Origin of the sequence: Paenibacillus jamilae, assembly GCF_050482105.1 — a bacterium.
In the GTDB taxonomy this organism is placed as follows: Bacteria; Bacillota; Bacilli; order Paenibacillales; family Paenibacillaceae; genus Paenibacillus; species Paenibacillus jamilae_B.
The window spans coordinates 115,344-173,014 of record NZ_JBCNHI010000013.1; the positions used below are offsets into that span (position 1 = coordinate 115,344).

Below are 57,671 nucleotides of genomic sequence, written 5' to 3' on the forward strand. Positions count from 1 at the left end.
GGATGTGCTGCGCTTCCGATGGCGAATCCATCAATCTGAAATGACACAGGATGTGGTCTTTTATCATCATGAGCGGCGAATTGATTTCAAAACGCATGTGAGCTGGAATGAAGCGCACAAGCTGCTAAAGGTAGGCTTTCCTATAGATGTGGTTACGGATAAGGCGACATATGAAATTCCTTTTGGTGCTTTGGAGCGGCCGACCCATCGGAATACGAGCTGGGAGCAGGCGCAGTATGAAGTATGTGGACACCGATTTGCGGATGTTTCCGAGCACGGGTATGGCGTGAGTCTGCTCAATGATTGCAAATATGGCCACGACATTCAAAATAGTACCATCCGTCTGTCTCTGCTGCGTGCACCCAAATGGCCGGATAAAGATGCCGATCTGGGTGAGCACGATTTTACGTATTCGCTATATCCGCATGTGGGAGATTGGCGCAGTGCCCATACTTTGCGTCATGCGGCTGAGCTGAACCAAGATATGCCTGTTGTGCAGCAGCAAAAGCACAATAGCGGAGTGCTGCCGAGCAGCGGATCGTTGATTAATTTTGATAGTCGTCACGTTGTGCTGGATACGATCAAGCCGGCCGAAGATGGACTGGGGACGATTCTTCGTTTGTACGAATCTTCTGGGGGACGGGAAACGATCAAGCTGACCTGGCCTTACACGTTCAACGTAGCCTACGTGTCGAATGCGCTGGAGGAACCTGTGCAGCCGCTTGAGTTGGAAGGTAGCTGTCTCACATTGTCTTTTACACCTTATGAAATTAAAACGATACGTTTGCAATAGATATGCAGGTTTGGAGTGACTATAACCGCACGGGTGTTTCCCGTCAGATAAAGGAGCGAAAAAGCTATTGGAACAATTCAGACTTCCCAAAATACCGATGCCCGAAATTGACATGCTGCAGGCTGTTCAGGACGTACTCCAGGAAGCGGAGCAAGCACTGGCTCACAGGCCGAAGTTGCTAAAGCTGTTTAAAAACTGTTTTCCAAATTCACTGGAGACGACGACCAAGCTAATGGATGATGGGACAACGTTTCTCATTACAGGGGATATTCCAGCTCTTTGGTTGCGGGATTCTGTAGAGCAAGTCATTCATTATGTGCCGTTAGCCAGCAAGGATGCTGATTTACAGCGTATCATTGGGGGGCTGATCAAGCGCCATATTCATTATGTCCTCATAGACCCGTATGCGAATGCGTTCAATGAGACAGCGAATGACTGGCACTGGAATGCGAACGATGAGACGGAGATGTCGCCATGGGTGTGGGAACGGAAATTTGAAATCGACTCGCTGTGTTTTGTCATGCGGCTGGCTTATATGTACTGGAAGGAAACGGAGCTTACCGATATTTTTGATTCAAAATTCAAGTCGGCTCTGCGCAAAATAGTGGATGTGTTCAAAACGGAGCAGCGTCACCAAGAACAGTCTGCGTATCGGTTTACGCGTAATAACGGCATTCCCACGGATTCCTTGCGCAATCAGGGACTCGGTATGCCTGTAAATTATACAGGGATGATTTGGTCGGGCTTCCGTTCCAGTGATGATGCTTGCGATTTTCACTACAATATACCTGGCAATATGTTTGCGGTGGTCGCTTTGCGGCAGATGCAGGAGTTTGCGGAATGGGTATTTCGTGATATGGACTTTCTGAACGAGCTGAAGGAGCTGGAGGCTGAGGTGGAGCATGGTATCCGTTTGTACGGCATTTACCGCCATCCGGTATTCGGGCCTATATATGCTTATGAAACAGACGGATTTGGCAACTACTGCCTGATGGATGATGCGGGTACACCTGGATTGATGTCCATTCCGTATTTGGGCTATACGACGGTGGACGATCCTATCTATCAAAATACGAGACGCTTCGCTTTAAGTCAGGAGAATCCGTTTTACTTTGAGGGCAAGGCGGCTAAAGGCATCGGAAGTCCGCACACGCTGCCAGGTTACATCTGGCATATGGCTCTGTCTATGCAAGGATTAACGGCCCGGACCACAGAAGAAAAGCTGGAGATGATCCAGATGCTGGAAGCAACAGATGGGGACACCGGCTATATGCACGAGGGCTTTCATGCCGATGATCCTACAGTTTACACGAGAAAATGGTTCGCCTGGTCCAACAGTCTGTTTGCCCAGCTTGTGTATAAGGCTATGAAGGATGGCTTGTTATGAATGAATCTATAGTAAACCCATCTATCGTTGTATTCAGTGAGCAAGGTTTTCCTGCTATAGGGAGTCTGTTGCCAGACGAGGCATTTCAGGGAGTCGCAGACGTGGTGGTCGTACGAGCCGATGAATTGGCTGAAACGCTAAAGCATATGGACAACGGCTGCTTTGTCAATCTGCATGCACCATACTTCCCCAAATCCGCTTGGACTGAAATTGTGGCATTTCTCCATAGGGGAGGAGGGCTGCTTAATGTCGGGGGAGCACCCTTTAAGCATCCGGTCCGCGATCCAGCCGATGAGTATGGAGACTGGGTGATTGAGACTGAGCAGACTGCATATCATCAGGAGCTGCATATTCATGAGGTGCTGAGAGTAGACACGTCGAAGGTGGCTTCCCTGGTCGCATCAGAGGATATTCCTGTACTTTGTGGTCAGGAGTCGCTGTTTCAGGTAACAGACACGTGGAATCTCGTTCCACATACGACCAAAAGCAGCGATCTGCCACACCAGATGGGCTCTGCCGGGCCGATGAATACGCAAATTTATTCTTTGCTCAAGGGAATAAGTAAGGATGGACGGGATATCGCTGCCCCGGTGGTGCTATGGGAGCATGCCCGAGGTCTGTTTAGTGGCGCACGGTGGATGTTTGTCCACGTGCCGTTGATAGCTTCCTTTTGGGAACAGGATGGTGAGCAGCTGCTTGCCCAATGGGCACGTTTTTGCGCTAAGGGAATGACGGAGCTATCTATCAAGCCGAACTATGCCGCTTATGAGCCCGGGGAACGTGCCATACTGACACTTCAAACCCAGAGATTGCAGCGAGGAGGAGCCACGTCCAGGGATCATGAGATATGGAGCTTTGACCTGACGGTAGAGCAAATATGGGATGAGCACAGTCAGCAGGTATGGAGCAACCGCTTGCAGATTGAGGTTAGCAAGGAACAGAACTTTGTACGTATTCCCCTTAGCTTTTCCATTCTCAGCGGTTTATATCGGGTTATTTGCCGAGCTGAATCATCGGATGGTGAAGTACGTTTATTGCGACAGGGTTTCTGGGGGCAGGATGCCGAACTGCTGGCTGAAGGACACGTCATCATGCGTAGTCGGGATTATTTTATAAAGGACGGGCGTCCGTTGCCTGTTGTTGGTATGACCTATATGACCTCAGATGTGGCACGGAAATTTTTGTTTTTGCCCAATGCAGCAATTTGGGATCGGGATATGGCCCAGATGGCCAAAGCAGGCATCAACTGGATTCGTACAGGGGTATGGACGGCTTATCGCAATATGATGCAGATAGACGGACACGCTTCGGAAGAGGTGCTTCGTGCGATTGATGCTTTTCTGCTGACAGCCAAAAGGCATGGCTTGCAGGTGACGTTCACGTTCTTTTCTTTTACACCGGAAACGTGGGAAGGGGTTAACCCTTATCTTGATCCGCAAAGCGTGGAAGCACAAAAGCGGTTCATTCGCAGTATTGTCAGTCGTCACACGGCTACAACCCATGTGGATTGGGATCTGATTAACGAGCCTTCGATGTTTGATCCGTCGCGTATTTTTGCAGATGGTCCACGTTCTGCGAGGGACTCATGGGAACAGGCTGCGTTCAGCACATGGCTGGAGCAACGACACGGCAGCATTGAGGCTTTACAGGAAGCATGGAACATGACGCCACAGCAGCTTTCCAGTTTTGCTTCTGCCATAGTCCCCGAGCCAGAGGAGATCAACTTCGACGTTCAGGATATGCATCAGGCCAAAAAGGGAGCCAAATGGCTGGATTACTGTCTGTTTTCAATGGAGATGCACAATCTGTGGGCCGAGCAATTGGTGACTACGATTCGGGAGCTTTGTCCCGGACATTTGGTAACTGTAGGTCAAGACGAGGCACTGGGCGCGCAGCGGCCGTCTCCGTTTTTTTATGAGGCTGTGGTGGATTATACGACGGTGCATTCATGGTGGCTGAATGATCATTTGGTGTGGGACGGTATTTTTGCCAAAACACCAGACAAACCGAATCTCGTGCAGGAAACCGGGATCATGTATGTTGAGACGCCGGATGGGCGAGCCAAGCGTTCAGAGGCGGAGCTGCGCGACATGCTGGAGCGCAAGTATGCGTATGCCTTTTCGACTGGCGGAGCGGGTGCGATTCATTGGATCTGGAATACGAACTTTTATATGGATAATGCCAATGAATCGCACATCGGTGCGTTACGTGCCGATGGGACCGAGAAGCCAGAAGCAGAGGTATCTTACGATTTTGGGCGTTTTATGAATGATATTCGCGATCTGTTTACAGACCGGAAGCTGGAGGAAACGGCTGTTGTATTCCCGTATTCCAATGATTTCTCTAACCGATCACTTGCCTTCGATGCCACGACACGGCTTACCCGGGTGATGTCCTATAATCTCAAGCAGCCGTTCCGTGCCGTCTCCGAGTATCATCTGGACTCACTCAAGCGGCAGTTACCGAAACTGATTATGGTCCCCAGCGCGCACAATTTCGATAGTACATCGCTGGAGCATCTTCTGGACATGGTGCGAGCCTTCGGTGTGACGCTACTAGTCACCGGACCACTGGGGCTTGATCCTTACTGGAAAATGACCGAACGGGTTGATGCCATTATTGGGCAGCGTACGCTGGGGAACGTCCAGCGGGAGGAAGTACTGAGTCTGGAGGGTCAAACCTTCCCTGTCTCATTCGGACAGCGGCGAATTGCTGAGGTCGCTAAGGAGGAACAACTGTCACCGGAAGCGGATGGAGCGATGGGTGATGAAGTCGTGAACCTGCCGCTTGGCAAGGGGCGCTTGATCTGGAGCCCGCTTCCACTGGAGTTGAATGGCAGGGATGAACCTATTGCTGAGCTATATCGCTACGCCCTCACTGCTGCCGGGGTAGAACAAGAACTGGAGTGGATAGACGGTGGCGATCAGCCGGGACTATATGGACGTAAGCTGAATTTCAAGAATGGGGGCCTATATATTTTCGTATCGGAGTTTTCTCGGGATACCCAAGTGCGTGTTCGGGATCAGGCGACTGGATTATCCTACGCTTTTCTGTTGCCAAGGAGCCGCTCTGTCTTGTTTGCTGTGGATCGAGTAGGTCAATTGCTGGCGGTATATCGTCCCGAGGACGTGACGATTGAAGTAATGCAGTGAACAACGGCAGATCAAGACATATGGTGAGGGGATATACAATGAGCGAGCAAAGGGACGAATCAATCAACAAGCAAGCAAAAAGCAGGGAAGTAAACACATACACGGGCAGCAAGACGACAGCACATATTATTTCGCATACCCACTGGGATCGGGAGTGGTATTTGCCTTATGAGAAGCACCATATGCGCCTGATTAGCCTGATGGATTCTCTGCTGGATAAGCTGGAGCAGGACCCGGATTATAAAAGCTTTTATCTGGACGGGCAGACGATCATTCTGGAGGATTATCTACAGGTTCGGCCCGAGCATAAGAAACGGCTAGAGCAGCATATTCGCGATGGTCGTATCTTTATCGGACCCTGGTACATTTTGCAGGATGCTTTTCTGACCAGTGACGAAGCCAATATACGTAATATGCAGATTGGGCATCGCGATTGTGAGCGTTACGGCAGTCCGTCCAAGATCGGATACTTCCCCGATACGTTTGGTCTGGCTGGGCAGACTCCGCAATTCATGCAACAGTCGGGGATTACGAATGTTTTCTTCGGAAGGGGCGTAAAGCCGACAGGGTTTAACAATACGGTGTCGGATAGAGGCTACGAGTCCTCCTTTTCGGAACTGTTATGGACGGGGCCAGACGGATCAGAGGTACTCGGTATTTTATTCGCCAACTGGTATTCCAACGGCAATGAGGTTCCTGTAGATGAGGCGGAAGCCAAGATTTATTGGAAGCGTAAACTGGATGATGCGCAAAAATATGCTTCAACGGGCGAGCTGCTGTTCATGAACGGTTGCGATCATCAGCCTGTACAGCTTGATTTACCGGAAGCCATCCGTACGGCACAGAAGCTTTATCCGAATATCGAGTTTGTTCATTCCAATTTCAATGATTATCTGACTTCTCTGAAACGGATTCCCCAAAGGCGACTCTCGTCAGTGAAGGGAGAGCTTCGCAGTCAGCGCACGGATGGCTGGGGAACGCTGGTGAATACGGCTTCTGCCCGGGTGTATTTGAAACAGATGAACCAGTTGGGACAAGTGATGCTGGAAAAAGTGGCTGAGCCGCTTGCGACCTTTGCGCATCTGCTGGGGCAGGCTTATCCTCATCATTTGTTCACCTATGCCTGGAAAACACTGATGCAGAACCATCCGCATGACAGTATTTGCGGCTGTAGTGTGGATGAGGTGCACCGTGAGATGGTGACCCGGTTCGATAAGAGCCGTCATGTAGCCGAGAGCATTGTGGATGAAAGCATTGGGTTCATTGCGCAAGCAGTGGATACGACGGGCTTCAGTCGCTTTGGAGCAGATGCGTTGCCACTCGTGATTTTTAATACGTCAGGCTGGGAACGCAGTGGTATAGTGTCGGCAGAACTGGAAGTGGTGCGTCTGTACTTCCGTGAAGGATACACGCTTGAGGAGGCCGCTCATCGAGCGAAGAACGTGGATCTTTCCGGGCGCATACTGGTGGACAGTGAAGGGTGTCCGGTAGCATGCAAGGTGGAGGACCTCGGGCTACAATTCGGTTATGATTTGCCGGATGACCGATTCCGCCAGCCTTACATGTCTCGTCGGGTTCGCCTTACCTTTGAGGTTGAACGTGTGCCCCTGCTAGGCTTAAAAACCTATGCTTGGCTGAGAAGCAATGTCGAGGCGGACTCCTCTTCCCTTTTTCATGGCAGTCGCAGTATGGAAAATGATCTGCTTCACGTCGAAATTGCGGATAACGGCTCTTTTACCCTGACAGATAAGCGTACAGGCCGCAGCTACAAAGACCTTGGCGTATATGAAAATGTGGGTGATATCGGCAACGAGTATATGTTCAGACAGCCCGAGGGAGAGCAGGCACTGACTACCAAAGATTTGATCGCTGACATTCGCATGCTTGAAGATACACCTTACCAGGCATCTATGGAGATTATCCATCATTGGGAAATACCGGCCTCTGCGGATGAAACGCTGGAGCAGGAGCAGCGAGAGCTGGTTTATTATCTGTACCGCAAGGCTCAGCGCTCCCGGCAGACCGTTCCGCTGACGATACGGACCGTCATTTCTTTATCCAGGAACAGCAGAGGGGTTTCCATCGAAACAACCTTTAACAACCAAGCCAAGGATCACCGACTTCGTGCTCTGTTTCCGACAGATATCGCTGCTGCTGAGCATCGGGTGGACTCCATATTTGAAATTGCAATCCGGGACAATGAACCTGCACCAGAGTGGGAAAATCCAAGCAACACACAACATCAGCAGGCGTTTGTGGATGTAAGTGGGGAACAGGCAGGTCTGACCGTATCCAATCTCGGGTTGAATGAATATGAATTGCTACGTGATGGACGTAACACGATTGCAGTAACCTTGCTTCGCTCAGTTGGCGAGCTGGGGGATTGGGGATGGTTCCCGACGCCGGAAGCGCACTGCCTAGGTGAGCACACCGCCCGTCTGGAAATCATTCCACATGATGGCGACGGTATTCAGTCAGGTGCGTATATAGAAGCCTATCAACACCAAATTCCTTGGATTGTAAAACAAACGGCGATTCATGCGGGGACAATTGCTCCAGATTATGCGCTGTTTGATTGGCACAGCACGGAGCTTGCCTTTTCCTCTATGAAAATGAATGAGCTGTCGGGAGATGTGCTGTTACGCTGGTACAATATGAGCAATAGTATAGCTGAATTAACGATCAAGCCCCGGCCGCAGCAGTATAATTTTTATAAAAGTAATATCCTCGAAGAACCAGGAGAAGACATCGTAATGAATTCTTCTAATGAGTTACTTCAGTCTGTAAAGCCGCATGAAATTATTACACTAGGTTTTAAAATGAAGACTTAACAATAAAGAGAAGAAGGACATAGCCAATGATAACAAGCCCCGATGGAATAAATTATCATCCGGGCTTGTTATCAGATTGCTAAAAGTAAATAGTAGCTAGGTTTACGGATTCAATCCGCGTTGCTTTTTTGACACAAGGCTCTCCTGACATACTGGTTATTTGTAAATTCATCTAATGATGGTATGTTTGTCACAATATATATGTTCTCTCCCATCATCCAGTGCTTAGATCTTAGTCTGCATATGTGTCCCACTTCATATAGACACTCCTCTCAGTTTACCAAACTCCTCATGCTTATAAATATTTAAAATTATGGATTCACGTAGCAAATCTATGTATGAATTTGCCTATTAAAATACTCTTTATTTTTGAAGTACCGTTATTTTACTTATGAATTTAAGCGCTTTCAACCGATATATATAAATATATATAGTCTCACGTTCTGTGACCTGCTTTATTTGTTGTTTGGAGGGCAGCATCAATGGGACCATCGGAGTACTCGTGAAAGTTGAGAGCAGCGTGAACTATTATTTATAGAGGAGCTGGAGGGGTTTAAATGAGTAATCAACTATCGGACAGGAATAAAAAAGGAAAAGGTTTTAGAGATCTAAAGGTCACGACAACGATGATCTCCATGATTATGATCAGCTTAGTGGGCTTGCTCATTGTATCGTTGGTAGGGGTTATCGGTATGTATCAAGCTAAAGAGGGTCAAGGTATTTTGTATACAGATCGCTTTCAACACCAAACGAACATTCTTGAGGTCAAAAGTGACTTTTATAATATGCGCGCCAATTATACCAAAATACTCGACAATAAGGAGTATACAGATAAACAGTATAAGCAGGTGCAAAAAGGTAAGGATAGCGTTACAACTGGGCTAAATGAATTTTCCCAAAGGACATTGGATGCAAAAGAACAGAAACTGTTTGAAGAACTACGGACGAGTATAGACACGTATTTTCAGGATATCGAACAGATCATGGCCGTCAAAAAAAATACTGGAACCTATGACACAGAAGAGAGAGGTCGAATCAATAAATCTAGTACGGCCATAGTTACGATGCTGACTACAATTTCAGATTATAACAATGAGCAATCCGCCAATCTATATCAAAATACGCAAAATGAGATAAAAATGCGTACAATTGTGTTGATCACGGTTCTGGCTCTGGTGCTGGCTGTTCTGATCACAATCTCCTTTGCGGCCATTCGAAATATACGCTCCCGGATGAGTATCATTACGAAATACTGTGAAGAGATTACCCAAGGAAATTTAACGGCAGCCCTTGATCCTGCCCTGCTCAAAGGAAAAAATGAGATCGCTGTCATTGCTCGTGCTATTCAGCAAATGACAGATTCAACCTCAATGGTCATTACGGGAGTGATCAATGAGTCGCGCCAAATTAACCAGCTTAGCGATCAGACGAATCTGAATATGACAGATCTCAATGAACGGATTCGCGATGTATCCGCCACGGTCGAACAGCTGTCAGCAGCTATGGAGGAGACTTCAGCATACACCGAAAATATGAATCATTCTGCGGATGAAATGCAGCGGGCAGCAGAGTACATCTCGGTCAAAACTCAAGAAAGAGCTCAGTCTGCCTATGATACAAGTGTAAAGGCCGAAACGTTGAAGCAGGCAGCTAGTCAATCCAATAAAGCGGCCAAAGAAATCTACCAGAAGGCTAATGCAAAGATGACAGAAGCGTTAGAACGAGCCAAGGCAGTAGATCAAATTCGTATACTTTCTCAGTCCATCTTGGAAATTACGGCACAAACCAACTTGCTGGCCCTAAATGCATCCATTGAAGCAGCTCGTGCCGGTGAGTCGGGTCGAGGGTTTGCAGTTGTAGCTAACGAGATTCGTAAGTTGGCTGACGGCTCGAAACACGCGGTAGACCAAATTCAGAGTGTTACTCAAGAGGTTGTGCAGTCTGTAGAAAATCTGACTACCAATGCTGAAGAATTATTGCATTTCCTGCAAGCCCAGGTGGGCAAGGATTATCAGCTGCTTGAGGACACAGCGGGACAATATTACAGTGATGCTGTTGAGCATACGAACACAGTCAATGATTTGAACGCTACCTCTAAGCAGGTAAATGAAACCATCCAAACTATGGTGAGAGCAATCCATGAGATTGCAACCGCCAGCGAACAGTCCGCTGTATCCACTCAGCATATTGCAGAAAGTATGGTGTCATCAACGGAAAAATCTCATGAAGTAGCACACCAGTCTGATCAGGTGAAGGAAAGTGCAGCTCGACTGAATGGACTGGTCGCAGGCTTTAAAATTTAACGAGGATCATACGGTGAGTAGTGATTTGTATGGAGGATGAAGAAAACAATTGGGGAGCCGTAAGAAGGCTCCTTTTTTGAGCTTACTACTAGGATTGCTTTTGGATTCCAGTCAAGAGTCCAAATCCTGCAACTCTTCCTGTTCAGCCATTTGCATCAGCTTATAAATCTGCCGTGCTGTGTTCACATTCCGTACCGTCATATGCTGATACAGCTTGGTGCCAACTAATTTCGTTAGCCCGCTTTTGGTGACTTGTTCTTTGCTGACAGAAAACAGAACGGCCCAGGTCGTATATATGACATGCCCAATTCCTGGTTTCAAAGGAAGCTTGTCCAAAACGGAAATATCGTTAATTTCATCCCACAGAAACATTACATCACTTTTCATCTGTGTATCATTAGCCCATTCATTCGGCAGTGCCTCCATAATGCTCTGAATCTCCTTCATATTACGGACGATGACACGGATGGGTAAGCTAAAATCCTCCAGAATCGCCTGTTCCAGTACGAGCGATAGCTCCTGGTTAGACCGCTCCTGACTGGAAAAAATAATGTTTCCAGAATTGATGTAAGTCGTCACATGCCCCATACCTGCATGTTCAAACGTTTGCTTGAGCTTCTTCATCTCAATCTTGTTGTTGCCGCCAACATTGATGCCCCGCAGTAATGCGATATAGATCATAAAAAGCCCCACCTCTCTTTAACACATAGGATTTCTAACAAAAGGATAGGTAATTCAGCAAATACGTGGTTTGGTTATCGCCCAGCAAGTGATGCAGCAATGGTTTTACGTGCTCGATATATGCTGCTTTGGTTTCGTATGTATCTTCATCTATCAATTCTCCCTTAAAGGTACAGGCACCTTCGATCAGGATGGAAAGAGCCGTAAAGAAGTCAGCTAAAGAGTCAGCAACCTGCGCCGCCGCCCCACCTTCAATTGCAGCATATATAGGAGAATCGGGTGCGCTAGTATCGACAATGAGTGGATCGTCATTCAACGTGGCAATTACGACATGATGGGAGGGCCACGAAGATGACTCATGAACAAGCTCACCAGACGTAATGAAGCGATACCCCAGCTGTTGGCGATATAAATGTTCTGGTGCGACAAAAAAGAGAACCGCGGCATCTCCAATTTCAACCGCCGCATTTTTCAATTTGCGTGTTCCCTCTGCCTTGGCATCGATCATTTCATAGTGGCTATACAGGTACTCAAGCTCAGGGGATACAGGAATCCGGCTGTCCCAGCAATCTGTTATACTCTCTGAACGGGGCTGGATATCGTGGTCTTGGAACAGCCCGTAGGCTTCATTATACAAGTTTTGCTGGTGTACAAAACGGGCCAGCGCTTCGCTTAGCTGTTTCATAGGTGTTCATTCCTTTCTAGTCGTAGACTATGACCTTCGTCATCACATTTCATTCCTAGCATAAAGATATCATAATATAGAAATGAAGAACATATGTTTCTGTATTTATGCCGCCTTGCCAGTCGATCCAGATTAATTTTACAATATAGGAGTTCGAAGATAAGGTGCAAGGAGGAGAGAAATGTCTTTTTCTGAAATATACGATTACAAATTAAGAGCCTACTTTAATGAGCGCATTTCTGATTTAAGTCATGAAGATCTATTTTATTCCTATCCTGATCAAGAGCAAAATTTAAGAATATTAACTCTGAATATAAATGAGCAGGATCATATTTCTTTAGTGCGATGGCATGATTTATTTGACAGGTCGCTATTTACCAAAATGGATCATCCCATTCTAAGCGTAACGGATGCTGAACGTCTGATTCGATTGCTTGCGCTTATTTTTAACATGTTTGATATACATAAAGATGTTGCTTATTGCAGAAAAAACTTATGTTGTGTTTATTATCAATATCAAGTTTTACATCTAGCAGAGAGAGGGAATGAATTTTCACTTACTCAGGATAGGCTATTTTTTCTTCACCTTCTCTTATTTGAATTGGGTTTAGGAGATGACATTTATGATCGTCTAACGATTGAAAATAATAAGATACTGTACAGTATGGAAGACGGACAGCAGTATGATTTGCACATTCTAATTGATATTTTGCATGAGCATATTAACAAAAATAAGATGGATATGGATACCCGAGCAGCGCTGGGAAAAATAAAAATTTTGCAAGGCCAGTTGGTCAGCTTCATCCTGGGCAGTCATGATGTATATGATTTTCCGTATGATGATTTTAACAAGCCGTTTGTAGAAGCAATGATATTTATACAAGCCTACAACTCCAATAAAAATAGGGTATTAGAGGTGCTGATCGACTGTATCAATGAGCGTCAATCTCCAACAGAGCAGTTCATCTCCAATATGATCTTGATGAATTACTCCTATTTTGTTCTCAAAAGTAATCCTGGCGAAATCACATATCTTAAATGTTTTTGCAAGCAAAAGCCGGGAGTTTTTCTAAAAATATTGACTGCAGTGCTTGAACTCGGATTTTTTGTCGACAAAACTACCTTCGCAAATGCTTGTATACCTTATGATTTATCCAGAGTAAAAGGGGTTAAATAATGCCATTCCATCACGTTTCTTTACCTGATTTACCACAGACGATCGGGCGTCTTACGGTCATTCATCCTGTAAAAGGCGGCTCTCAGGGAAGCATAACCCTGCTGGCATTGAACACACAAGCAGAACTGTGGAGACTAGAACTTCGTTCTGGTAACGCAGAATTATGCACACGTATTTGTATTCCTGATTTTAATCCCCTGCAACCTGTCCAAATAGTTACCAGTCCTGACGGCAAGTACGTAGCCATATCCAATCGTTTTGGCCGGCATGCGACAGTGTATGATTTAGTCCATGCACAAGAAAAAATGCAATTATCGCGGGACGAATACCACTATGATAAAAGTATGTTTCCCCTGGCATTTGTACATCGAGATGGTGCATGTATTCTTGTTCACGGAACGGAATGGAATCGGCTGGATCTGACGGATGTAGAAACAGGTATGCTTTTGACTGCAAGGCCTAGCCCTGTTTATAACAATGAAAGCAAGGATGAGCATTATCTAGATTACTTTCATGGAAGGCTGCTGGTTTCTCCAGAGGGAAAGTGGATGGCGGATACAGGATGGGTATGGGCTCCCTTAGGAGTGGTTCGAACTTGGTCGCTATCCGATTGGCTACTGAACCCATGGGAATCGGAAAACGGTCCGTCAGTTCGCCATCTTTGGCAAACCATAGATTGGGATGGGCCAGTGTGCTGGACAGGACCCGATACATTGGCAGTTTGGGGACAGATGGATGCCGATTTACTGGAGGAGGAAGATTGGGGAGAGGAAGGAGTGGAACCAGCGGTTGTCCTATTCGATATGACTCAGCCTGGGTACCGACGTGTGCTTTCTGCCATCCCACCTCTAAATTGTAAGCCTGATGAAGACGGAATTTATCCATATCCCCAAGCGGATATGGCTGTTTCCGGCGACCGATTATTCTTATGGGGAAAAGAAGTCCCGCTTCAGGTATGGCGGCTTTCAAGCGGTGCGCGGGAACATGTAGATACGGAGCGATTTCCACTCATTTACCATCATGAGGCAGGGATTTTCATTGAATTACATCCAGATAGCGGTTGTAAAGCCTTGAGCTACGAATAATTAGCGTTACCGGATTTTCTTCCATCCTGGTCATATGGAAAGATACACATTAGCTATAACAATTACAAAGGAGTGTACATCAAAATGGCACTGATCAAGGATCGTTTTTGCGGATGCCTGGTTGGGCTGGCTGTGGGTGATGCTTTGGGAACCACAGTAGAGTTTAGCAGTCCAGGCACATTTGAACCTGTAACGGATATCGTAGGCGGTGGTGTATTTGGGCTGAAGGCGGGGCAGTGGACAGACGATACGTCTATGGCACTCTGTTTGGCCGAGAGCATGGTGCGAAAAGATAGCTTTGATCCAGCAGATCAAATGCGCCGCTACACCAATTGGTACCACCTAGGATATATGAGCAGCACGGGAACGTGCTTTGATATCGGTGGTGCGACGAGAGCAGCACTGCACCGCTTCGAAGCCACTGGAGATCCGTATAGCGGGTCCGTTGACCCCATGACTGCCGGTAATGGCTCGATTATGAGGCTTGCACCTGTCGCCATGGCCTATGCGAATCGTCCGAAAGAAGCCGTGATGTACGCCGAGCTGAGCTCGCGCACCACCCATGGAGCAGTCGAAAGTGTGGAGGCCTGTGCTGTGCTTGCTTCAATCCTTGTGGCAGGTCTGCGGGGAGCGGACAAGGAATCCATGTTATCAGCTGATGTCTGCTATAAGTGGCAGCAGCAGGAACAGTCAGCTTTTGCGGCAGCCATTGAAGAAATCATTCAGGGATCTTACAAGCATAAGGAGCCGCCCGAAATACAAGGAACTGGTTATGTCATTCGTTCCCTTGAGGCTGCGCTGTGGGCATTTCACCACTCGGCTTCATTTCAAGAGGGCGCACTGCTGGCCGTAAATCTGGGAGACGACGCAGATACGACCGGAGCAGTGTACGGCCAGATTGCAGGGGCTTATTACGGGCTAAACGGTATCCCAATCCACTGGCGCGAGAAGCTGGCAATGAAAGAGACGATTGATGAGCTGACGGAGGCTTTATGGCAGAAGGCCGACAAGGACCGGACACTTTAAGAGGAACAGAGCATTTGTAAATATCAAGCTGGGTTGCTTTTTTATGAAGCAGAGCCCGGCTTTTTTTGTTCACTATCTTTTTACCGACGACTCATCTCTTGGGATAACTACCCATATCGCCATACTTCTGCCCTCCTCAGCTACATGTCGTTATGACAAAATGAAGTCAAGTACAAATAATACTTCACTTTACTGATCTTTTAGAGGAGGAACTACATTGTCACATCTAGATAAACAGCTTCATTCATTTGTCGATATTTCCAATAGAATAGAGGGGTTTGAGATCGTTTCGACCCAATTTGGTCCTGATGGACGCGTGTATATTTTGCTAATTGATAAAGTCCCAGAACGAGTACGGGGGATGTTCCCGCCTTCCTCTCTTAAAGAGAGACGTATTTACAAGATACTCATTATAGATGATCACATTGAAGAAGTGTGTGTGGAGGGGCAGCAGTTCAACTATCATTATGTGCAGCCTCTACATCATCATCTGCTGCTCGTCGGAGCGCGTTGTCATTATTATGGACTCGGCCAATATGATTTAAATGGTAAAATTATTGATTATGAGGGCCGAACCGTGAATGAACTACTGCTTGGAGACGGTATCCAGAGTGTTCAGGTTACAGAAGAAGGTACGATCTGGACCAGTTATTTTGATGAAGGTATATTCGGGAATTATGGTTGGAATGAGCCTGTGGGGTCCTCCGGCCTTGTCGCCTGGAATAAAGAGGGGCACAAAATATATGAAAATCAAGCGGCAGACATTCATGATTGCTATGCTTTGAACGTGGTTAGCGAACAGGAAATCTGGTTTTATTACTATTCAGACTTTTCATTAGGGCATATTTCCGGTAGCGACCGTACGAATATTACGTTTATGAATCCGAGAATTTCCGGCTGCTCCGGGGTGGCTACAGATGGGTACCACTTTTTGTTCGACGGCGGTTATGGCAAGAATGGACAATATGTCTTGAAAAAGAATGTGAAGCCAGGCAACTTGAGCAAAGGACAACACATTCGCTTTTTAAATGACGATCAAGAGTTCCTTCAGCCGCACGAACAGGATTTCAGAAAAGATCGCCTGCTGCTCCGTGAAGGTTCTCTGCTGTATCAGGTGGCTGTTGAAGAGATAGTATAAAAACCCACGTCAGACGTGGGTTTTTCCTTAACACCAAAAATACTTATTCATACGTTTTGACAAGATCATTCAGGGAGGTAATGGTGCTGCCTTCCCCAATAGCACCGAATTTCCACTCCCCTCCATAGCGGTATACTTCACCTACACGGATGCTACACATCCCTTTATAGTCCTCTGTCAAATTGTATCGGAGAATCTCTTCATCTTGCAACGCATCCAATACTCGAATATAAGCATTGTTCACCATACTGAAATCCTTACGTCTACCAAAGCTGAAAAAACGGAATATATTCACAATAAATACGACTCTATGCACTTCAGGTGGTAGTTGTTGAAGGGATACAGTAATGACTTCATCATCACCGTCACCATGACCTGTCAAGTTGTCACCACTATGTACGACGGCCCCGCAAGGGCTATTTTTGTTTCCGAAATATACTAGATTTTTTGTCTGAGTCAGCTTGCCGTTCTCATTAAGAAGCAGTGCTGATGCATCAATATCCATGGATCTGCCCCTCATAGGGTCCCATCCAAGCCCTACTTTGAGCACGGATAAATGTGGATTATTTTTGGTTAGGTCTACCTTCTGCCCTTTAATTAGACTAATACTCAACGTTATGCCTCCCTATCATTATTTTTGTTCTACTCTGAAATTGTAGCATATATATAGAAGGATATAATCTATTCGTAACTTCACAGATTTTTTTCCGTATAAAGATAAAAACATGATCCAAATTCGTTCCCTCAGGGAGAAATGCAACCATGTTTAAACAAAATGAGAAGTTGAGGTAATGCATCATATGAATGAAAAATTTCGAGCCGATACAGGCTACCAGCTGGCTGAGCAGAAGGCGCTTCAGTATTTTGCATCACTCTATAATCAGGCCAAGGATAAGACTTATGTGACTTCTCTTACAGAAGATATCCATATATGGAAAAGGAATCATATCCGTCCTTCTTCATGGTTATCCTTCATTTCGCGGAATAAGAGAAAGCCGGATACTCGGGATTATGACAGATACATTCAATGGCTGAGTTACACAGGCAAATTGGATGATTATCTGAAGCGAAGTGTCTCTTATATTTACATGAGGGATCTAGGCAAGGCTCTAGATTCTGCGAACACACAGACCCGGATTCAGCGCGTTATTGCTGACGTGAAAAGATATTTGCTTCAACCCACCCGTGCTAATAGAAGAAATCAACCGGAGTTTATGAATATAGCCGGGGTGTATCGGTGGTCTCAAAAGGAAGGGATCGAAACGACTGTAATCTGGCTAATCAACAAGCTTAACTCTGTATCTTCTCATATTCCCGAGGAAATGGATGCAGAGCACGCTCAGCGCAAACTGATTAAAATCATCATTGGGGTTATTCTGCATGTGATGGAAGAAATGGACGCATCCGTGCCACCTGTTGAGCGTTCGCGCAGACTGGATGAAGCGATTAGGCTTGGGTATTCCTATGGGTTGACCTATCCTTTTATTGATGATCTGCTCGATTCTCAGCTGTTGACCGTTCAGGAGAAAGAGCAATACTCCCACATGATACGTACCGCGCTTCTTACCGGATCTGTGCCAGAACTGGGCGACTGGACTGGCGATCATATGAAGTTCATTCGCTATATCCATTCGGAGCTCTCGGATGCTTTTGAGTATATTAAGGCACATCAGCGGTCAGACACACAGCAAACCTTTTTCGAGCAGTCCTATGTTTTTTTTCATTCTCAAGATATCGACCGGGATAAGGATCTAACACAAGCTAATTACACCAATGAAGAGCTTTATATACCCGTGATTTTAAAATCTGCTTCTTCCCGCTTGATTGTCCGTTCCGTGATTAATGCTCCTGAGGATGAAGGGTTTGAGCAACGAACATTCTATTATGGTATCTATAACCAGCTTGCTGATGATTTTGCAGATATGGCTGACGATATGAGGGATGGTGCGGTAACACCCTATACCTATTATTTAAAATATCATCAGCAAAGATCGGATTTGATCAATCCCTTCGAACTATATTGGGCGGTCATTTCTAATTTGATCCATAATGTGTATGACTCAGATGCTATGGCTCGCGAGGTAATACTGGATCGTGCAATAAATGGACTCAAACGTTATAAAGAACGGGTAGGTGCAGAAAAGTACAATGAAATAATGGGGATTTTTGCATCTGGAAATCCTGAATTTAATCGTCTCATTCAGAAGATGGTAGGCAAAGCAGAGGATGTAGATTTCTTCGATAAGCTGCTTCGTGACCAGATGATTGTTCAACTGAAAAACGATTCGAGGGAAAAGGAAGACTTTATGAATACGGTCAAAACCGTCCGTGACCAGATTAACAATCAATTGAAAATAACCAAGCCTCATGGGATCGAGGTCATGAAAGAACAGCTTATTGATGCTGCCAATTATAGTCTTGAGGGGGATGGGAAAAGGATACGACCTATATTGACTTGGGTCATGGGCGTAAATGAATATGGATTAGACGCTTCGGCAATCGTGCCGCTTCTGCGATCATTGGAATATATGCATACAGCCTCCCTGATTTTTGATGATTTGCCTTCCCAGGACAACGCCTCTACCCGTAGAGGGCGTCAGACATTACATCAGGTGCACAATAGCGCTACTGCGGAATTAACCGGACTATATCTGATCCAGAAGGCCATCGGGGAGCAAGCATCACTGAGCCAGTTCAATGCTGAGACTGTGCTTGCCTTGATCCAATACTCGGCCCGTAAGGCAGAGGATATGTGTATGGGTCAGGCGATGGATCTGGATTCCAAAGGAAAGGCTTTGACCTTGGAGCAGCTGAATATGATGTGCTTTTACAAAACAGGAGTGGCGTTCGAGGCTTGTCTCGTTATGCCAGCCATGCTCGCACAGGCCGAGGAACCAGAGATTTCCGCTTTGCAGAAATTCGCCTATCATATGGGGATTGCTTTTCAGATCAAAGATGATTTGCTTGATGTGGAAGGAGATACGCTCTTACTTGGAAAACCTGTGGGTCAGGATTCAGATAACAATAATTCGAATTTTGTGTCCATCCTTGGCTACGAAGGTGCCAGTAAAGAGATGTGGGAGCACTACTGTCTTGCCTTGGAAGCATTAAAAGAGGTGCCCCGCAATATCTCTTTTTTGAAGCACTTAATGAATTATATTGTGAACCGGGATCGTTAAAAAGAATTGTGCCCCAGATATGTCTGAATAAACAAGCAAAGATGTGAATATCTGGTGACTTCATTGCCGTATTTTGTCCGTTACGGCGCGTTCTCTATTATAATGATTAAAAACGGACAAGGAGATGAACTCCAGATGAAAAAAGGGATTTTGGTCGCTTCAGGGTTGGTTGTTGCGGCATTGGGCACGTATCTGATTGCAGGAAATATTCAGAAAGAAGGAGCGGACAAGCTTGGGACAACAGATATCAAGCAGTTGGTGCATGATTTCAGCGCAGGAAAGGCAACAGATCAATCTGCTTCCATTAATTCCAGTCAGTTAATTGTTAATGGAGACCATACACAACCCATAACTTATGATTTGCCTGACAACGAGTTTTTTGTTTCGATAGCGCCATATGTAGAAGAGACCCACCCTTGTGCAACTCATAGTCTAACCGGCTGCCAAGGCGAAATAAAAAATGGAGAGTTCAATGTGACTGTTCACGACTCCGAAGGGAATGTCATCATGGAGAATGCTGCTATGAAATCACAACCCAATGGTTTTATTGATCTATGGCTGCCAAGGGACAAAACCTACCGCATTAGCGTAAATCATGAAGGTAAAACGGCCCAAACGGAATTCTCTACATATGAGAAAGACGATACATGTATCACAACGATGCAGTTGGGTTAACCACAGAGAATAGGGGAGCTTACTGATCGCTCGTACACTTTAAGTCCGCAAAACCCTACGTTCTCATACATAGCTTTTAGTAAAGAGCCTGCGCCTGACGGAGGCTCTTTGTGCTACCCTAATCTTTTGCTAGAGTTACCGAACAGGTTGGGAGGAAATCTATGAGGAATCAGATAGCAAAACCTTAAATTGTAAATACTAAAAACCTATTCAAACAGCTGCGAATTTCCGACATATTATCTAAGAGCTTTTCGCTCAATATTTCTCGGGGAGATGGCAGCATGTCACAAAATATGAAGAAGCGCGAATTCAGATCATCCAGTATTGCTAACACATTGGCTATGGTCTTGTTAGTTATTATCGTTGTCGTCTTTGCAACCTTGGGGACGTTCATCTATGCAAGCACGCAAAGCATGCTTGTCAAGCAGCAAGAGGCCATGCTCCAGACCAAGACGCAGGCCACCGTCAGTCAATTTGACGCGTTATTTAAGGAAAAGGGTTCGCTAGTCAAGCAAATGTCAACCAACACTTTGTTTAGACAATATATAGAAACCACCGAATCAGCAGAGATGGCGAAAACTTCTCCACATGCTGCGGCAACTCAAGCGACTCTGGCAGCGATTGTCAAGGAAGAGCCATCTTTTGCCGACGCCTGGATTGCAGGAATACATGGTAAAGGCTTCTTTCTTCAGAATGATGGTGCTGCTTCCAAGCCGGATTTCGATATCCATTCGCGTCCGTACTTCAAGCCAGCTGTTGAAGCAGACGGTTTGTACTACTCAGAACCCTATAAGGACGTCAATACAGGGAATGTGGTCATGGGCATCTTCTATCCGATCAAAGATAGCAGCAACCAATTAATCGGCTTTGCAGCTGTGGATATTGCCTTCAAAGACATCCCTGCCGTTATGAAAAGCTATTCGCTTGGAAGCACAGGTTATTCGATTCTTGCATCCAAAACAGGTGATATTTTGTATCACCCTGATCAAAATAAAGTGCTGAAAGAAAAGATTACCGAAAGCACAGGTGATCTTGGTGAGATCGGTAAGAAAATGATTGCTGGCGAGTCTGGAGTACAGCTCATTAATGATAATGGCGAACGTCGCTACATTGGGTATGCAACCAGCAAAGATACAGGATGGTCCGTAGGCTTAACCATTTCTGAACAAGAGGCGCTCTCAGAATTAAGAACCTTTACCTGGATTACGATTGGCGGTTTTGCCGCAGCCACTATTCTGTTGGTTGTAATCTGTTATATAACGCTCCGTTACCTGTTGAGATCCATTCCGAAATTGCTTGCCAAAATCAAGCTGATTGAAAATGGAGATTTGACCGTTTCGTTTGATACGAATTCCCATAACGAAATCGGGCAAATTTCTCAAGGGGTTCACAATATGGTTCAAAAAATTCAAGGCATGCTCCAAATGGTGGGCGGCTCAGCTCAAGTGTTGAATCAGTCTTCTCACGACCTGCAATCCATTTCTTCCAGAACCGCAATCACGATGAACGATACTGCGACAGCAATTAATGAAATAGCCAATGCAACGAACTACCAATCCATCGAAACGGATAACATTTTACAAAAAACCGGAGCCTTATCCGGCCAAATTGACGAAATTGCCAATGATACGAAAGCCATCGAATCGATGGTGCAAACCTCGGCCGAACAAAGCGGACAAGGGCTTGCAGTAGTAGATCAGCTATCCAAATGGGCGGAAGAAAATCATAATTCCACACAAGCGATGTCGGCTATTATTCAGGATATTGATCTGAGCCGTCATGAGATTTCGGGCATCGTGGATACGGTCAACCAAATTGCCACACAAACCAACCTGCTGGCGCTCAATGCTTCCATTGAAGCTGCACGTGCAGGAGAACAGGGCAAAGGGTTTGCTGTGGTTGCCGGGGAGGTTCGTAAGCTAGCTGAGCAGACGGCGCTGGCGACACAGGAAATCTATAAGAAGGTTCGTATCATCGAAGAAAAAACCAGCGTATCGGTTGAGCATACCGTTCACGGTCTTAAAATCGCAGAAGAAAATGCCAGATCGGTGGAGGACACGAAGCAAGTGTTCTTTAGTATTAACAAGGATTTGGAAGATTTGAAATTGCGAATGATCCAGATCAGCACGAACACCTCCAAAGTCCACAAGCACAAAGATGAGATTTTGCAGGCGCTGGAAATCATCTCTTCCACCACAGAAGAGAATTCCGCTTCAACCGAAGAGGTCAGCGCCAGCACGCAGGAACAATTGGAGAGCTTCGAACAAGTTGCTGAACTATCCAAACAATTAAACCAATTGTCCACTAAGCTGCAAGACGAATTAAAGCAGTTTAAGGTTGAGTAACAAGTCTACTAGGCATGATTTTGACTTATATACAGCAAAGCCCGCGTCTAGCGGGCTTTTTAGCTTCAATAGCTGTTGTGGGGATACAGATAGGCCATACGTGTTAACTGAAATATTAGCGGGGTGGACATATAAATTGCTTTGAAAAAAATATGGTGTCCGTCTGGTACGGTCACTTTGCCTCTGAAGATGAGTTGTTTGAATATGTTGAGATCAAATACCCGGAAGATGAGAATGTGGATGTTTTTAGCGGGTTTTTAAATGACCATGAAATAGATGATTTTGACGAAGATTTTGCTGAAGGAGTCTTTCTGGTTGACGGGACCGATGATGGTATAAAAGATGTTTCCTATGTTGATTCTTTTTTATCTCCACTATTACATGATTTGAGTAAAGTAGATGGTAAATATAATTCGTTGTTCTTTATATATGATTGTAATACAAGCGGTTTATCTGAAAAAAATGGCGAGGAACTACGCTTTTTAGCCGCATATCCTTATTCAAAAGATTAACGGTTACACTATTCTTTTGTCTTCGGAGTCTCATTCCAAGTAATTATGATAATGAAAATTGAACTTAAAGGATCAATAATTTGATCCGAAAGAATCAGGGCCTTAAGGTGAATTTACATCTTAAGTCCCTTTTTTTGTGTGAAAATAGATTTCCAATTTTTTGAACGGCTGATATACTAAGGAGACAAGCGAGCATGAAGATTACCTACTTTATCGGAATGAAGCAGGAAGGTTCGGCAAACGCTGCTTTCCGAAGCGGCGTTTGCGGCGGTCGAGCAGTACATAGGGGATAGCTGCCGGAAAACTGGCTGTTTCCAGGGCAGAGGGAAGGCCGTCACCTGACAGAACGATCAGCGCAGAAAGTGTTTGAAAAAAGCGCTGGTTGAAGCGGATATTCGCAGACAGATGAGCATTCATTCGCTGACGCATTCCTTTGCGACCCACTTGCTGGAGAAATAGGATTGATCTTCGCTATATTCAGGAACTGCTGGAGCGTCAGAGTGTACAAACTACGGAGCGGTACACATGTGAGTAGACGGGGCATTGGGCGGATTCAAAGTTTGTTGGATCGGCTGGGCAGGGTGAAGGATTGAAACGCAGAAAGTGCGGGAATCAGGAACAAAGTGCAGGATTCACGAAGTTCGTGAATATGACAAAGAGAACATTTTTTCTGAGGTTCGTAAATAAGTAGTTATCTGAAATTAACGCAACTTCGAATGATGGAGGAATACTTATGAATGAAGAAGTAAGAATGAGATCTTTAGGACTCTCACAATCTGAAATAAAATCATTCAAAAATATAAAAGTTGAATTCAACAAATTAACAGGAACAATAATGAAAAAGAGCCGGGCGGATTCTAAAAGATTGAGATGTTATATCTGTAATACTGAGTGCAGTAGTTTTTGTAATTCCCATTCAGTTCCAAGATTTTGTTTGGACAATATTGCAATAGATGGCCGCCTACTTTATTCAGGCAATTTAATTGACTCAGTTATGTTTGATAAACCTAAAGGGATCAATGAAGCAGGGACATTTAAAATAATATGTAACGATTGCGATAGCAAAGTTTTTAAAAATTACGAAAACCCTGAAAACTACTTTAAAGAGCCGAATGATAAAATGCTTTCACAAATGGCTATGAAAAACTATTTGAAGAACATTAGTAAAAGAGAACTTGAAAATGCACTATATCCTAATATTGAGCAGTTACCGGGCGAATTTGTGGAATACATTCACTCTATTAATGAGCTTGATTTAAAAGAGTATGTTATGGGATTTGAATACTCTAAAAAGGCTACGGTATCAAAATGGAATGATCATTTTTACTTGGCTTATTTCGAATCTCTTGACTATGTTGTTCCAATAGCTTTTCAGAATTGTGTATCATTAATAGCTGATTTTGAAGGTAACACTATAAATGATATCTATAGCGGTTCTCAAGAGTATCTATTAAGTGAAATGCACATAAGTGTATTGCCATTTAAGGATCATAGCGTTGTATTGATTTTTATAAAAAATGAAGAGAAGAGATACAGAACTTTCTTTAGGCAGTTTAAAAAGCTCACAATTCAGGAAAAATTAAAAGTGATTAATTATATAATTTTTAGCTATTCGGAAGATGTCTTTATTTATAAAGGATTAGATAAAGAAATTTTAGAGAACCAAGAATTAAGGAAGGTAGCGCAACAGACAAATGTGGCTGAAGCAACTACTCCATTTGCTAATTCACTTGAAGAAGCTAAAAGAGTATTCGATCTACAGAATAGAAATTCGATTCCTAATTTATTGGATAAATCTTATAAAGTAAGATGAAATTTTCAGTAGAATCGAAGAAGGCGTTAACATCCTATAACATAATATTCACGCTGCGGGCATACGCCCTGGATCCGGCGCTCGCCGGACACCCAGCATACGCTGGGTCGTGAATACAGGAACGTTAGGTGAAACTCTTGAAAAACTATAAAAATGAGAAGATGGCTGGTATAAGATTTGTTAGATAGATTTTAGAAGACCAAAACGTTATATAAGGAGACAGGTAATGAAAGAAGAACTTACATATATACAAAGTGGGAAATACAATTATTTGGATAGAACTAATATCACCAATATGGTTTATTTGTGCTCATGTTCTGCACTTTCATTTCATAAAAGTCTTATTGGTTTATCAGAATTAAGGGCCCTTGAATCAGTTAAAGATGTAGAGAGTGCTGGGGGATTAAGAATTAGTAGGGCAGTTTTGACTTACTACTCGGTGTATCATTTATTTATTTCGTTAATGTTATTAGATGAGCGTTTTAACTTAAAAGTTCCCAAAAGGTTATGCTCGAACGGTATTGTAAATCTTGGAGTCAATTTTAATGATTTATCAGATCCCTCCGAATTACCAAATGTATGGAATGAGTTTAAATTACTTGAACAAGACCTTTCAACACTGATAACACATACTGACGTTAAAGAATATTGTGATTGTTTAAGAGAAGAAAGTGAAAAATTGGATGAGGTATTTAGAATACTTTATAACAACTTTATATTTGCTGATGAAAATAAACCAAATGAAAGTATTAAAGGGCTTTATGAAAAGCTTTGTTATGTAAGAGACAGAGCTATATACCGACCTTCTAATGTAATTGATGTAGAGGGTGGATATATTCAAACCTCGAAGTATGTCAGAAAAGAAATAGATGAATTACCTGATTCGGCATATATATTCGACGTAATCAGGAAAATTTACAGGGAAATATTAATAAAATCCAATATCAAAGGGAGGAGTATGTATAAATCGTTCTATTCCCTGCTTTGGGTTAGTCATGTTTTCGAAACGGTAGAAGAAGTCAAAAAACTCGGTATTACTGATAGCGAAATAGATGAATTGAGATTTATGAAGTCCTTCAATGCAGATGAACTGAGCTTTAGTAGTTATATTTCACAATTGATTGAATTAGTAAACCCAAACCGTCTATTTAGTGATTTGGAAGATTTTTGGAATGAATTAATTAGAATGTCCATGGAACATTATGGGGCGTCAGAATGGCATTATTAGAACCGCACTCGCTCGAGTTCGTGTTGTTAAAGAGCGTTAGGAGAAATTTTTGAAGTTTTTATAGAAACGATCAAAAAACAAATAAAAAGTATTCTCCGCAAGCTAACTGAAATTATCATCGGATTTGCATCAAGGTACTAGTGAATTTTGTCAAAGAAAGAGTAAAAAGACTTACGAAGAACTGGTGAATTTATTCGAAGATGCCGTTAGCCTCGCCTAACATAGTGTTCAAGCAGCAGCTCCTTTGGAGCCTTGGTCTGCGAGAAGGATTTCAGGGAAGCATTTTAGCAGACAACCCTTCGGGGTTCATGAATACAGGAACGTTATACGACAGAACAAATAAATAAGGAGAAGGATATTTATGAGCTATATTAGAATAAAAAGCATTAGTGTTGAAAACTATAGATCATTTGGAACAAAACAGACAATACATTTTCCTGATCAGAATCATAAGAAACCTGTAGCTATCGTTGGGTATAACAATTCAGGGAAAACAAATTTTCTCAACGCAATTCTATATGGGATAAAAGAGAAAAATGTTAATAAGGATACATTCACAATTAACGATTTTCACAACCGTGATTACAATAATCGTCCTTTTATTGAAACTGAAATTGAAAGCAGCATAGAAGTTAAAGGAGACGGAAACCAAGCAGAGCTTAAAGGATTTCATTCATTAAGAATAAGCGTAGTGGATAATGAAATTGAGCACGCTGGAGTCCGATCTTTTCGTGACAAGGAACAATTAACAAAAAATCCTGATGCTTCGGGAGCAGCAAAGTATTTTAGGATTTTCTATGTGAATTTTCATGATGTAAAAAAAGAGTTATCAACAAAGAAGACTACCTGGGGAAATCTTACTTCGTTTTTAGCGAAACATATTAAAAAAATTGTTGAAGCAGATGCGAATATGAAAGGAAAAAGGAAAACTTTTGAAGGAGAAGTGAAGGATTCAACTGATAGGGTTCTAGCAGATTCGAAGTTACACAGTTTTCTTGAGGATATAAGGTCAAATTATTCAACAAATCTAAGAGACAGTAATTTTTTTATAGGTTTTGAATTGCCTGATTATGAAGATATTTTTTTGGATATGATTTTTAAAATCGGTTTAAATGGTGATACCGAAAACCTTATTTCTATAGATCATTTCGGTGATGGATATATTTCTATGTTTGTTATGGCTATCATTCAAGCAATTGCTGAGAGCAACAAGAGTGATAAATGTTTATTTTTATTTGAAGAGCCTGAAAGTTTCTTGCATGAAAATCATCAAGAGTACTTTTACAAAACTGTCCTCTGTAACTTGGCAGAAAAAGGGCATCAAGTTATCTATAGTACTCACTCGGACAAAATGATAGATGCTTTTGATACACGAGGACTTATTCGTTTTGAATTTGATGATGAAGCACACGAAACAATTTTGAAATATAACAAACCAGATGAGAATATTTCAGAAGCTGATTTAGAAGGTTTCTCTTTGGATCAAGTAGCAGACTTTAATAATTACATTAAAATGATAGAGCCAAATTTGAATAAAATTGTGTTCAGTCAAAAGGTGGTTTTAGTAGAGGGGCCAAATGATTTACTGACCTACAAAGAAATTATAAAGAAAAAGGTATATCTGTTAACTAAAGATTCTATGTATTCAGAGACATACTTAAACTTTAAAAACATTTCTATAATTCCTCATCATGGTAAGATTACAGCCAGAATCTTGGTTAAGTTATGTAAACATCTTGGAGTGGACTTTTTTTGTATAAATGATTTTGACTTCAAAAACAATTTCATTTCAGAACTTTTATTTGATTCACTTGAAGATTTAAAGAAAAGTGAATTATACACAAAAAGGATATTGGATTTAGAAGAATTTAATTCTAAAGGCAAACTTCTAAGTGACAGTACAAAACGACAAATGGTTACTACAAATTGGGGATTAATTAAAGAAGCTTCTTTGGAAAAAATACATTTCAACATTCCTAAGTTAGAAGCTGTGATAGGTTACGAATCAAATGATAAAAGCAGTTTAGGCATATGGACTAAACTCCAAGAAACATCAGAATTCGGAGAAGAAATTTTTCCAACATCTCTAAAGAAATTCGTTGGAATTGAAACTTTAGAACAAGCATGTTCCAAACATTAATCGAATCAAATACTTCATGTAAATTCAAGTAATGTTCCGTCGTATAACATAATATTCACGCTGCGAGCATTCGCTCTTGGTCCGGCATTCGCCGGACACCCAGCGTGCGCTGGGTCGTGAACACAGAAACGTTATGTGTAATTATTGAAAAGATCATGGAGGGGAAATCTATGAAAAAGAAAGAATATAAAGATAGATTAATTGAATTACTTAATGAAGGAATTGAAGAACTAACAACAGACCAAGTAATCCACAAAACGAAATTATTGATTTTTGAATATGAGAAAAAACAAGCGTATAGTACAGAAAATAAGGGGAGACCTTGGACAGATGAAGAGTTAAGAGTAGTATTATCATTTGCCGCAACTAAAGAAAACATACTGAAGTTGGCCAAAGGATTTAAACGTAGTTACGGGAGCATTGAACAAATTTTTAGATGGGCTGTAACCACCGATGAAGAGATTATAAATAAGGGAAGGGAAGATGATAGTTTTATAAAACAGATTAGAAGATTGTATAAAGAGATGGGTTGGAAGGCGTAAATTAGAATGTCAATCAATGGAGTGATAACTACACATAACATAATATTCAAGCTGCGGCCCCGTTGGAGCCTAGGTCTGTGAGAAGGATTTCGGAGAGGCATTTCAGCAGACAACCCCTTTGGGGTTCATGAATACAAAAACGTTATCTGAAATCAGGACAAATATGTAATATCAAAATCTAGGAGTGTGATTCGACTTGGAGAACTCAAATTTAAAAGATCTTATTGAAAAATACCTGAGCGCATATAACACGTTTAACATTGATGGAATGATAGGAGTTTTGAATGAGAATATTCATTTTCGAAACATTTCTAAAGGTGAAGTGAATTCGGAAACAAAGGGGATTCAGGAATTTCGCACATTAGCAGAGCAGTCAATTCAGGTATTTTCTCAAAGGCGTCAAGTAATAAAGAACATTACTTTCACAGGAGATAAAGCAGAGGTTGACATTGATTATGAGGGAATATTGTCCAGTGATCTCCCTAATGGAATGAAGGCAGGAGAAACATTAAAACTTCAAGGGAAATCAATATTTCAAATGAAAGATAAGAAGTTGATACTGATTGAAGATCATAGTTGAAACACTGTTGAAAGTTATTCATAGATTACCCTGAAATCAGATAACAATATATTCACGCATCGGGCATACGCCCTCGGTCCGGCAGAAGCATTTCAGGGAAGCAGAGGCTGCTGGACACACTTGGCATACGCCAAGCGTCGTGAATAGGGGAACGTTATCGGAAATTCGGGGGGAACCCTAAAAATAAGGAGAAATAAATGAACAGCATTAAAAGCTTTCTAAAAGATGTAAGAGATAATAATTATAAAGTTCCTAATGGAACAGACATAGATCAAGTAGTTCATGAAATGATTAAACACATTGGGTCGATTGATGACGAATTAAGGGATAAGCTCATTTATGGAACTTTATATAGATGGATAATGAATCAAGAACTAAGTATAGAATTAGTCAGACAAGTATTATACGTGACTTTAGATGATGATCATTTATTCTATGGAATTGGTGATAACGATCAAGATACAGTGTTTACACGTTCTTTTTCAGCCCTGTTCATTCCGCTTGCTTTACATTATAACGATATTTTTAATTATTTAACTGAACATGAATATGAATATATTTACTCTAGAATGACATTATATTTTGAACTTGAGAAGGATTTTAGAGGATATATATTAGATAAGGGATGGGCACATTCGATTGCACATGCTGCTGATGGTTTAGATTCTATTTCAGCCGCATCTTATTATTCTCAGAAACATTTATTGGTTATTTTAGAGTTGATAGGGGAAAAGGCTTGTGTTAATAACTATTATTTTATAAACGATGAAGATGAAAGAATGGCAGAAGTAGTAATTCAAATTGTAAAGCGTGATATCCTTATGAAAGATATTTTAATTAATTGGGTGCAACAGCTTGGGGGCATTGAAAGATTAGAAATATATCCGCAATATTACATAATTAGAGGGAACATCAAGAATCTTTTGCGAAGTGTATATTTTAAATTACTGAATATTAGCGGATCTGAGGATATAACTAAAGAAATACTAAAAACATTAAACCAGCTCTAAAAAAACTAAACTTTAGTTAAATCGAAGAAGTCCCGAACATCCGATAACACAACACTCCTACTGCGGGCATTCGCCCTTGATCGCTAGGAGGATTTGCAAGAAGATTATTCAGGCGATACATTCAACCAGCTAAGTCTGACGACCTGTTCCCTGCGGTCACTTAAGCTGCTTGAACGTCAGGAATGCCAAACGTTATCAGAAATTGGGGCTTTTAAGTATAATATATATAAGATCAGAGATCCACATCTAGGTAATTCGAGGAGGCAAAGACAATGTTAGTTAAAGGCTTCAATCATTTGACCATTAATGTCAAGAATCTGGATAAATCATTGGATTTTTATACTCAGATTCTTGGATTGATGATTAGACATAAAGGAAATAAAGATGCATATTTAGAATGGGGAACTGCTTGGATCTGCCTAGTTGAACAAGAAAATTACTCTGAGAATATAGAGAGAAAGTTAGGATTTGACCATATAGCTTTTTATATTGAAGAGGAGTATTTCATGGATGCTGTTAAGGTACTTCAAGAGAATGAGGTTCACATAGTGAGAGGCCCTATACAGAGAGGATTAGGTTGGACAATCAATTTCTTAGATCCAGATGGAATACAGCTTGAATTACATACTTCAAATTTAGAAGAAAGAATGAAGATATGGAAATAACAATAATACAAGAGATAATGTAGGTATTTTGAAGGGGGCCCCAACATCTGATAACATTGCATTCAACGCAGCGGGGCGGGACAAGCCCGACCCTTGGTCCGGCAGAGGGATTTCGGAGAAGTAGAGGCAGCCGGACACATCCGACTTCGTCGGACGTCGTGAATACGGGAACGTTATACTACAGAATCAGAAATAATAGAAATAGAAATAGAAAAAGAGGGTCATATGACCCTCTAAATACTAGAATTTTGCAATTCACTAAATAGTTGTAGAGCATCTTTGAAACCTTGTATGTAGATACTTCTTTCTAGGATGGATTGTAGAGAAATTTGGGCGTCTTCGTAAAGAAAAACCGTATGTTGAAGTTGATCGGGCAAAGCATCACGAAGCGTTTTAAAATATTGATCTGTCTCCGAAGAAAGCTGAGTGTACTCCTTATGACACTCCAGAAGCTCAGTATAGAGTAATTCTAAACGTATTCTTATAAGCGGCTCTGTTAATGATTCTAATGTATTAATCATATGTTATTCCTCCTCTAATTAACTCTACAGAGTTATTATATAACCTTATAAAGTTAATTGCAAGGTGAATATTTGACGTTATAGAGTTAAAACTTCGCTTTTCGTTGATGATTGCTGGTATGGGAGATAAGATAGAATTATGGAGGGGAAAAGATGAAAGTAATCAAGTGCAATATACGAGAACTCATGGCAGAACATCGAATAGATGATATAACAGAATTGATGGCGAAATCGGGCTTAAGTCGGAATTCAATCAACAAGTTGTATAGGGAAACGAATATAGAAACAACAAAGCTGGAAACTTTATTCAAGCTATGCGATACATTTAACTGCAAATTATCAGATTTAATTGAGTATGTACCCGAAGAAAACCAGTAGTGAAGAAGCGATTCCGTCATATAACATAATATTCAAGCAGCGGCTCCTTTGGAGCCTTGGTCTGCGAGAAGATTTCAGGGAAGCATTTCAGCAGACAACCCCTTCGGGGTTCATGAATACAGGAACGTTAACTGAAATTCCGACAAGTTCATGATTGAAGGAAATATCAAAGGAGGAATTAATTTGCCTTGGCCTATGGTACACTTTGCAATTTCAGAAAACCTTTCTATTAATGACCCCTCACCCAATTTTTTATTAGGCAGTATTGCTCCGGATGCGATTCATATGAGAGGGAAGGTATCCAGGGAAGAAAAAGGTGTGACTCATCTCGTACATAACGATAAATTACCAGCCAAGGAATTGATCATGGAGAAGTGCAAGGAATATTTACTGAAGCAAGCGGGGCCAGAATGGAAGGACTTTGTTATAGGTTACTTTTCACATATTTATACAGATTTAAGGTGGACAGATACCGTCTATTTCGATTTTGAGAAAAACTACAGAGGCGAAAAGGATGATATTAGAAAGACATATAACCTTGAAGTTAGCCAAGTAGAATTTGATCTCTTAAGATCAATGGGAAGTACTGAAAAACTGTTTACAAAACTCTTAAAAGCTAAGGGATATACAATAAATCCTTACATTACGCAGCTTGAAGTCAATCAGTATAGGGATAATAAGGTGAGATGGCTGCAAGATCTAAAGAATGAACCTCATATAGCACCTATCTATTTTAAAGCAGAAATTATTAAGATCTTTGTTAGTGAAACATCAAGGGAATTGAAAGAACTATTTAAAGACCAGAGTATTGATTATTTCGAAGGAGGCCGGAACATTAGTTAACATCGTATATACGCTGCGTCCTGACGGCCTTGGTCTGCAAGAGGGATTTTGAGGAAGCCTATTCACCAGACAACCCTGCACCACCTAACCGCATCGCGGCCGGACCTACGGCCCTTAAGGTGGTGAGGGTTCGTAGATACACAAACGTTATCAGAAATTAATGCAAATCTGAAATGCTCAAATATAAATATCTACTAAGAGAAGGTGCCTTCATGGACAAGAATTCATTAAATAGAAGAAGCATTATTGTTGACGGGGAAAATGGTGTCGGCAGCTCGGAAGACTTAAAAAAGAATGTTGTTCATAAAACAAACAGCCTATATTGGGATACCAAAGGCAATGACTTCTTAAAAGCAATCGTGCTCCCTTATTATGGAGCATTTATCTCAGAAGAAAATTGCCAGCTCTTTGGTGATATCTCAGGAAAAAAACTGCTGGAGATCGGCTGCGGAAATGGTCAATCCTTGCAATATCAAGGGGAACGAAACGCATCTGAACTATGGGCTGTGGATATTTCAGAAAGACAAATAGAAGAGGCAGCGCAACATTTGAAGTCATGTGGAATAGCAGCAAAATTGATATGTTCTCCCATGGAAGAAGAATGCGGCATCCCGACGGATTATTTTGACTATGTTTATTCAATTTATGCCATAGGTTGGACCACCGATCTTGAGGGTACCTTTCGACGAATATCTTCTTACCTTAAAAAAGACGGGCTATTTATTTTCAGTTGGTCTCACCCTATACACAGATGGGTTACTACAGAAAATGATAGGTTTGTAATTAATAAGAGTTACTTTAATGAAGGTTGGTATCCGGTGGCAGTTGATGAAGGTGAGCTATTGTTAGCGGACCGTATGCTGTCAACTTATGTAAACGCGCTTGCAAAAGCTGGGTTTGTAATTGAGCTAATGATTGAGGAATCTGATTATGAGTTTATGCAATTGCGGGATGATAACAGCGATATGGCAAAGAGAGCAAAAATGCTTCCAGTAACTTTTGTAATAAAGGCAAGAAAACTATAAGATATAAAAACAAAAGCGAAACTGACTCCAAGATTTTTAGAGGTTCGAGGAAGGTATTGACATCCGATAACAAAACATTCACGCTGCGGGTCGCTGTCGCGCCCCTTGGTCCACCCGAGGATTTTCAGGGAAGATTAACAGGCGGACAACCCTGCACTGCCTAACCGCATCGCGGTCGCTCCCGTTGGTCGCTTAAGGCAGTGAGGGTTCGTGAATGCCTGAACGTTATCGGAAATCGCTGGAACACATACAAAAGCAGGAGGAATCAATGGAGGATTTGGAGATTCAGGAGACTATAAACAAATATTGCGAATTGGCTATTAGTTATGCACAAAGCTTCAATTGCAACCTAACCTTTGAAGAACCTTCAATCCAAATTGTTGAGGAAATTCTCAATCATAATTGGAACAAGCTTATGAATGCTGATGAAGAAGAGAAGCCGACTGACAATCAAATTTGGTCAATGGCAGTAATATGGGGGACTTATGTTGGAGCAGTAATGAAGAAGTCGATTGGAGACCCGTGTAAATGGATTTTTGAAGATGGAGAATTATTACTTGAAATAAATAAAATAAAAGCAAATCCAATTATAAAAGCATATAAAAGAATTATTAACGGACCTGAAGATAGTATTGTTTCTTTTTATGATATTGGATGTATGAAACTCAAGGAATATATAAGAACAGGGTCTTGGTAGTAGTTCAATGAGGTCAGCAACATCCGATAACATAATATTCAAGTCGTGGCTCCGTTGGAGCCTTGGTCTGCGGGAAGGATATCGAAGAGGAATTTCAGCAGACAACCCCTTCGGGGTTCATGAATACAGAAACGTTATCGGAAACTTCTGCAATATGAAAAAACTTAAAAAGAATTAATGAGGGTGATTTTAATGCTCCGACCACAAAAGAAATTTTTAGAACCGTGGATACCTGAAACTTCAAAGACTTTTCTTGAAGAACTACATAAAGAAATATCTGAAAACCATATTCTTTATGGGGCTGATCTAGACGTCATTGCTCGAAGAGAAGATAAAGACGAAGTATTATACCAATACAAAGCTAACCCAGATAAGTGTGTACAAGTGCATCTAACATGGAAGATGGATAAGGAAATAGACTCAAAGTGGCCAAAAACACGAGAATTTAACTCTTTTGATGACTGGGTAAATGAAGTAATGCTAATAGATAATAAAGAATATGAAGAATGAAGAATAGTAATTTAAGAAAAGTGATAGAAGATTATTTTGAGGGGGTTCCTAGGAAGGCAGAAGCATCCGATAACAATGTGTTCACACATCGGCGGATAAGCCGCCTCGGTCCCGGAACTAAAGTCGAAGAAGTGATTGCCGGGACACATCCGCACCGACTAACCGCATCGCGGCCGCTCACTACCTTCACTTAAGTCGGTGGAACGTCGTGAATACAGGAACGTTATCTGAAACCAATGCTCAATGAAATAAAAGACAAAAATTAAGGAGCCAATAATGCAATTATCTCAGAATAGTATGAGTGGAATTAAAGGCTGGCTGCTTTTCTTTGTGATCTATTCTTTTTATCTACTTATAAGTAATTTAATAGGTCTTTATTTCGAATTTTATATTTATATGTTAGTTGGAACAATTGGTTGGAATCTTGCTAGAATTATTTCTGTCGGAATATATTTATTTTCTGAAGTCTTAATCATTGTTTCTCTAGTGCTTATATTGAAGAAGAAAAGGAAAGGACCAAATATAATAATTCAAATTGAAATAATCACTATAATATTTGGATTTTTAAACTTCATTCTCACAATTAACAAAATAGATGAACTCCCAAGTTTAATCTCTACAATTATTTTTGGATCAATATGGATTTTGTATTTTAAAAACTCAAAACGAGTCAAAGCAACATTTGAAAGTTAATCAAGAAGGCATTGGCATCAGATAACAAAATATTCACGCATCGGGCCATTTGGCCCGCGGTCCGGCAGAGACATTTTGGGGGAGTGGAAGCAGCCGGACAACCCTGCACTGGCTAAGTCCGTCGGACTCGGCGCATTCGCTCCTTAAGCCAGTGAGGGTTCGTGAATATAAGAACGTTATATGAAATCAGCGTGAAGTGGGTGAATAAATGAATAGAGGCATAAGTTTTAAAATTCCAAATTCTTATGGAAACCATCTTGGAGAGATTTTAAAGCCAATAGATATAACTACCTTCAGTTGGTTTATTGGTGGAGAAGAGTCATATTTTATTGTTGATGATACTTTAGGGGGTAGTCTCTTTCCAGACAAGGTTACTGGAATGGATGGAGAAGATCTTAAAAAGATTATTGATTACAACAAGTACTACTTAATATTTGCGAATTTAAAGGCGTATCCAAAAGGAGCAAATATAATAGATGTAATGTCATATGAAGAATATATTGCGAGTGAGTGTCAGATTATTCTTCTTGTGATTGATAGTGTGTACATAACAGTTTACTGCAAAGACCTTGAAAAACTTGAGGACTTATATGATCACATAAAGAGAAAGGGGTATAAATCTCTGGAATATATAACTGATGAAAATGATACAAGGACAAGACTATCAGTTTGATGATTAAAAACAAAAAATGATTGTTGTAAGTAGTTCAAGGAAGACGCTGAAATCTGATAACATAATATTCAAGTTGCGGCTCTAATGGAGCCTTGGTCTGCGGAATGAATTTCGGAGAGGCATTTCAGCAGACAACCTCTTATGTGAAATCGACGATATTATTTAAGAGTTAAGCATAATGAAGATAATAAGAAATAGAGAAGAACTTGAAGGCACTTGTTATATTGAAATTTTGTCGGGTAGATATCTTGGTCAATGTTGGAATGATACTTCAATCTTTTTGACCGAAGAAGTATTTGGTTTTATAGAGAAATCAATTGAAAGTGAATATACTACTTATGATCACTATGCTTTTAATGAGATTCAAAAGGAAATTTGGTGGAGAATCCTAGGGAGATTAGAAAGAGTAATAAATCTTCTTGAAGGACAACCCGAAATGAATACACTTAAAGAGCATATTGGCTTTTTCTTTGGATGTAGTGAAGATGAATTTATAAAAGACTATGAAAATAACATTGAAAAACTGAGGAAATTAATTAACGAATTTCAAACATGGATTAAAGAGCGATTGAAATCCCAAAATTATATTTCAGTACTAGGCATTTAGCTAATTTGAGGAAGTTGTCGACATCACATAACATCTTATTCACGCTGCGGAACCTGACGGCTCCTTGATCCTCCCGAGGAATTTTCAATGGAGTGGATCTAGGCGGACAAAACCTGCGAACCTAACCGCGTCGCGGCCGCCCCGTTGGGGCTTAAGGTTCTCGGGTTCATGAATACAGGAACGTTATGTGAAATCACATAAGATTTTAAAGGAAGGATGATTCAATTGGATAATTTAGCGCTAGAGAGCTGGATTGATACACATAAAATTATGGATAGAACCTTAGAAGGTTTTTGGGTAACATTCAATAACTACATGAAAGAATGTCCAGAAGAAATTAGTTTGTTTTTTGATGAATTGAATCTAGAAAATATTAAGCCTTCAATAGATACAATTGAGTATAAAACTATTTTTCATTCCGATTATCAGATTGTAGACAGTCACTATTCCCAGCAGGTTATATCTACGTTAGACATTTACTACAAAAAAAAGAGAATAGGTTATTATAGAATGTTCTTTTATACCGATGGCGAATGCTTTGACGATAGCCTAGTTACGGAATGGACAGGCTGGTATATAACATTGAAACTTAAAGCGTTAATTGAACTTCAACAAGAAATTAAAAATGAATTGGTAAAAAATAAAATCAAAGAAGATGAAATCGAAAAAATCTATAATTTAATAGATAAACAAATATCTAAAATCAAAGTTCAAATCCATAAATAATTGTAGGTAGAAAGTTCGAAGAAGATGTGGCATCACATAACATAACATAATATTCAAGCAGCGGCTCCTTTGGAGCCTGGGTCTGTGAGAAGGGTGTCGGAGAGGAATTTCAGCAGACACCCCCTAACGGGTTCATAAATACAAGAACGTTATAGGAAATACTTGATAAAAGGAGAAAGCAAAATGTTTTAGAAATATCTGCGGATGAAAGGGTATTAAAGATAGATGTTTCACCGAATATGGCTTATGAATCCAAAGGAACATTTTATGAGTTTCCACGTTCAGAATTTAATGAAGAGTACCCACAAATTTATCATACAAACCTCTGTTGTAGTTTCAATGGAACAAATGGATATGGAATGTACATTGACGCAAGAGGTAGCAATCAATGGAAAGAAAAAATGGGAGATTCTTGGTTTTGTTAGCTTGATACATTAGACGATGATTATGCAGTAATTAGTAAAAGAGCTGATAGAATTGTAAATGAAGATATAGCGGTTTACATGTCGCATTAGTCCGGCTGAAATGTCGCAAAAGTACATGGTAACGCGATGTGGAGATATATTATACTCGCCTTATATTTCGATAATGAAAATCATTATCATACATAAGGAGGATTCACTATGAAAAAAGGAACAAAGAGGCAAGCTGCCGGAAGCATGGCACATGCTAACCATAAATCACGATTTTTAATGGGCTGGATGCTGGCCCTTGTTCTTGTACTGACGGCTTGCGGTGCCGGAGCAGGTACAAATGGCGGCAATGAGTCTGCTACAACTCCAACGGACACGCCTTCGAATGAAGCGCCTCAGACTGCCGGAGCCTTCCCGGTTACGATCTCGCATATGAAGGGTCAGTATACGCTTAACGAGAAACCAAAGAAAATTGCTGTGCTTGATGTCAAATTTCTGGATCAATTGCTAGCCGTTGGCGAGCAGCCGGCAGGCAGTGTTATCGCTGAAGGCAATACCACATTTCCAGAATATTTAGGCGATAAGCCGGGTGACGTACAGGTTTTAGGTACACGGGACAAGCCCAATCTGGAAGCGATTGTAGCATTGGACCCGGATCTTATTTTAATGACTGATTTTCAAGAGAAAGAGTATGAGCGTGTAAGCAAAATAGCACCCACAATCGTACTTGACTTCTACGAGGATTGGCGAGATACGTTAGCTACGGTGGCTGCGATCACAGGTAAGCAGGCAGAGGCAGAAACTGTGCGTAAGGCTTATGAGGACAAAATTGCAGGACTGAAGGAGAAGCTGTCGGAGAAGTTGGGAGAGGAAGCGGTAGCACTTATTCGACCGAGAAAAGAAGGCATTCGTGTTCATGGTCTTGAGCATCGTACAGGCGGGATTCTGTATGAGGATTTGGGCTTAAAAATGCCTGCATTAGTCCAGAAGATCAAAGATGATACCTCCGTTGAAATCTCGATGGAGAAAGTTCCTGAGATTGGAGCAGATCATTATTTTGTTCTGTCTGATGAGTTGTTTGCGGCAGAGGCAGAGACTTTGGATAGCAGCTCAGTATGGAAATCCCTTGATGCAGTCAAAAATAACCGTGCATATGATGTTAATTCTACACTTTGGATCGCTTATTATGGCCCACTTGCAATTAATATTATTGTAGATCAGGCATCGGAAGCACTGTTGGGATCGAATTAAAATGGACCATTATCTATCGACTGACTTATGGCAGCAAACGGTGGAAGAACACTCGATTCGGCTTGGTGAGCCGTCTGAAGATAATGTCCGTATTATTGCTTTGAGTCAACTACATGAAGAAGCTGCATGCCGAGAGTATTTAAGCTGGCTTCAAGAGTATATTGGTGCGCCTGACATGAGGGTAGCTGCTTCGATGTTAGCTAAGCGAATCGGCTACCTGTGGATTGCTCCGTTACTGACCGCGATGAGCGTTCATCATCAGCATGTTTCTTTTCGGCTAGACAACAGCTTTCTCTATCATCCGACGCTCACAGCTAATGAGGGGGAGACGCGTTTTCCTTTTCTGGCTATGAACGGGCTTCGGGCAGAAGCACTAACGGGAGACAGGGAAGTATGGCGGGAAAAGGTGGTAAAGGAGATGTTTGCGTTACACCTTGCACCGCTGTTAAAGACGCTTGCTGCGATTGCTCCTCTTTCGATGAGTATCCTTTGGGAGAATATCATGATACGCATTGTCCCATTATATACTCCTGAAGTAGACAATGCTGAGCAAGAAAGTCAGCACATCCAGGCAGATTTTTCATATCTGACGCAAGGAGCGCCCGGGCATTTGTTCGGTGTAAAAAGAAATCCGTTCACTCGGTTCACAAAAAATAAGGACAGCATTCCAGCCGTGAAAAGCAAGCGTACCACCTGTTGTTTTTATTACCAGATGTCAGGGGAATATTGCAGAAAATGTCCGAAAATTGACAATGAGAATAAATCTCAATTAAAATGACAACAGCAACAATTTTACTTTTGCTAACAGGCCTGGTTGTAGTTAATTGGTTAAGCCTAGTCATGTGAGTCACTCTAGCAAAGGATGCTATTGTCAGGAGATGAGAGAAATGCCGCTACAAGAACAGACAAGTCTATGGAGTGATACAACGATCAAGATGCTTGACGAGTATAGCGGTACTTTGCAGACAGGCAGTGTTCTTCGCGAAACGGAATTAACTTCGAATGTGTTGTTGCTGGCATACGGAGGGGAAGGGGAGCTTGCAATGAATGGTGAGGTTTGCCACATTGGAGCTTCTTTTGCTGGTCATGTTGTTAAGGGGACATCCTTAACGCTGACGGCCAGATCAGACGACATTTATTATATCGTGATCATGTACAAGGCTTCTTCCATGGAGGGAGCCTCTCTTGTTTTGCCTTCATATCGCAAACACCCGTTGCGCACTTCATTTGTGCAAAATTCGGTAACCCAAGCAGTATGGATTGAGAATGCAGAAAAAATCGTTGCCAAATGGCGTCGTGGCGAAGGGATGGAACGTTTTCATGCCAATGCGTTGCTTCAGGGTATGATCTACGAACTAATCATGGATTACGAACGTGGTCATGGAGGAGAAGCGTCTGACATGGTGGATGTTGTCGCTTCATATATAGCGTCGCATTATCGCCGGAATCTGGAGCTTAAAGAGCTGGCAACCCTTGCTGGATGCAGCTTAAGACAGCTGCAGCGACGATTTAAACAAGAAAAGCAGCTCGGACTGACTGAGTATGTCATTCAGTTGCGCATGGAGAGTGCATCGCGGATGCTGCGTTACACGGATACTCCCGTCGGTGAAATTGCTGACAGAATGGGCTATCGCGACATGTATTATTTCAGTAGGGCGTTTAAGAAATATTATGGCGTCCCTCCGCTGCGTTATAGGCTTGATGCCGCTTCGAAAACAGATATAGACTATGCTCATTCCTTGCAGCGGAACCGCACAGCTTCTTCATATGAGTCGGCCCAAGGCTCGGTGATATGCCATATGCGAGGGGAATACCATGTTATCGGACCTCCGAAGCGTATCGCTGTACTCGATGTGCAATATGCCGATCATTTGCTTGCGCTGGGGCTCTCTCCAGCAGGTAGTGTAGGACTAGGCAATGCAGTGTTACATTTCCCTCAAACGATCAGGGCAGGACTTCAGAATACTGAATTACTCGGAACATATGAGTACCCCGACCTGCTTGCAGTGGAACGACTGTCTCCGGATCTAATTATTTGCACCGAGGTACATGAGCCGCACTATGAACAGTTAAGCCGGATCGCTCCAGTTCTCATGTTTAAGCGCAATGAAAACTGGCAGATTATTCTGACTCTGTTCGGTGAACTGACAGGCAAACGAGAAGAGGCAAAGCGTATTATAGCGGATTATCACCGACGAACCACATTGCTGTCCGAAGAACTTGCTCCCGTTCTGGCAGGCAAGAGCGTGGCACTGATCCGTCCGCTGGATTCTCTGGTTCGCGTGCATTCTGCCTCTCATCGTACAGGGGCTGTGCTGTACCATGATCTAGGTCTGCCTGTTCCGTTATTTGTGGCAGATACCTCCGACACGGCCTATCACATCACAGTTGACAGACTACCGGCTGTACATGCCAGCCATTACTTCTTGCTTAGCCATGAACTCATGCAGGAGGGAATATCTGTGACAGAACAACGTGTCTGGGGAATGCTTGATACCGTTGAGCGCCAGCACATACACTCGGTCGATGCCGCGACATGGATCGGCTGTTATGGACCCACAGGCATCAATGGCATTGTGGATCAGATCGCTCAGGCTTTGTTGGCTTGATGGGGGAAGAAGTTGCTACTTGTGCTCATAGAGATTTTAACAGGAACTAAAGACAGTTCATCTTTGCCTTTTGTCATAGAGGGAAAGTTGAACTGTTTTTTTATGGCCAATCCATCAGATAACATCATATCCACGCATCAGAGGCTCCGGCAAAGAGGATTGCCAGGGAGTGGGGGCAGGCGGACACATACGCACGGCGGCCGCTCATTTCGTTCGCATAAATCAGAGGAACATCGTGAACACAGAAACGTTATATGCTAGAAATGATGGATAACAAATAGAATAAAAGAAAAATACAAGAAAATAAATGAGAACACTTGTTTGCTAATGTGAATACAGGTAAAATATAGATACAATTGACTCTTGGGTGGGCATGGTTTTCCTTCGAAAAGTGAGACCATGGAAGTAAAAGATGCGATGACTCTAATGTTACTATTTTGGACATCTATTCTTGCATTTTTAACATGCCTCAATAACAACAAGAGAAGGTAAAAAATCACCTAAAGGTTAAGAGCCGAAGGTGGGTTTTTATTATCTGAGACTTAGAAGGGAATAAATCCTCCAAGCCAATTGTACTGACCAGATGTTGACCGTACTTGGTCTTTCATTAAGGGTGTACTAACAGATGAAAAAAGAGGAATCAAAGAAAAAATTAGATAAGTGAAGTGAAAAGCAAGTTAGTAAGCAAACTCATATGCGAAATACTATGCAACAATTTTAAAAATCTATTAAAACAAAAACAAGAAAATGAGGGATATGCCCAATGACATTACAGGACCTATTTAATGAAAAACCAACTCAATTGTGGAACAAAAGAATGGTTGAATACGGAGATGACCTTTTTACGGAAGAGAGATTATTAATGTCTGATAAAGTCCTGAATAACTATCTAAACCAATTAATATTATTACAAGAAACTAAACATCCTGAAAGTATTATGAAGGCTGTAGAAGAAATTGTAATTACGATTAATGAATTGAATGAAAAGAACGACTATTTTATTGAAACGATGGAACGTGAAGAACTGGCTGAATTTATAGATAAGGCAGCAAGACTAGCTGGATTAGAAATTGAGGAAGATCAAGATATTACAGAAGAATGGAGAGAATGGTGATGTTGAATTAAACAGGATTTCTAAGTAGATTCAATGAAGTCATGGTACTTTGCATAACATTACATTCAAGCATCGGGCCGAGACAAGCCCGACCCTTGATCCAGAAGAGGCATTTCGGAAAAGCAAATTCACCGGACAAACTCAACCAGCTAAGTGGCAGAGCCACCCGGCATTACGTGCCTTAAGCTGTTTGAACTTCGGGAATACCCAACGTTATGTGAAATCAACAAAATTATTTAAGAAATAAACATGGGTGTGACCGCTTGGCGCTTTTTCTTATTCCACGTACAAGTTGCAGTAAAATGAACATGAAGTAGACGGAGATGAGTGTTTACTTCATGTTCACTTAAATTTTTGAAAATTAAATTACAGATGGATCAATGGATCTTTGGAGGTTCAGAATTCATCGTATCGTTAAGCTGGGTCACAAAAACATTTTCGTTCGGGCCAGGGTTATTTCGAAACATTTTCGCTTCATCCACCAAAATTTCGTCTGTATCCGTGCCGAGTATCTTTATTGTTGCATCAATGAATGAAGCAAGCGGCATCGCCCGTGGTTCATCGTTGTTGCTTTGAACCCATGGGGGTACAATTTCTATTACTTTTACCGATGTGTCTTTAAGCATGTACCTTTGGGACAGCGTATAGGTATGAAGTGCTGCCTTCGTCGCGGAATATACAGCAGTTGTCGCTAATGGTACAAATCCAAGTATTGAAGTCGTGTTGATGACAACCGCTTCTTCTTTGGACTTCAAATGCTCAATGAATGCAGAAGTCAACCGAATGGGACCTAGCAAGTTTGTAGTGACAGTCGAAATCAAAACATCCTCATCGATCACGCCCGCCGCGTCATCGGACTGTATGATGCCGGCGTTGTTAATCAAGACATTAACATCCGGGTATTCTTCGATTAACTGCTTGGCGGCCGCCTTTATGCTGGCAGGATCTTGTACATTCAATTCCACTGCGGATATGCCGGGATTCGCTTTGATCGTCTCCTCCAGACGCTCTTTACGTCGACCGGAGATAATAACTTTGTTTCCAAGATTGTGGAGAGCTATTGCTAACGCACGTCCAATCCCTGAACCACCGCCTGTAATAAAAATCGTGTTTCCTGTAAGTTTCAATTTTTAAAACCCTCCTAATTCTTGTGAATAAATTCATCTCAAAGATTGTTAAAACAATAGCTTTCATGATTATGGCTTCTCTAAAATTGAACATATGTTGAATCATCAACATAAATTTTATAAAGTGAATGTATCAGAGCGATACATGGGGTTCAATGGTCAAAACAAGCGTGGGTGTTGATTTTTCAACAGAGGACTTCGAAATGTTCATTTTTTCGGATGGTAAAAAGGGGAGAAGGATATGGACAGGCGTATTCAAAAATCGAGGCAAGCCATTATTGATGCTTTTATGAGGCTGATGTCAGAAAAGGAATTCGAGAGAATTACGATCAATCAAATTGCGGAGGAAGCGAATGTCAATCGTGGAACGGTTTACTTGCATTTCACTGACAAGTACGATCTGCGCGATCAATGTATGGAAGCTCAAATTAACGAGTTACTACGCAATTGTATGTTTGAAGATAATTTCTTTCATGTCCCTTCCAAAACCGCACTACTGCGCACGTTTGAATATTTGGAGCAGCATGCTTCATTCTATTCAAGAATGCTGACGAACAAGGGAAGTACGGTTTTTCGGAACCAAATGGAGACATTGTTTCGGCAAAGTCTGAGCGCGCATCTGGATTCGATCAACCTTGATCAGGAAATGAACAGGGACATTACGGTGCAATTTTTAATTTCAGCAGCAGTGGGGGTATTGGAATGGTGGATTACCCGTTTAATGCCATATCCGGCAGCGGTCATGGTTGAACAATTTTGGAATTTGCTGAACTGTGGTGTCGAGGGACACGAACGAACATCGTCCAGATGAGCCTCTAATGTAGAGGCTTGTTTGAGACTGACACCCATAATGAAGATAATAAAAAGGGAGGTTTCCATTTTATACTAATATTAGAGCAATAGTGTCAAATATAATGTAACCATCTAATCGAATATTGAGCTACAGCAGATTTACTAACATCTTGATTAGGAAAAATAACCCTATAATATTGAGTAGCTGCAGAATAAACATAGTCTATATCTATATACTTAGGACTTCCGATGCTTAAGAAACCACCAAGTCTTATATACCTAGCAAATATTGTGGGTTGATCATGAGAAATAGCAATTCTCACCGCTGTACCAATTCTATACATCTCTCCAACGCCTATTGTCACAGGTGTATTTGTAGAAAACATAACAAAAGATTCTTTTTCCGTCTGGTTTTGATTTATTGTTTTCACATAAAGATCACCGGATATTTCTAATGACCCTCCATCCAAGTTGTGCCCATAAGAAATGCCGATTAATGTTACTTCAAGCATCACAGCCATTTCTACATCTCCTTATCTTATTTCCTGCCACAAAATCGACCATGGACTAAATTTTTTTGCTACCGAAAGGCTACTGTTTAAAAGAAAGAAATTCTATATATAATCATATATGCTATAATTACACTCTTTTGATTGTTCTAATCGATACGATTATATTCTTGAGATAATTCCAATATGTAAAAGTTTTAAAATAAAAAATAAAAAAGCTCGACTTAAAAGTTAGTGTTTGACGAAGTTATTCCATTTTCATCCTTATCCTTTACGTTAAGCACTGATTTCAGTTTGGAGTCAAAAAATTGAAGATTGATTTTGAATGCATAATGAAGAAGTTCGGTAACTTCTGATAACATAATATTCAAGCATAAGAATCCTCACAGAGCCTTGACCTGCTGGGATGGAGTTCGAGCAGGCATTCCAGTAGACAACCCCGGAAAAAAATGAAAATACAATGGAGGTATGTTGGGTGCTGACATTAGAAAAAGCTAGAAAAAATGATGCACAAAAACTTGCTGAAATACAAAAGACCAGTTTTGAGGATGAGTCAAAGCATTTTAATATTAACGGAACCGTTGGGCCCATAGGATATGATTCCGTAAGTTGGCAAGAGGAGATGATGCAAAATTGCGAATATTTCAAAATACTCTTTAATGGAGAAATAATCGGGGGAGCTATGATATTTGTAGAGTGTAATCAAGTGCATAATCTAGGAAGAATCTTTATTGATCCCAATTTTAAAAATCAGGGAATCGGCACGAAGGTAATGGAGAAAATTGAAAGTGCATTTCCAGACAGCACTGAATGGTGGCTGGATACTCCTAGCTGGAGTGTGAAGAATCATCACTTCTATTCAAAGTGTGGGTTTACTAAGGTTAGAGAAGAAGGTGACTTATACATTTTTAAAAAGACTTTATAAACTTATGTAATGTTCAAACGTTATAATACATCAGTGCTAAGTGTTACCAAAAAGATATTCAATGAAAAGAGGGAAAGGGAGGACTTACAATGCAGATTGATTTTGCAATTGAATCAGATTATGAGTATATCTCGTTAAGAGACAAGCACATACATAAGACACTGATAAGACCCAAAATAAAAGAAAATGAAATCCTAATAATCAGAAAATACAATCAAGAAATAGGTTGGATGAGATACGGATTTTTTTGGGACAACACACCATTTATGAATATGATATGGATAGATGAGGAGTATAGAGGAGCAGGTATTGGTAAAAAAGTTGTCCACTATTGGGAGGAATTAATGAAACAAAAAGGATTTGAAATGGTCATGACCTCAACACAGTCCAATGAAGGAGCTCAACATTTTTATAGGAAGCTTGGATATAGAGATGCTGGATGTTTAATGCTTGAGAACGAGCCTCTGGAAATAATACTGACAAAGGATTTGAACCAAATTAACGTTGAGGAAATCAATGAAGGAAGTGACCTTTAAAATATAATAGTTGGAGCTGCGTCTCCAAGGGAGCCTAGGTCTGCGAGTTGGATTTCGAAGAGAGATTTCAGCAGACGCCCCCTTTGGGTTCAGGAATACAGAAACGTTAGATGAAACCATGCAAAACCAAAACTATGAAATCAAGGTGAATATGATGAGCACCCTAAATCATGTTAAAAAGCTATTAATTCCGCCCCATAATAACTTTTCGGCTACAGATCTTGTGGAACACATGGGTAGTGTTATCTACGGAGAAGAGGCTAGCTCAATACGAGACATAATTTATGAGGTACCAGAATCTTTGCGGACTATTATTTTGATAATAGATTTTGATACAGAATTATCAATGAATGGAGTTTTTGGATTTCTGGAAAATGCCACTGGAAAGTACTTGAATGAAACAATTTCTGCTTTAAAGCTAATTAGAGCGGAAGAAGATTCGTCTATTATGGAGGAAATAAGGGGTCTTATTGAAGGTATTAATCTTAATGGAAAAATAAAATTGGAACAATATCAAGTTACACCATTTGAAGAGAGACATGACATTAATAAAAGACTGCTTGAAAAAATTAAAGAATTGGCCGATGGACTGTACATATATTCAATAGATAGAGATATTTTTGAGTACTTAATTGGTTATCTCTCTGACAACTGGATTGTATTGTTGCAAGAGCTTAAGGATGTTCGTAAGTAATTCGCATAAGTGCGTGATATCATCTAACCTGGCATGTGCTGGGCGCCGTGAATACACCCGTCCGGTAAAAAAATATAGGAAGATGAGGATTTCATTTAAATTAATACGGTATGGAAGTGAATTGATGGAGGGACCAATCATAACTTGTATGAGTATAGGCGTTTATGCTCATGCACTTACAAGGGGCAATAAATACATCATAAAAAAGGAAGATAGGGACAAGTATAAAATTATTGGAAACCATGGAAAAGCAGTTTGGATATCAAAAGCTCATTTTATTGAAGGAAATATAGAAGTGCCTTATTTAGAAAAATGGAAGTTTGATGATGATCCAAAGGAGTTTGATTTGGTAGAGGTAACCCTTACTTTTTCGAATGGAAGTGAACGATGGAGTTTGGTGACAACCCCTCAAAAGTTAGTAAATCACTTTAAAAAAGAAATGAAAATACCAGGGTTTAATATTAAACATCTAATTATAGCGAACACAATGGACCACGATGATATTGAAAAAATATTAAAATATTTAGAGGCCAATAATGAACTAACAGAAGCAAGCAAAGCGTTGGAATGTTAATTGGAGAAAGCAAACGCAACGTCCTGTTGCTCGAAGAAAGGGGAAAATTATGATAGGTAAATTACTTGGTATTGGTAATACTGCAAGTGTCTATGAATGGGGAAAAACCGAAGTAATAAAGATTTTTCATAATCAGAGCCACTCAATGCACGAGGCAAAAAAGGAAGCAAAAAATGCCGAGATTATAAATAACTTAAATCTTAGAACACCTAATTATTCTGGCCTGTTGGAGTATGAGGGCACGTCGTGTCTTATTTATGAGAAAATTGATGGGCCAACAATGCTAAAACAAATTGAACCAACGAAACTAAGTATTTCTCATTATGCTAAGCTAATGGCGCAACTTCATTTTGAATTGCATCACATTGAGATCAAAATGAACTCAAATCTAAAAACTGAATTAGCCAACAAAATTAATACTGCTGAAGTGATTAAAGAATATGAGAAGCAAATAGTTATAAATGTGCTTAATACATTGCCTGAAGGTAATGCACTTTGTCATTATGATTTTCACCCTGGCAACATCATTCTTTCATCCAAGGGACCTATAATTATTGATTGGATGAATGTTTTGGTTGGAAATCAAGCAGCAGATGTTACTAGAACTTCGATGATGATTCAATCACATGCACTACCGTCTAATGCTCCCAGTTGGCTAATTAAGAGAGAATATCGTGAATTTTTTAATAGAGAGTATCTAAGAGAGTATTTAATGCTATCTGAAATGAATCCAAAATTCCTTGAGGAATGGATGGCACCAACTTTAGCGGCTCGAGTATGTGAAGTAAACGGTGAAGATCGGAATGAAGTTATAGATAAATTACAAACTATTATTAAAAATTAATGTGGGCCTACGGGTCTTATTTTGACAAGATGTTTCCCATTCGAATGCTAATTCTAAACAGTAGCAACATCAAATAACATATTATTCAAGCTGAGCTCTTTTGGAGCTTCGTTTTCAATAGGGATTTTGAAGAGGCATTTTGACAGACAACCCTTAAACAAATAGCAGTACACTACATTTTATGAGGTGACAAGAATTGAATACAACGGATAAAGAGTATGTTACATTAGAGCATTTTTTCGCAATGTTTATAGCAACATTATAAAGGGACGCAAACCATAAAAGAAGGTGTTCAAGCTGTTTGGTTTATTTAAGAAAAAGAAGACAATATTTGAAGATCAACTAAACCAACTTTCTGAATTGGGTATCTTCATGAGGGCAGGTTTAAAAAAAGAATTACTTTTAGAAGAAACTTCAAGAAGTGAATATGAAGAAGATCCCTACAACTTGCTACTACATACTTTAGGTGGAGAAGTTGAAGTCAATGGTGAATTTATAAATGTATCTGATGAAATGTGGTATTTGGATGCTGAATGTATTGAGGACCTTGGAGACTATGCAAGAGTAATAATACGATTAGGGAATATGACAAAACTTAAATTAAATAAGATAACGGATTACGTAGATATTCAGAATAGTACTGCAGGGGTCTCTTTTGAGTATAAGAATGAATTTATAAGATGGGAAATGAAAGTAGATGATGATTGGTTGGATATGGAGATATTCAAGAAATTTAATGAGTTAATACAGACTGAACAATCCATGAAATTGTATATTTCAATTTTAGATCAAGGTTGCCTAGTGGGCTATTTTAATAAAGAACAAGTGATCGAATTAAATAAATTAACAAAATATAAATTTGAAGAGTATTAGTGAAATATGACTAAAAAGGAGCTAAACAATGAGTGAATTGACTTCAGGAAGCTTATCACTATTGAAATATAAAGAGGCAATTCTTGAGCATGATCCTGTATACACGGACGATTTAAATGACAAATGGTTTGTTTTTATAACCAAAGATACAGAAGAAAGTGAAGAAATTCCGGAAAGCCTATTTCAAATTTCAGAAAAAATCCCAGTGTTATATTTTTATAATTTTGAAGATCACTGTTGGGGATACCGTGTAGTTTACAATTCACAAGAGATAGCAAGTCTTCATATATCATATGTTTTATTAGATACTTCAATTATTAAGCTTGCAGAAGAAAGATATCCAGAGGAAGATCACATTGAATTTTTATATGTCGACCCTAGAGGGGACACAATCAGAATTGAATTAATTGAAGAAGTTCTGAGATCTAATGAATACAATGAGAAAATAGCAAAACAGTTTACAAATTGCAATTTAGAAACATTTAGATTTTTTGAACTGGATAACGAACAAATAAAACAATTAGAGGATATTTTAAATAATAGTTACTATACACAATTAGAATCTGAGCATGAATTAGTAGAAGAGTTTAAAGAATTATTAAACATTGAGGAAATGAGTTGGATACGAGCAGATAGAATGAACGAAGATTAGAAGCAAATAGATAGTGAGGACTCGTGAAATATAAGCACGTTAGGTGAAACGCGGAGTGTTAGGAGGTTTGCATGAATTACGATGAAGTAGCGAATGAAGTATTCTTTAAAGATGGAAGTCTAAGGGACATTTATATATTGGATACAGACATCCAAATATGGGCTATAATTTTTGAGTATTTGGAAAGTAACGAAATTAATTATCGAGTGACTATAGATGGGCTAATAACAAGAATTAGGGATATTGCTGAATTGTTAAGAATTAAAAAAGAAGCAAGTATTGGGATAACTATTGAATATAGTGAAATTGATATTTGTGGGCATTTTTATGAAGGAAGCGTTATTGAATTTGATATTTCACCAATACAGATAGACTCAGAGAAAAAAATAGGTATACTCATGAACTTCCTAAAAGGCCTAAGTCGAAAACTAAACAAAACGATAATTATTACCCCAGAAATGACTATGGAAGAGGTGCTAGTTCGAGTAGAGCCCTAAAGGGAAACTAAATTAAGTAATTCACACTGTGGTCGCTTTGGCTTCCTTGATCTACGAAGGCATCGGACGTTATGACCACAGAAACATTATTTGAAATACGGCAAAATAAGAAGAAGGTTTGGGACAAGGACCTAATGACGTTTTAGAAATAATCAACAATTTGTTGTCTAGTAGATTAAACGAAACGGAAGCTCAAAAACAATAAAAAGTAGAAGCAACCTTTTCTAAAAAGTTCAGTGATGAATCTTGGTTAGTGTATGCTCCTAATATGAAGATTTCTTTTGGTACAGAGACTGACTTTTAAAGTAGGGTGTATGAAAAAGACATTATGGGAGGCTATATGGGAACGGATATTTGCTTTTTTGTAGAGAAAAGACACTTCAGAGATGAATATGAAAAATTTGATGGTACATGGAGAAAAATTAAAAAGAGTAAGGCAGAATTAAATGATACTGCTACTTGGGTAAGTGCTGATAAGTGGAATGTTAACCCTGATTACTATCTGTATCCTGAAGACAAGACTGCTAAATTGAAACCAAGTGATCCTTATGAATTTTATAGTGGGGATAGAAACTATGATTTATTTAGTATTCTATCGAATACTAGGAATGATTATAATCTAAAGTTCATATCTTTGCCAAGAGGTCTTCCTGTGGATATTTCCCCTGAATTGAATGAAGTTGCATTCGAGAATAAAGATGATTTTTATGACCACAGTTGGCTATTATTGAAGGATTTGATTAATTTTAAATGGGATGAAAATTATTATTGTGATCAATTTATGGAATATAGAAATATTATGGATACATGTTCGGGCTTCATCAATGAAACAATTCCAAAATTATTGAAATTAGGGGATGTTGAAGATGTAAGGGTGATTTTCTGGTTTGGTTAGTATAGAACATTCATTTTATTTAGCTGGTTAATGATGGGGATTAGAAGATGGGGCTTCTTATAATGTGAATTCAACTGCGTCACCTGACAGAGTCAAGGGCTGCTAGAAGGTATCTCGAAAAAGGAATTTAAGTGGAAATAATTGTAATTTGAAAAAAGGAGTCTGAAACTATGAATGAGAAGTCGCAGTTACTAGAGGAGTTCAAGGAATGGATATGTTTTGTTTCTGAGATTCGTGAAATGGATTGGCAAATAAAGATTGCTGAAGATAAATGGTCAGTTCACGATATCGTAAGTCATGTATTGCTGTGGGATAAATACTTTTATGAAGCAGCCATACATCCGATATTAAACAATACGCCTTTGACATTAACACATATTGATTTTAATCAATTTAATCAGGATGCTGTTGAATATGGGAAAACAAAAACGAAGGAAGAATTAACTGAAATGACTATTCAGTACCGTAACATGATATTGCAGAGTATAGAGAGTTTGGAAGATGATAAGTTTACTAAAGAATATGCTGACGGGAAGTTTACTGTAATATCTTATTTAAAAGATTTTATCTGGCATGATCAACATCATATGAGACAGATTGATGAGCTTAAAAGAAGAGCTAAGTGAGTATGTAGGCGGGTGAATAATATGAGAGATTATTGGAACAAAAGGTTTGTTGAAGAAGGAATGATTTGGGGTTGTGAACCAAGTCAAACTGTAACGCAAGCTATAGAAGTAATTCAACAGACACACCCTACCGCTTAACTGCTGCAAGTGGCAGCCGGACTGTTAGTCCTAAAACGCTGGGACATCGTGAATACAGCATCGTTATATGTAATTGGAACCGAAGGGAATAAAAAAAATGAGAATGCAAGACAAACTAATAGTAAGTATTATAGGCTTGGGATTATTTAGTCTGACACTAGTGGTGCACATTTGTTTTAAATCAATAAGAACAATGGATGATGTAGGGATGGGTATATTATTGTCTTTGGTAAATGCCATATTTCTATTCTTTCCATTGCTATGGGGAGTATTGGGTGCGGTAGAATTCTCAAGAATAATGAGTTGGAGTGAGGAAATAAAGACAAGAGAAGTGAACGAAGAAGTTTGGGTTATGTAATTTATAGGTGGGATGAGGTGAACATATAATAAATATAGCAATGTGACGGCTATTCTTCGATTGACTGGATTCGTATAATAAAAATATACGCTGCGGCTTTGCCCTTGATATCGTGATTTCTTCTGTATTCGTATCGAAAATCGATTTTCTGTAAATATATATACATAAACATGATGAGCAAAAACATAAGGGGGGAGCTAACATGACAAATAGAGAGGAAATGAATCCTAAGGTTGATGTGTATTTAGGAAAAGTGAACAAATGGAAGGCGGAAATGGAAAAGTTGAGAGCAATTATGCTCGATTGCCAGCTTACTGAAGAACTGAAGTGGGGGAAACCATGTTACACGTTTCAGAATAGTAACATAGCTATAATACAAGGCTTTAAAGAACACTGTGCACTTATGTTTTTCAAAGGTGCTTTGTTAAAAGACCCCAATGGTATTCTAATCAAACCTGGGGAGGATACGCAGGCGGGGCGCCAGATTCGGTTCACAAATGTTGAAGAAATTGTTGAGATGGATGCCATCTTGAAAGCCTATATTATTGAAGCCATTGAAGTGGAAAAAACCGGTTTGAAGGTGGATTTTAAAAAGAATACAGAACTCATTTTTCCAGAAGAATTTCAAGCTAAATTAGATGAAAATCCTGCTTTGAAAACTGCTTTTGCTGCATTAACGCCGGGACGACAAAGAGCATACATTATGCATTTTTCTGCACCCAAACAATCTAAAACTCGGGAGTCGAGGGTTGAAAAATGTATGCAAGACATTCTCGCAGGAAAGGGATTAAATGATCGATAAACTCGATGAGAAATAAAATTGAAGGGAGATATTCATTTGGATATTTTTCCGTTGGAGATATCTGTACTATCTGTCGATGCACTTTGTGAGTACATTTCAAGGGAATATTTTTCTTATGCCTTACTTAAATGTCGGTTATTTTATAGAGGCATACATGACATATATAGAGTTAATGCAGACGAAAAAGAGTATTTCTTTAAGGTATACCGTCAAGGGATCAGAAGCATGGAAGAAATACAAGCAGAGGTAGATTTGCTCAATCACCTAAAATTATCAGACATTGAAATCACTACACCAGTTACAAGACATGATGGAAAATTTATTTCACAGTTCAACACTGCAAATGGGATAAGGTATGGAGTGCTATATACGTCTGTTGGAAAACATGAGTTTAATCAAATTGAGGAAACGGCTGAATTAAATGAGAGATTAGGTAGTTATATCGCTACAATTCATAATGCTTGGGACAAATGTGAGCTTGGAAAAAAACGATGGAATCTAGATGCTGCATCATTTATAGATAAATCTATGGATGCTGTCAGACAGTTCTCAACCATTCATGATTTTGACCTGCATTTTTTAGAGGACGTTGCAAAGAATGTGAGCGATAAACTAGAGTATTTAACTGTTGAAAGACCGCAATATGGTATATGTCACGGCGACATATATAGTGGGAATATCCGAGTTGACGCTAACAGCAATCCTATCCTTTTTGATTTTGATTTCTGTGGAAATGGATGGAGAGCATATGACATATCTATGTATGCTTTCCCATTTGGCATGGGATGTGACGAAACGAAATTAAAAAAGAGAGAAGAACGAAAATATCAATTCTTAAATGGATATAACAAGGTTAGAGCTATGAGCCAAAGTGAAGTAGATTCTATTGCCCTCTTTATTCCCTTCAGAAGAATATTTAATATTGGCACTCTATACATTTCTTATCTTCCAAATACTTGGGGAGATTCTGCTGTCATCAGAAATGTAGATGAAGATATTAAACTGCTTCAAAAGTGGTTAGAATTAAACCCTATATTTTAATAGTATGATAAGTTAATGATAACTATATTCCGAAATCAACCCAGAGATCCTTTACATAAATAAAGCAACCCCACTGCCATGAGTCTAACCGCTTAAGGCAGTGGGGTTTGTCTTTAAAACCTTTATATCCGTTAAAAACGGATTATTCCTCCCCGGTCGCCACCGGATTTTCCTCATAGCTGATCCAATCGCTCCAGCTTCCTGGATAGAGTCTCACATTACTAAATCCTGCCTCATTCAAGGCCAGAACATTCGGGCAGGCGGATACGCCTGATCCGCAATATACGATGATCTCAGCGTTCTGATCAAGGTCAGAGAAGTGCTGTTTCAACTGCTCTGCATTTTTAAATGCATCTTTTTCGTCCAAGACCTCTTTCCAGAAAAAATTCACCGCACCGGGGATATGCCCAGCTACTTGATCTATAGGTTCTTCCAGTCCCAGGTAGCGCGGCCGCTCTCTGGAGTCGATCAATATAGGTGAAAACCCGATATAGGAGCCAACAGGAACAGAAGCATCAGATATACGTTGTACTTCTTTCATACTTGTGAGCATTTGTGGCTGAACATTTGCGACAAAGGTCGAAGGAATGCGAATCGGCTGGTCTGCCGTAACGGGGAACTTCGCTTCCTTCCAAGCGCTGTAGCCTTCTTCCAGTACGTACACCTGCTCATGTCCGAGGTAGCGCAGCAGCCACCAGAAACGGGAGGCCATCATACCCCCTTGGTCATCATAAGCGACGATGCGTGAACCTGCATTGATCCCGGCACGGCTCAGACGTGCAGCAAGTGTATCTACATCAGGTAGTGGATGGCGACCACCATGCTCGCCTAGAGGAGCGGTAAGATCTTCTTCCAAATCGAAGTGAATCGCTCCTGGAATATGGTCTTTATTAAATTCGGTCTGTCCAGCCCCAGCTTGTCCGAGCAGGGAACGGCAGTCAGCAATGATTATGTCGGGTTCATACAATCGGGCCAGTAGCCAGCGTTTGGATACGATGAATTTCATAGAGGTTTCCACCTTCCTTTTTTTAACAGTAAATTTAATCCGTTGAGTATGATTTATGAAAATGGGGTAATAAGCTAAGAGCTAACCTTCAGGGGATGCTCATTGTCAGGCATTTCACTTTGGTGGACAACTTGCTTTTTAAAATCTGTTCCGTATCGGATGAAAACCCATACTCCAAACAGAATGAAAAAGCCCGCACCAAACTGCAAGGCAGACAGCCTTTCCCCGAGCAGCACCCATGCCAGCAGGGAAGAGATAACAGGCTCACCGAGTACTGCCATCGACACCGCGGTGGCGTTAATGTATTTGAGCAGCCAGTTAAACAGGTAATGTCCGAACAGCGTAGGCACTATGGCGAGCAGCAGGAACAGCCCCCATTCGCGTGGTGCATATCCAGTAAAAGGTATAGCATTGACCACATTATACAGCGCAAGCGATGTGGCTGCGATGATAAAAACCCAAAAATTATAGACAAAAGCGCTCAAATGCTCGCGTAGATGCTTGCCCATTAGCATGTGGATGGACACGGCGACCATACCCAAGAAGGACAGTGCATCTCCGAGCAGGGCCTGTCCTGAGACATGAAAATCTCCTGCGCCGATGGCCAGTGATCCGACAAAGGCCATACCCATTCCGAAAAGCATAGCGCGATTCGTGCCTGTCTGGAAAAACAAAAAAGAACCGAGCATGACAAGGATCGGTTCCAGTGTCATAATAACAGTAGAGCTTGCAACGGTAGTCAGTCGCAGCGAGCCCATCCACAGCAAGAAATGCAGCCCTAGCGCGATACCTGACCAGAGGATCAGCATCCATTGCTTGCGAGTGAGGCTGAATAGCTCGGTGCGGTATTTCCAGACCAATGGCAGCATAAGCAGATTGGTCAGGTACAGACGGTACATAGCGATGACGGACACCTCGGCTTCAGACCATCTGACGAAGATCGAGGAGAACGAAATAGCGATAATACCTATGATGTACAATAATTCAAAGGAAAACGACGGTTTGTGTGCTTGATTCATGTGGCAGCTCCATCCGTATGAAAGAAAATAAATATGTTAAAATTCCTTCTAACGGTATCTCGAAAATGAGGTTTAATATAGCTCATTATACCGTACCTGGCATCCCCATGGTATTAGGATTTTGCAAAATACTGAGAATATAATCAGCGGGAGCAAGGGGAAGGATTTTAAGTGAGATGCTGCATAGAACTTTTGCCGCACAAGCTCGTCTATTATAGTGGAGGTGGATTTTATGAAAAAACATAACACATTTTCAATCGTACTACTGACTGTCGTGGCGGTGCTAGCTCTATCAGCCTGTGGTACGAAACCGCAAACCAATAACAATACACCTTCAGGGGCAGACCAACCGCAAACGCAACAGCCGCAAGTCGCACCGAAGCCGGTTGCTGAACCGCAGGTTAAAAAAGGCACAGGCGTATACAACGGAGCTGCTGACCCACATACGGTAGAGATTGAGACCAACGGCGAAGCCCAATCCTTCCAATTAGGGGAGGGGATGGATACGGTAATAGCTGGACTTAAAGAAGGTGATCCAGTAGCGTTTGAATATAACGAACAGGCAGTAGAGGGCGACGCGACAGCGAAGCAACTGACTTTAACGAAAATACAAAAGACAGAGCCTGCAACAGATGGCAATCAAAACGGAAGTTCTGATCAGCAAGTAGGCGGGGAACGCGCGAAAACTCAAACTTTTGAGCTTACCCTTGAAGGGAAAAAGGAAAAGCAGACAGCAATCTTGGCAAAGGGAGAGGG

58 protein-coding genes (2 of these 58 cut by a window edge) are annotated in these 57,671 nt (G+C 40.9%); 49 read left to right on the forward strand and 9 right to left on the reverse strand.

Annotated elements, in window-relative coordinates; genetic code table 11:
* The 5 genes from ABEW32_RS10745 to ABEW32_RS10765 all read left to right on the forward strand — a co-directional run.
* Window positions 1–793, forward strand: the end of a protein-coding gene (locus ABEW32_RS10745; protein WP_430187468.1) for an alpha-mannosidase. Its footprint begins 2,321 nt before the window's first position; 793 of the gene's 3,114 nt are visible here — the last part of the coding sequence; its start codon lies beyond the left edge, outside the window; its stop codon occupies window positions 791–793.
* A gap of 67 nt (window positions 794–860) precedes the next feature.
* Complete coding sequence (locus ABEW32_RS10750; RefSeq protein WP_430187470.1) at window positions 861–2,180, forward strand: glycoside hydrolase family 125 protein; 1,320 nt, start codon at window positions 861–863, stop codon at window positions 2,178–2,180.
* Window positions 2,177–5,332, forward strand: coding sequence for a beta-galactosidase (locus ABEW32_RS10755; protein WP_430187472.1), 3,156 nt, complete (start codon window positions 2,177–2,179; stop codon window positions 5,330–5,332). Before ABEW32_RS10750 ends, ABEW32_RS10755 begins: the two co-directional genes overlap by 4 nt.
* A gap of 38 nt (window positions 5,333–5,370) precedes the next feature.
* Entirely contained in the window at window positions 5,371–8,163 is a 2,793-nt protein-coding gene (locus tag ABEW32_RS10760) for an alpha-mannosidase (RefSeq protein ID WP_430187475.1), read from the forward strand.
* A gap of 557 nt (window positions 8,164–8,720) precedes the next feature.
* Window positions 8,721–10,466, forward strand: coding sequence for a methyl-accepting chemotaxis protein (locus ABEW32_RS10765; RefSeq protein WP_430187477.1), 1,746 nt, complete (start codon window positions 8,721–8,723; stop codon window positions 10,464–10,466).
* 111 nt (window positions 10,467–10,577) lie between these two features.
* Here ABEW32_RS10765 and ABEW32_RS10770 read toward each other — a convergent pair whose 3' ends face one another.
* Both ABEW32_RS10770 and ABEW32_RS10775 read right to left on the reverse strand, forming a co-directional pair.
* On the reverse strand, window positions 10,578–11,147 hold the full coding sequence (locus tag ABEW32_RS10770; RefSeq protein ID WP_430187480.1) for a DUF1697 domain-containing protein: 570 nt from the start codon (window positions 11,145–11,147) through the stop codon (window positions 10,578–10,580).
* A gap of 34 nt (window positions 11,148–11,181) precedes the next feature.
* A complete protein-coding gene (locus ABEW32_RS10775; protein WP_430187483.1) occupies window positions 11,182–11,832 on the reverse strand; it encodes a hypothetical protein in 651 nt (216 codons plus the stop codon).
* A 181-nt stretch (window positions 11,833–12,013) separates the two neighbouring features.
* Here ABEW32_RS10775 and ABEW32_RS10780 point away from each other — a divergent pair, with 181 nt between their 5' ends.
* The 4 genes from ABEW32_RS10780 to ABEW32_RS10795 all read left to right on the forward strand — a co-directional run bounded on the left by ABEW32_RS10780 (window position 12,014) and on the right by ABEW32_RS10795 (window position 16,258).
* A complete protein-coding gene (locus ABEW32_RS10780; RefSeq protein ID WP_430187485.1) occupies window positions 12,014–13,009 on the forward strand; it encodes a hypothetical protein in 996 nt (331 codons plus the stop codon).
* On the forward strand, window positions 13,009–14,094 hold the full coding sequence (locus tag ABEW32_RS10785; RefSeq protein ID WP_430187487.1) for a hypothetical protein: 1,086 nt from the start codon (window positions 13,009–13,011) through the stop codon (window positions 14,092–14,094). Before ABEW32_RS10780 ends, ABEW32_RS10785 begins: the two co-directional genes overlap by 1 nt.
* Window positions 14,095–14,178: 84 nt before the next feature.
* Window positions 14,179–15,120: an ADP-ribosylglycohydrolase family protein gene (locus tag ABEW32_RS10790; RefSeq protein ID WP_430187489.1), complete on the forward strand. Its 942-nt coding sequence runs from the start codon at window positions 14,179–14,181 to the stop codon at window positions 15,118–15,120.
* Window positions 15,121–15,337: 217 nt separating this feature from the next.
* A complete protein-coding gene (locus ABEW32_RS10795) occupies window positions 15,338–16,258 on the forward strand; it encodes a hypothetical protein (protein ID WP_430187491.1) in 921 nt (306 codons plus the stop codon).
* Window positions 16,259–16,301: 43 nt separating this feature from the next.
* Here the strand turns inward: ABEW32_RS10795 and ABEW32_RS10800 are convergent, their stop codons facing one another.
* Entirely contained in the window at window positions 16,302–16,871 is a 570-nt protein-coding gene (locus tag ABEW32_RS10800) for a TerD family protein (RefSeq protein ID WP_263560640.1), read from the reverse strand.
* A 178-nt stretch (window positions 16,872–17,049) separates the two neighbouring features.
* On the opposite strand from ABEW32_RS10800, the gene ABEW32_RS10805 reads away from it, so the two are divergent.
* The 4 genes from ABEW32_RS10805 to ABEW32_RS10820 all read left to right on the forward strand — a co-directional run bounded on the left by ABEW32_RS10805 (window position 17,050) and on the right by ABEW32_RS10820 (window position 22,969).
* Window positions 17,050–19,437: a polyprenyl synthetase family protein gene (locus tag ABEW32_RS10805; RefSeq protein WP_430187494.1), complete on the forward strand. Its 2,388-nt coding sequence runs from the start codon at window positions 17,050–17,052 to the stop codon at window positions 19,435–19,437.
* Between the two features lie 135 nt (window positions 19,438–19,572).
* Window positions 19,573–20,112: a CueP family metal-binding protein gene (locus ABEW32_RS10810; RefSeq protein ID WP_430187497.1), complete on the forward strand. Its 540-nt coding sequence runs from the start codon at window positions 19,573–19,575 to the stop codon at window positions 20,110–20,112.
* A gap of 281 nt (window positions 20,113–20,393) precedes the next feature.
* Entirely contained in the window at window positions 20,394–22,457 is a 2,064-nt protein-coding gene (locus ABEW32_RS10815; protein ID WP_430187499.1) for a methyl-accepting chemotaxis protein, read from the forward strand.
* 152 nt (window positions 22,458–22,609) lie between these two features.
* Window positions 22,610–22,969 (forward strand): immunity 22 family protein, encoded by a 360-nt coding sequence (locus tag ABEW32_RS10820; protein WP_290409352.1) that lies wholly within the window; start codon window positions 22,610–22,612, stop codon window positions 22,967–22,969.
* 210 nt (window positions 22,970–23,179) lie between these two features.
* On the opposite strand, the gene ABEW32_RS10825 is transcribed toward ABEW32_RS10820, so the two are convergent.
* Window positions 23,180–23,413 (reverse strand): hypothetical protein, encoded by a 234-nt coding sequence (locus tag ABEW32_RS10825; protein ID WP_430187502.1) that lies wholly within the window; start codon window positions 23,411–23,413, stop codon window positions 23,180–23,182.
* 289 nt (window positions 23,414–23,702) lie between these two features.
* On the opposite strand from ABEW32_RS10825, the gene ABEW32_RS10830 reads away from it, so the two are divergent.
* The 7 genes from ABEW32_RS10830 (at window position 23,703) to ABEW32_RS10860 (ending at window position 30,947) form a co-directional block, all read left to right on the forward strand.
* A complete protein-coding gene (locus ABEW32_RS10830) occupies window positions 23,703–24,782 on the forward strand; it encodes a hypothetical protein (protein WP_137078963.1) in 1,080 nt (359 codons plus the stop codon).
* Window positions 24,783–25,008: 226 nt separating this feature from the next.
* Window positions 25,009–26,010, forward strand: a complete 1,002-nt coding sequence (locus tag ABEW32_RS10835) for a hypothetical protein (RefSeq protein WP_137078962.1) — start codon at window positions 25,009–25,011, stop codon at window positions 26,008–26,010.
* A 361-nt stretch (window positions 26,011–26,371) separates the two neighbouring features.
* Entirely contained in the window at window positions 26,372–28,150 is a 1,779-nt protein-coding gene (locus ABEW32_RS10840) for an ATP-dependent nuclease (protein WP_290409354.1), read from the forward strand.
* Between the two features lie 170 nt (window positions 28,151–28,320).
* Window positions 28,321–28,692, forward strand: a complete 372-nt coding sequence (locus ABEW32_RS10845) for a hypothetical protein (RefSeq protein WP_040103232.1) — start codon at window positions 28,321–28,323, stop codon at window positions 28,690–28,692.
* 196 nt (window positions 28,693–28,888) lie between these two features.
* Window positions 28,889–29,272: a nuclear transport factor 2 family protein gene (locus ABEW32_RS10850; RefSeq protein ID WP_209950154.1), complete on the forward strand. Its 384-nt coding sequence runs from the start codon at window positions 28,889–28,891 to the stop codon at window positions 29,270–29,272.
* Between the two features lie 197 nt (window positions 29,273–29,469).
* Window positions 29,470–30,282: a DUF2785 domain-containing protein gene (locus ABEW32_RS10855; protein WP_069010391.1), complete on the forward strand. Its 813-nt coding sequence runs from the start codon at window positions 29,470–29,472 to the stop codon at window positions 30,280–30,282.
* 272 nt (window positions 30,283–30,554) lie between these two features.
* Window positions 30,555–30,947 carry a VOC family protein gene (locus ABEW32_RS10860; protein ID WP_209950156.1) on the forward strand — a complete coding sequence of 131 codons (393 nt, stop codon included), beginning with the start codon at window positions 30,555–30,557 and terminating at the stop codon, window positions 30,945–30,947.
* A gap of 233 nt (window positions 30,948–31,180) precedes the next feature.
* Here ABEW32_RS10860 and ABEW32_RS10865 read toward each other — a convergent pair whose 3' ends face one another.
* Window positions 31,181–31,468: a DUF6809 family protein gene (locus tag ABEW32_RS10865; protein WP_029515468.1), complete on the reverse strand. Its 288-nt coding sequence runs from the start codon at window positions 31,466–31,468 to the stop codon at window positions 31,181–31,183.
* Window positions 31,469–31,621: 153 nt separating this feature from the next.
* Here ABEW32_RS10865 and ABEW32_RS10870 point away from each other — a divergent pair, with 153 nt between their 5' ends.
* From ABEW32_RS10870 to ABEW32_RS10935, 14 genes are all read left to right on the forward strand, one after another.
* Window positions 31,622–31,846 (forward strand): helix-turn-helix domain-containing protein, encoded by a 225-nt coding sequence (locus ABEW32_RS10870; RefSeq protein WP_430187509.1) that lies wholly within the window; start codon window positions 31,622–31,624, stop codon window positions 31,844–31,846.
* A gap of 150 nt (window positions 31,847–31,996) precedes the next feature.
* The gene (locus ABEW32_RS10875; protein ID WP_430187512.1) at window positions 31,997–32,689 is read left to right on the forward strand and encodes a hypothetical protein; all 693 of its coding nucleotides are present in this window, start codon (window positions 31,997–31,999) and stop codon (window positions 32,687–32,689) included.
* 212 nt (window positions 32,690–32,901) lie between these two features.
* Entirely contained in the window at window positions 32,902–33,714 is an 813-nt protein-coding gene (locus ABEW32_RS10880) for a class I SAM-dependent methyltransferase (RefSeq protein ID WP_430187514.1), read from the forward strand.
* Between the two features lie 268 nt (window positions 33,715–33,982).
* Window positions 33,983–34,411, forward strand: a complete 429-nt coding sequence (locus tag ABEW32_RS10885) for a hypothetical protein (RefSeq protein WP_430187517.1) — start codon at window positions 33,983–33,985, stop codon at window positions 34,409–34,411.
* 177 nt (window positions 34,412–34,588) lie between these two features.
* A complete protein-coding gene (locus ABEW32_RS10890; protein WP_430187520.1) occupies window positions 34,589–34,921 on the forward strand; it encodes a hypothetical protein in 333 nt (110 codons plus the stop codon).
* A complete protein-coding gene (locus ABEW32_RS10895) occupies window positions 34,918–35,115 on the forward strand; it encodes a hypothetical protein (protein ID WP_430187522.1) in 198 nt (65 codons plus the stop codon). The genes ABEW32_RS10890 and ABEW32_RS10895 overlap by 4 nt, the downstream gene beginning before the upstream one ends.
* A gap of 103 nt (window positions 35,116–35,218) precedes the next feature.
* Window positions 35,219–35,614 (forward strand): DUF2569 family protein, encoded by a 396-nt coding sequence (locus tag ABEW32_RS10900; RefSeq protein ID WP_430187524.1) that lies wholly within the window; start codon window positions 35,219–35,221, stop codon window positions 35,612–35,614.
* A gap of 208 nt (window positions 35,615–35,822) precedes the next feature.
* Window positions 35,823–36,287, forward strand: a complete 465-nt coding sequence (locus tag ABEW32_RS10905) for a DUF2691 family protein (protein ID WP_430187527.1) — start codon at window positions 35,823–35,825, stop codon at window positions 36,285–36,287.
* Between the two features lie 178 nt (window positions 36,288–36,465).
* On the forward strand, window positions 36,466–36,894 hold the full coding sequence (locus tag ABEW32_RS10910) for a hypothetical protein (RefSeq protein WP_430187529.1): 429 nt from the start codon (window positions 36,466–36,468) through the stop codon (window positions 36,892–36,894).
* A 216-nt stretch (window positions 36,895–37,110) separates the two neighbouring features.
* Window positions 37,111–37,620: a hypothetical protein gene (locus ABEW32_RS10915; protein ID WP_243208189.1), complete on the forward strand. Its 510-nt coding sequence runs from the start codon at window positions 37,111–37,113 to the stop codon at window positions 37,618–37,620.
* Between the two features lie 623 nt (window positions 37,621–38,243).
* On the forward strand, window positions 38,244–39,284 hold the full coding sequence (locus tag ABEW32_RS10920) for an ABC transporter substrate-binding protein (protein WP_430187532.1): 1,041 nt from the start codon (window positions 38,244–38,246) through the stop codon (window positions 39,282–39,284).
* 1 nt (window position 39,285) lies between these two features.
* Complete coding sequence (locus ABEW32_RS10925; RefSeq protein WP_430187535.1) at window positions 39,286–40,062, forward strand: (2Fe-2S)-binding protein; 777 nt, start codon at window positions 39,286–39,288, stop codon at window positions 40,060–40,062.
* A 109-nt stretch (window positions 40,063–40,171) separates the two neighbouring features.
* The gene (locus tag ABEW32_RS10930; protein ID WP_430187538.1) at window positions 40,172–41,893 is read left to right on the forward strand and encodes a helix-turn-helix domain-containing protein; all 1,722 of its coding nucleotides are present in this window, start codon (window positions 40,172–40,174) and stop codon (window positions 41,891–41,893) included.
* A 763-nt stretch (window positions 41,894–42,656) separates the two neighbouring features.
* Complete coding sequence (locus tag ABEW32_RS10935; RefSeq protein WP_430187541.1) at window positions 42,657–43,007, forward strand: hypothetical protein; 351 nt, start codon at window positions 42,657–42,659, stop codon at window positions 43,005–43,007.
* A 377-nt stretch (window positions 43,008–43,384) separates the two neighbouring features.
* Here ABEW32_RS10935 and ABEW32_RS10940 read toward each other — a convergent pair whose 3' ends face one another.
* Window positions 43,385–44,134: an SDR family oxidoreductase gene (locus tag ABEW32_RS10940; protein ID WP_430187544.1), complete on the reverse strand. Its 750-nt coding sequence runs from the start codon at window positions 44,132–44,134 to the stop codon at window positions 43,385–43,387.
* A gap of 241 nt (window positions 44,135–44,375) precedes the next feature.
* Between ABEW32_RS10940 and ABEW32_RS10945 the strand changes: the two genes are divergently transcribed.
* A complete protein-coding gene (locus ABEW32_RS10945; RefSeq protein WP_430187546.1) occupies window positions 44,376–44,945 on the forward strand; it encodes a TetR/AcrR family transcriptional regulator in 570 nt (189 codons plus the stop codon).
* Window positions 44,946–45,039: 94 nt separating this feature from the next.
* On the opposite strand, the gene ABEW32_RS10950 is transcribed toward ABEW32_RS10945, so the two are convergent.
* Window positions 45,040–45,447, reverse strand: a complete 408-nt coding sequence (locus ABEW32_RS10950) for a hypothetical protein (RefSeq protein WP_017428266.1) — start codon at window positions 45,445–45,447, stop codon at window positions 45,040–45,042.
* Between the two features lie 463 nt (window positions 45,448–45,910).
* Between ABEW32_RS10950 and ABEW32_RS10955 the strand changes: the two genes are divergently transcribed.
* The 13 genes from ABEW32_RS10955 (at window position 45,911) to ABEW32_RS11015 (ending at window position 54,890) form a co-directional block, all read left to right on the forward strand.
* Complete coding sequence (locus tag ABEW32_RS10955) at window positions 45,911–46,360, forward strand: GNAT family N-acetyltransferase (protein WP_430187549.1); 450 nt, start codon at window positions 45,911–45,913, stop codon at window positions 46,358–46,360.
* An 89-nt stretch (window positions 46,361–46,449) separates the two neighbouring features.
* Window positions 46,450–46,896 carry a GNAT family N-acetyltransferase gene (locus ABEW32_RS10960; protein ID WP_430187552.1) on the forward strand — a complete coding sequence of 149 codons (447 nt, stop codon included), beginning with the start codon at window positions 46,450–46,452 and terminating at the stop codon, window positions 46,894–46,896.
* A 10-nt stretch (window positions 46,897–46,906) separates the two neighbouring features.
* Window positions 46,907–47,590, forward strand: a complete 684-nt coding sequence (locus ABEW32_RS10965; RefSeq protein ID WP_430187555.1) for a DMP19 family protein — start codon at window positions 46,907–46,909, stop codon at window positions 47,588–47,590.
* A gap of 148 nt (window positions 47,591–47,738) precedes the next feature.
* Window positions 47,739–48,164 (forward strand): hypothetical protein, encoded by a 426-nt coding sequence (locus ABEW32_RS10970; protein ID WP_430187557.1) that lies wholly within the window; start codon window positions 47,739–47,741, stop codon window positions 48,162–48,164.
* A 49-nt stretch (window positions 48,165–48,213) separates the two neighbouring features.
* Window positions 48,214–49,008: a phosphotransferase gene (locus ABEW32_RS10975; RefSeq protein WP_430187560.1), complete on the forward strand. Its 795-nt coding sequence runs from the start codon at window positions 48,214–48,216 to the stop codon at window positions 49,006–49,008.
* Window positions 49,009–49,296: 288 nt separating this feature from the next.
* Window positions 49,297–49,881 carry a hypothetical protein gene (locus ABEW32_RS10980; protein WP_430187563.1) on the forward strand — a complete coding sequence of 195 codons (585 nt, stop codon included), beginning with the start codon at window positions 49,297–49,299 and terminating at the stop codon, window positions 49,879–49,881.
* 28 nt (window positions 49,882–49,909) lie between these two features.
* Window positions 49,910–50,533: a hypothetical protein gene (locus ABEW32_RS10985; protein WP_430187566.1), complete on the forward strand. Its 624-nt coding sequence runs from the start codon at window positions 49,910–49,912 to the stop codon at window positions 50,531–50,533.
* 71 nt (window positions 50,534–50,604) lie between these two features.
* Window positions 50,605–51,030 (forward strand): protein export chaperone secb, encoded by a 426-nt coding sequence (locus ABEW32_RS10990; RefSeq protein ID WP_430187568.1) that lies wholly within the window; start codon window positions 50,605–50,607, stop codon window positions 51,028–51,030.
* Between the two features lie 340 nt (window positions 51,031–51,370).
* A complete protein-coding gene (locus ABEW32_RS10995) occupies window positions 51,371–51,925 on the forward strand; it encodes a hypothetical protein (protein WP_430187569.1) in 555 nt (184 codons plus the stop codon).
* A 170-nt stretch (window positions 51,926–52,095) separates the two neighbouring features.
* Window positions 52,096–52,551, forward strand: a complete 456-nt coding sequence (locus tag ABEW32_RS11000; RefSeq protein ID WP_430187572.1) for a DinB family protein — start codon at window positions 52,096–52,098, stop codon at window positions 52,549–52,551.
* 235 nt (window positions 52,552–52,786) lie between these two features.
* A complete protein-coding gene (locus tag ABEW32_RS11005; protein ID WP_430187574.1) occupies window positions 52,787–53,047 on the forward strand; it encodes a hypothetical protein in 261 nt (86 codons plus the stop codon).
* Between the two features lie 202 nt (window positions 53,048–53,249).
* The gene (locus ABEW32_RS11010) at window positions 53,250–53,849 is read left to right on the forward strand and encodes a YdeI/OmpD-associated family protein (protein ID WP_430187576.1); all 600 of its coding nucleotides are present in this window, start codon (window positions 53,250–53,252) and stop codon (window positions 53,847–53,849) included.
* A 36-nt stretch (window positions 53,850–53,885) separates the two neighbouring features.
* Window positions 53,886–54,890 (forward strand): phosphotransferase enzyme family protein, encoded by a 1,005-nt coding sequence (locus tag ABEW32_RS11015; RefSeq protein ID WP_430187578.1) that lies wholly within the window; start codon window positions 53,886–53,888, stop codon window positions 54,888–54,890.
* Between the two features lie 142 nt (window positions 54,891–55,032).
* On the opposite strand, the gene ABEW32_RS11020 is transcribed toward ABEW32_RS11015, so the two are convergent.
* A complete protein-coding gene (locus ABEW32_RS11020; protein WP_430187581.1) occupies window positions 55,033–55,896 on the reverse strand; it encodes a sulfurtransferase in 864 nt (287 codons plus the stop codon).
* A 74-nt stretch (window positions 55,897–55,970) separates the two neighbouring features.
* Window positions 55,971–56,915: a DMT family transporter gene (locus ABEW32_RS11025; protein ID WP_430187583.1), complete on the reverse strand. Its 945-nt coding sequence runs from the start codon at window positions 56,913–56,915 to the stop codon at window positions 55,971–55,973.
* Between the two features lie 232 nt (window positions 56,916–57,147).
* On the opposite strand from ABEW32_RS11025, the gene ABEW32_RS11030 reads away from it, so the two are divergent.
* Window positions 57,148–57,671, forward strand: the 5' portion of a protein-coding gene (locus ABEW32_RS11030) for a hypothetical protein (protein ID WP_430187586.1). It continues 382 nt past the right edge of the window; only the first 524 of its 906 coding nucleotides appear in the window; the start codon lies at window positions 57,148–57,150; its stop codon lies off the right edge, out of view.

Bases quoted from the DNA above. Each gene is read 5' to 3' on its own strand.
- ABEW32_RS10755 (WP_430187472.1), top strand. From the start codon at position 2,177: ATGAATGAATCTATAGTAAACCCATCTATCGTTGTATTCAGTGAGCAA.
- ABEW32_RS10760 (WP_430187475.1), top strand. From the start codon at position 5,371: ATGAGCGAGCAAAGGGACGAATCAATCAACAAGCAAGCAAAAAGCAGG.
- ABEW32_RS10765 (WP_430187477.1), top strand. From the start codon at position 8,721: ATGAGTAATCAACTATCGGACAGGAATAAAAAAGGAAAAGGTTTTAGA.
- ABEW32_RS10770 (WP_430187480.1), bottom strand. From the start codon at position 11,147: ATGATCTATATCGCATTACTGCGGGGCATCAATGTTGGCGGCAACAAC.
- ABEW32_RS10775 (WP_430187483.1), bottom strand. From the start codon at position 11,832: ATGAAACAGCTAAGCGAAGCGCTGGCCCGTTTTGTACACCAGCAAAAC.
- ABEW32_RS10780 (WP_430187485.1), top strand. From the start codon at position 12,014: ATGTCTTTTTCTGAAATATACGATTACAAATTAAGAGCCTACTTTAAT.
- ABEW32_RS10785 (WP_430187487.1), top strand. From the start codon at position 13,009: ATGCCATTCCATCACGTTTCTTTACCTGATTTACCACAGACGATCGGG.
- ABEW32_RS10790 (WP_430187489.1), top strand. From the start codon at position 14,179: ATGGCACTGATCAAGGATCGTTTTTGCGGATGCCTGGTTGGGCTGGCT.
- ABEW32_RS10805 (WP_430187494.1), top strand. From the start codon at position 17,050: ATGCATCATATGAATGAAAAATTTCGAGCCGATACAGGCTACCAGCTG.
- ABEW32_RS10810 (WP_430187497.1), top strand. From the start codon at position 19,573: ATGAAAAAAGGGATTTTGGTCGCTTCAGGGTTGGTTGTTGCGGCATTG.
- ABEW32_RS10815 (WP_430187499.1), top strand. From the start codon at position 20,394: ATGTCACAAAATATGAAGAAGCGCGAATTCAGATCATCCAGTATTGCT.
- ABEW32_RS10820 (WP_290409352.1), top strand. From the start codon at position 22,610: ATGGTGTCCGTCTGGTACGGTCACTTTGCCTCTGAAGATGAGTTGTTT.
- ABEW32_RS10830 (WP_137078963.1), top strand. From the start codon at position 23,703: ATGAATGAAGAAGTAAGAATGAGATCTTTAGGACTCTCACAATCTGAA.
- ABEW32_RS10835 (WP_137078962.1), top strand. From the start codon at position 25,009: ATGAAAGAAGAACTTACATATATACAAAGTGGGAAATACAATTATTTG.
- ABEW32_RS10840 (WP_290409354.1), top strand. From the start codon at position 26,372: ATGAGCTATATTAGAATAAAAAGCATTAGTGTTGAAAACTATAGATCA.
- ABEW32_RS10845 (WP_040103232.1), top strand. From the start codon at position 28,321: ATGAAAAAGAAAGAATATAAAGATAGATTAATTGAATTACTTAATGAA.
- ABEW32_RS10855 (WP_069010391.1), top strand. From the start codon at position 29,470: ATGAACAGCATTAAAAGCTTTCTAAAAGATGTAAGAGATAATAATTAT.
- ABEW32_RS10860 (WP_209950156.1), top strand. From the start codon at position 30,555: ATGTTAGTTAAAGGCTTCAATCATTTGACCATTAATGTCAAGAATCTG.
- ABEW32_RS10865 (WP_029515468.1), bottom strand. From the start codon at position 31,468: ATGATTAATACATTAGAATCATTAACAGAGCCGCTTATAAGAATACGT.
- ABEW32_RS10870 (WP_430187509.1), top strand. From the start codon at position 31,622: ATGAAAGTAATCAAGTGCAATATACGAGAACTCATGGCAGAACATCGA.
- ABEW32_RS10875 (WP_430187512.1), top strand. From the start codon at position 31,997: ATGATTGAAGGAAATATCAAAGGAGGAATTAATTTGCCTTGGCCTATG.
- ABEW32_RS10880 (WP_430187514.1), top strand. From the start codon at position 32,902: ATGGACAAGAATTCATTAAATAGAAGAAGCATTATTGTTGACGGGGAA.
- ABEW32_RS10885 (WP_430187517.1), top strand. From the start codon at position 33,983: ATGGAGGATTTGGAGATTCAGGAGACTATAAACAAATATTGCGAATTG.
- ABEW32_RS10890 (WP_430187520.1), top strand. From the start codon at position 34,589: ATGAGGGTGATTTTAATGCTCCGACCACAAAAGAAATTTTTAGAACCG.
- ABEW32_RS10895 (WP_430187522.1), top strand. From the start codon at position 34,918: ATGAAGAATAGTAATTTAAGAAAAGTGATAGAAGATTATTTTGAGGGG.
- ABEW32_RS10900 (WP_430187524.1), top strand. From the start codon at position 35,219: ATGAGTGGAATTAAAGGCTGGCTGCTTTTCTTTGTGATCTATTCTTTT.
- ABEW32_RS10905 (WP_430187527.1), top strand. From the start codon at position 35,823: ATGAATAGAGGCATAAGTTTTAAAATTCCAAATTCTTATGGAAACCAT.
- ABEW32_RS10910 (WP_430187529.1), top strand. From the start codon at position 36,466: ATGAAGATAATAAGAAATAGAGAAGAACTTGAAGGCACTTGTTATATT.
- ABEW32_RS10915 (WP_243208189.1), top strand. From the start codon at position 37,111: ATGATTCAATTGGATAATTTAGCGCTAGAGAGCTGGATTGATACACAT.
- ABEW32_RS10920 (WP_430187532.1), top strand. From the start codon at position 38,244: ATGAAAAAAGGAACAAAGAGGCAAGCTGCCGGAAGCATGGCACATGCT.
- ABEW32_RS10925 (WP_430187535.1), top strand. From the start codon at position 39,286: ATGGACCATTATCTATCGACTGACTTATGGCAGCAAACGGTGGAAGAA.
- ABEW32_RS10930 (WP_430187538.1), top strand. From the start codon at position 40,172: ATGCCGCTACAAGAACAGACAAGTCTATGGAGTGATACAACGATCAAG.
- ABEW32_RS10935 (WP_430187541.1), top strand. From the start codon at position 42,657: ATGACATTACAGGACCTATTTAATGAAAAACCAACTCAATTGTGGAAC.
- ABEW32_RS10945 (WP_430187546.1), top strand. From the start codon at position 44,376: ATGGACAGGCGTATTCAAAAATCGAGGCAAGCCATTATTGATGCTTTT.
- ABEW32_RS10950 (WP_017428266.1), bottom strand. From the start codon at position 45,447: ATGGCTGTGATGCTTGAAGTAACATTAATCGGCATTTCTTATGGGCAC.
- ABEW32_RS10960 (WP_430187552.1), top strand. From the start codon at position 46,450: ATGCAGATTGATTTTGCAATTGAATCAGATTATGAGTATATCTCGTTA.
- ABEW32_RS10970 (WP_430187557.1), top strand. From the start codon at position 47,739: ATGAGTATAGGCGTTTATGCTCATGCACTTACAAGGGGCAATAAATAC.
- ABEW32_RS10975 (WP_430187560.1), top strand. From the start codon at position 48,214: ATGATAGGTAAATTACTTGGTATTGGTAATACTGCAAGTGTCTATGAA.
- ABEW32_RS10985 (WP_430187566.1), top strand. From the start codon at position 49,910: ATGAGTGAATTGACTTCAGGAAGCTTATCACTATTGAAATATAAAGAG.
- ABEW32_RS10990 (WP_430187568.1), top strand. From the start codon at position 50,605: ATGAATTACGATGAAGTAGCGAATGAAGTATTCTTTAAAGATGGAAGT.
- ABEW32_RS10995 (WP_430187569.1), top strand. From the start codon at position 51,371: ATGGGAACGGATATTTGCTTTTTTGTAGAGAAAAGACACTTCAGAGAT.
- ABEW32_RS11000 (WP_430187572.1), top strand. From the start codon at position 52,096: ATGAATGAGAAGTCGCAGTTACTAGAGGAGTTCAAGGAATGGATATGT.
- ABEW32_RS11005 (WP_430187574.1), top strand. From the start codon at position 52,787: ATGAGAATGCAAGACAAACTAATAGTAAGTATTATAGGCTTGGGATTA.
- ABEW32_RS11010 (WP_430187576.1), top strand. From the start codon at position 53,250: ATGACAAATAGAGAGGAAATGAATCCTAAGGTTGATGTGTATTTAGGA.
- ABEW32_RS11020 (WP_430187581.1), bottom strand. From the start codon at position 55,896: ATGAAATTCATCGTATCCAAACGCTGGCTACTGGCCCGATTGTATGAA.
- ABEW32_RS11025 (WP_430187583.1), bottom strand. From the start codon at position 56,915: ATGAATCAAGCACACAAACCGTCGTTTTCCTTTGAATTATTGTACATC.